The organism is Deltaproteobacteria bacterium (assembly GCA_016208165.1).
In the GTDB taxonomy this organism is placed as follows: domain Bacteria; phylum Desulfobacterota; class Desulfarculia; order JACQYL01; family JACQYL01; genus JACQYL01.
Genome location: JACQYL010000007.1, coordinates 56,373 through 107,870 on the forward strand (window position 1 = coordinate 56,373; position 51,498 = coordinate 107,870).

Sequence of the window (51,498 nt, forward strand, 5' to 3'; positions counted from 1 at the left end):
TATTTCCGGAGAAACGCTGGTTTCCAATCGTAACCCCAATCATGTGATTGTGGTCAGCACATGGAACAACATCGGAAACTGGCTGGATTGGACGGACAATAAGGCTCGAAACGCCTTGGAAGAGGAATTGAACGCTTACTTGTCACGGCCGACTCGGTACGAAGAGTTCTCGGTGGGAGAACTTTAGGCGGCCCGTCCGGCTTTCGGCGGACTCTTTTATAGGATCGATTCCCTCGGCCTTCCGCCCGTAAACCGGCTCATAGGCGCAACAGCGTTTCTCGTGAGCGACGTGGCGGAGGTCGGAGGACCCGAGCTTTTCTGACATCGCCTTCAAACACAAACACGCAATGGGTTGGATGCGGGAACAGCAGCCGTTATCGAATAGCATCGATTTACCCGACAGGCCCAGCCTGAGACTTCGCGCTCATTTCCTTAATATAGAACAATCCTGCATTTCCAACACAACAACCTTGCGTCTCCAACGCATAGGTAGAGCGCTATTCTTTTCAAACTTAAATTCGTAAAGGAGGTTGGTTATGTACAAACTGTTCCTCTTGATTGCGGCAACGGCTTTGCTATTCCCCTACCCGTTATGGGCGCAGCTACCGGATGCCCCGGCAAACGTCACGCCCGTTCGCATCGAACGGTTCGGAGATGTAGCGGATCTGTTCGTGTGGACCCAGGACGGCAAAATGTATGTGCGTTATGAAATCGTCACCGGCGACGATTATTTTGCATGTCCCAGCTCGTTTAATGTGATCCAGAGCGATACGACGGGAGGGTTCGACGGAGGATCAAACCGAATCTACAGAGAGGAAGGCGGGGAAAGCGTATGCGAATCCATCACGGCCGATGAAACGTTCCTGGTTATACCATCCGCCGGAGACGAGGTGGACCTTTCGCAGCCGGTGGAAGTATATTTTAATGCTGAAAAGGTAGTACTCATCCATGTATTTCCCGGGGGAGCGTCCATCATTCCCACGAACGGCATCTGGCAGAGCAGCGATCCCCCGCTCAGCATCTACATTCAGAAATACCAGGCCGCGTCCGCCATTGCAGTCGCCACCCAGGACGGTGTCAACCTGGTGGCCTTTCTGGATTCGAATATTGCCGATGGTTTCAGCCAGGCCAACGACGTGGGAAATCAGGGATTCGGTATAAATATCAATTTTCAGGACAGCACCCACGGCACGGTTACGGTGGATCTGCCTTCAGGCGCCGTGACCGCCGACATCGCGCTGACCTTTCCCGATCTGAGATGACAGAAAACGGTGGGACGTTGCACTCCCACCGTTTCGTTTCTTTTCAGCCCCTGCGAAGAAGGCGCTCACAAGGAAACCACCGGGTTCGGCAGAAAGAAAGCCGCAGACTCAGGCATACAGGTCGAGATCTCCACTTCTCGCTGTTCGATCAGGGGCGGCTCCCTGAGACTGTCGCTCCCCTGCCTGCGTCTCCGAAATCCCTTCGATATCTCCTGGTTCGCGCCCGAGACCGGATTTCCGTTCCTCCAGTTTCAGTACAGCGCCTCCTGTCTGGCCCGGGCTTCGACTTGGCTCGCCTTGGCCGCCACAGCACGGTCCTGCGAGGAAGGGTCAGCAGGCGCCGGAGCCGCCCTTCGATTCGCCGCTTTCTTCCTGGTTTGGCGTCTCCTCGACGGCTGCCAGCCAATCCCTCAGGCATACTCGGAAAATGGCTTCGGCGCGCTTCGCGTCCAGCCGATACTTCTCCGGAATAAACGACAGATCCGCTACATGGATATTGTCCCGCTTGTGCAGAAACGGGCAGTCTTCCAGATATTGTGGGGCGAGCCTCGTGAGGTGGGCGTACGAGCGGTTCAGGACGGGCTTGCATGCCTTGATCTTGAGTCCTCCGTCACTGTAGTTGTTGGCCAGAAGCGTCATTCCGGAAAACCCAGGGCCCGGATGAAATCCTGGTTTGGACACGTCGTCGGAACAGAGAAAAAAATAGGGTGCTTGCAGCACCAGAGAAGCCGGTTCGGAGGCTCGCTGCTTGCAGGCGCCGGCGATACCGGGAAGGATCGAGGACAAATGTTGGCCGGCCGGATCGAAATCCCAGAGTCGGCCCTGTTCCTCGAACTCGGGAAACCGCTTTCGGACGGTCTCTTTGGCGTCCGGTCCTACGAGAAAGACATACCCGCTTTCCTCCCACAGCGAAGTCCCGAATCCTTCCAGATCGAGCTCGCGTATGTCTTTGAGCAAGAGCACTCGAATGCAGCGCTCGGGCCTCATGCGGGCTCTTGCCAATGGCGCGGTCACGGAATCGGCGTAAGGCCTGAAGCACGACTCCAGAGCCGCCAATTCCTCTTCCCGGATGAAAGCCACATCCGCAGCCTGTAGTATATGATCCACAGCTACCACTTGCAGCACGTGCCGTTCGCGGTCGAAGCGTTCGTGGTCTCGTTTCCATTGGTCGTAGGAAAGGACTTGAAGTTCTTCCCTCAGGGCGTCCGACAGTTTTTCGATGCTTCCTTCGCCCACCAGATTCTCTTTGGGAATCAACATGGTCTTGCATCCCGCATCGTAGGCGGTCTCGAGCTTGAGATCCAACCCGCCAACCAGATTCACCCTTCCTTGGATATCGATTTCGCCCGTCATGGCCACGTCCCTGCGAATGCGGCGTCCGGAGAGGACGGAAGCCAGGGCCAGGGCAATGGCAATGCCCGCCGAGGGTCCGTCTTTTGGGGTCGACGCGCCCATGAAGTGGATATGAACGGGAGCTTCGGCCTTCTTCAGATCGATCTCGAGTTCTCGAGCCCAGTGGAGAATGGCCGTGCTCGCCACTTTCCGGCTTTCATCCATGATCTTCTCGATGTTTCCCGTTGCATGGACCATGCTCAGGTATCCGCTGCGTCCCTCTCCTTCCCGGCCCCGGGGAATCACCGTGGTCTGGATGGGGATAAGGGAACCCAGTCCCAACTCGACATTCACCCCGAGGCCCATGGCCTCTCCCACCCGGTCTTCATCGTTGATCACTCTGAACGGTCTGGGCGGTTCGAGGTATTTCTTGATGACCATTCGTGTGATTTTCACCGAAGAGCGCTCATGCGCAAGGATTTCTTTACGTCCGATGCGGAGGAACAGAGTGCGGATAATACGCTCGAGTTCGCGAACGCCCGCTTCATGCGTGTACGTTCGCACCAGATAGCGGAGCAACCCCGGCTCCTTTTCAGGATCGAAAAAGATCTGCTGGCTCGTAAAGCCATACCGCTCCCGGACCCTTCGGGTGAGGTGCTCGCGGGCTATGGCTACTTTTTCCTCTACGCTGTAGCGATCGAGCTGCACAACCTCGCACCGGTTGATTACCGGCGGAGGAACGGTCTCGAGGGTGTTGGCCGTGAGGATAAAGTGGCAGTTGGAAAGGTCGACATCCACGGTGCTCTGCGTAAATTTATCGTGGAACAGGTGGTTCTGTTCAGGGTCCAGAATTTCGAGAAGAGTCGCAATGGCGAATTTCTCAGTTTTGTCCGCCTCGTCCATGATGAATATGCCGTTCATGATGCCCATCTTGATCAAGCCCTGGACAATGGCTCCCGGCTTCGAGCCTTCATACGTAAAGCCGTATCCACGAAGATCCGCCTCGTCCCGCATCCCTCCCAGGGACATCTTGTGATATGGAATACCCAGATTTTTGGCGATTGAAATGGCCAAAGAGGTCTTGCCTACTCCCGGAGGACCAACGAACAAAAAAGCGCTCCCCGTCTTGCCTGCAAGGGCGGAATCTCCGCCATGGTTTTGCTGGTAACGCCAGATCAGGTTTGAAAAGAAGTCGCAGATAATCTCTTTCGGTTTTTGCAGACCGTAGTGCGAACGATCGAGCCCCTTTTCGAAGTCTTCAGCGGAAACTCCGATTTTCTGGATCTTTCCCCACGGGATGGCCAAAAGCGTTTCGATCAATTCGCTGTACTTGGGTCCGCTATGACCTACGGCATGCAATTTGTTCTTCTCCATCAACTCCCTGGCCTGAAGAGGAATGGAAGGATCGTTTCGCGCTTCTTCGATACGTTCTTTCAGCGACTTCTTAGGTGGTGCGGAAGGCGTCAGATCCGCCAGAGGCTGAGCTTCTCTCACGTAAGGAAAATGTGATATTCTTGCTTCGTCTTCCGAGAAATGTTTCAAGCCTTCCTTGAAAATTTCGAGGGCTTCCCGTGGGTCCTTGCCTTCGAGGCTTGTTTCCGGAATTTCGAGTTCACGAAAAAGATAAACCAGTCCCCACCGGTCTTTGAAGATATCGAACACCCCCTTCGCCTCGGTTTCATCGCCGTCGAACAGGCGCACAAAGAGCCAGAGCAGCTTCTCGAGAAAATCCGTACGCCTCCGCAGGGAAAAGCCGGCCTCCCCTCCTTTCTGATAACACACGCTCAGGACCCGTATTTTGAGGTCTGCATCCAGGGAGGGAAAAGCGTTCAGAAGGACCTCTTCCGGCACATCACCCAATGTGTCCGCAAGCCGGGCCAGGATACCGGAAATCGGCTCGTCGTACGGCTGGTCCTTCTCGGCCAGGTCCAGGAGACCGAGGATGGGGCCGCCCAAAATACCGTTCATTTCGTCCGCGAGCGCGTTCCGGAGACTCCGATAGTAAGTCGGATCGTGATCGCGTTGCTCGATGGCGAACTCAACGTCCGACCGGATGACTTCCCGTTCGGATTCCAGCGGATACAACAGGTGTTCGAGCTGGTGCCGCAAGGCGAATTCGGCGAAAGCCAGCATTTTGCGCTCTTCCGCGCCGCCTTCGCCCAGGCTGGTGTCCGGGTCGCTGGGAATCACGAAGGCCAGATAGTCAAAGATCCGTTCGTGAAAGTATATGATGCGTTCTTCTTTCCTCTCAGAAAAAAGGGTCACCGCACGGATTCGACTGTCTTCGTCCTCGAGCCGCTCCACCCGGAGATGTTCGTTCACCCGGGCGATGAGGGTGGCTTCGGTTCCACGGTTCGTTTTAAAGTATGGGATCACCCGGCGCCCGATAATAGCCCGGATGATCTGGAGCACGCGACGCATATCGTCTTTGGTGGGAAGGGGAAGGCTCTCGAGAACTTTGTGATCGAACTCCATGGGAAACATGTGCGTACCTTTTCTGTTCGCATGCTCAATTCTGGTAAGTCGGGATGAAAACAAATTATAAGTCGAAAATGCAATTGCATTCCACCGCTATTTGCCCGAAAGTATACGGTGAGATTACCTGAAAGTGGTCGGCAATACTCGCTATGGAAGTTCCGATCCACCATGCCGCTGGAGTGAAACGTTTTCTTGAGACCCTCGTGCACGGCCTCGATGCCTGGGGACTGCACGCGCCTATGGGTTTTTTGGACCAATGCTTGAAGTACTATGCCTTGATTGAGGAATGGAATCGTGTGTTTCGCCTGGTGGGACACCGGAATCCCGAAGATGTGGCTGTGAACCTGTTCCTGGATTCTCTGGCGCCGGCTCCATACATTCCGGAAGGCGCCCAGCTTCTGGACGTGGGCTCGGGAGCGGGTTTCCCGGGGCTGGTCTTGAGGCTTTTCCGGCCCGATCTACAGGTGACACTGGTGGACGCCACCCGAAAAAAGGTGAATTTTCTCAAACAGGTACGTCTCGAACTCGGCCTTTCCGGCTTACAAGCGCTCCAGTGCCGCCTGGGAAAAGAGGCGTGCGGACAACTCCGGGCCCGGACGTACGATGCCGCTATATCCAAAGCGCTGGGTTCCATGAACCTGCTGGTGAATCTGGCCGGGCCCTACCTTAAGCCCGGAGGGTCTTTCATCGTGATGAAAGGGCCCGGAGGTCTGGACGAGCCGACGGATTCACTACCCGGAGCCGTCATCACCGTGCCCTATGCTTTGCCCGAAGGCGGCGGCAAGAGGACCCTGGCGATGCTCTCCCCCTAGCGGCCGGAGAGCGTGCACGGTTTTTCCCGGGGCTCGCACCGCAAAACACTCAGTCAGACCGGGGGAAATCCTTCGAATACACCTCCTTCCCTCGATACACCGCCTCTCATCCCGCCCATTGATCTCTTCATCCCACGTCCCCAAATTTCTCCGATATCCTGGACTCCAACTAATAAACCACAAAATTAACCCGTATAGCCTAATTATAGAACTGTACTGAGATATGATTCCGAAATATTCATGATTACTAAACGATCCTGGACGCTCCTTAATATTTTATCTTGGTGCAACTTTTTTTATTGACAGGAAAATTTCATTTTGCTATATAGTTTAGCATGCGTCCATACTAAATGCATGTTTAGACAGCCACCCTTCAAACAAGCGTGACTACTGCCGCTGTCCGAAGGCGTAATTCAAGTGGTCAACCTCTTTCGACCTGCTCCATGGGATCTCATGCCGATCCCTATTTATGAAATGAGGCTTTAACATATTTCCTGGTATCCTCTTCCTCATCCTAAATTGGTGGTCTTAAAGCAGACCTGGACAATATAGCGAATTTCTCCGCAATCTTAGCCGATTGGTCGTTTTCGGCCATATTTCATACAACGAACGCAGTTCAAAAAAATCGAATAACCTTATCCTATTGACGCGCGGAACCTTTTGGAGCCTCGGTACTAATGCCCATACCAGGATCTGATGACAAAGGCAACGGCGTATTCATATACAGGCCAAAGAGGTCGCTTGGAATCGCTCGTGGAGCGCCTGCTTTTCCGACCCGGCGCCTCGACGTGGATGCGAAACTGGAGGTGATAGAACACCGCAACCAGATAGATGAAGCAAAACGTTGGTATGTTGGGAACCGGTTCATTCTGCAGGATTAATCCTTCAAGGCTCTAGAGCTAGATCAAGATGGAAGGCGCGCCTTTCGGTGGTCATTGGTGCGGCCTGTCACCGGTGTCGGCTTGGAATGCCGGGCGGACACAGACGCTGGGCGTCGCCTGCTCAGGTCAATAGAATAGCTTTGACTAAACAAGGAGATCTATCGCAATGAACCTGCACAGACCCAATGCGAACGAGGCTTTGCAGACCAAGAATCGTTCACGAGACGTAGCACCCCAGTCCGGCATTTGCAGCCGATGCATCGACGGCTGCAAAGGAAACTGCGACCTTTTTAACGCCACCTTCAGGAGCCGGGAACTGCTCTACCCCGGTCCCTTCGGCGAACTAACGGCCGGCACGGACAAAGACTATCCCGTCGATTACTCGCACTTGAACATCATGGGATATGCCTTCGGCGCGGAAGGCATTCAGGCTGACCCGGACCATGCCACCTTTCCGGCTGTAAGCACCGAAACTTCGTTCGGCCGCTCGGAAAAGGTGAAAATGAAGATACCGATGTTCACCGGAGCGCTGGGCAGCACGGAAATTGCCCGGAAGAACTGGGAACATTTCGCCATTGGCGCCGCCATCACGGGCGTCAGCTTGGTCTGCGGCGAGAACGTGTGCGGAATCGATCCCCAATTGGAGCGCGGGTCCAACGGTAAGGTGGCAAAGTCGCCTGAAATGGACCGGAGATTGGAGCTATACCGCCGCTATCATGAGGGGTATGGCGACATTCTGGTCCAATTGAACGTGGAGGACGCAAGACTCGGCGTGGCGGAATACGTGCTAAGCAAACTCGGCGTCGAGACTATCGAACTCAAGTGGGGACAAGGCGCAAAAAGCATTGGAGGCGAGATCAAGGTCAATTCCCTTGATCGGGCCCTCGAGTTGAAAGGCCGCGGATATATCGTTACGCCCGACCCGGAAGAGAGGGCGGTCCAGGATGGGTTCCGCGACGGCGCCATAAAAGAATTCGAACGCCATTCCCGACTGGGCTTTGCGGATCAGGAAAATTTCATGAAAACGGTTCAGCGCTTTCGGGAACTGGGGGCCAAACGAGTCACGCTCAAGACCGGTGCTTATCCCATGCGCGAGCTGGCCATGGCGATTCGCTGGTCTTCGGACGCGAAAATCGACCTTTTGACCATTGACGGCGCGGCGGGAGGAACAGGTATGAGTCCGTGGCGCATGATGTCCGAGTGGGGAGTGCCTTCCATTTACCTGCATTCCATGGCGTATGAACTCTGCTCTCGTCTGGAGAGAAACGGCGACCGGGCGCCGGATATCGCCTTTGCGGGCGGCTTCTCCTCCGAAGACCACATTTTCAAGGCCATTGCTTTAGGCGCTCCCTACTGCAAGGCGGTGTGCATGGGTAGAGCGCTGATGATCCCGGGCATGGTGGGAAAGAACATTGGAAAATGGCTTTCGGGCGAAGACGGCGGCCTTCCCTCCACGGTGCTCAAATACGGATCCACCAAAGAACAGATTTTTGTTTGCTATGAGGAGCTTAAAGAGAAATACGGAAAGGAATTGGACAACATCCCTCTGGGAGCCATTGGCATTTACAGCGCCGGCGAAAAGCTACGTGTCGGCCTGCAGCAGCTCATGGCGGGGGCTCGGAAATGGCGTGTTGACCTGATTACTCGGAAGGAGCTGTTCAGTCTGACCGAAGAAGCGGCGAAAGTGACCGGGATTCCGTTCGTTATGGATGCTTACAGGCAGGAAGCCCTGGATATCATTGACGGCAAGTAATGCCTCCCGCTGAACGGCCGATGGGCGGCGAGCCTGACGCTAGGTAATCATTCACGTCCCTGATGTGCACCGGGCCGGAAGCAATCGGATTTCCAGGTAAACCCAACGAGGAGACAGGAAATGAGACACTACGCGATACTGAGCAAACTCACCCAAGAAGGAAGGAAAACGGTCAAGGATCTCCCCGAGACCATCGAGCAAATCGACAAAGCACTGGAAGCGTCGGGAGAAGTAAAAATCCTCATGCAATTCGCTCTACTGGGGCCGTACGACTTCCTCACCATCATACAGGCCGAGGATAACAAGGTCATTTTGAGAACCGCCATGGAGATTGAATCCGGAGGGATCATGGACACCATGACGGTGCCGGCCATACCGGTCGAGGACTATGTGGCCGAATTCAAGAAGCAAAGTAAGAACGATTAGCCCAGCGCCGGCGTGTTTCAGCAGATCGGCGCATGCTGGACCGGATCGGGTTACCGGTGGGGCTCCTGCTTTAGAGTCTGGGGGCTCCTCCGGAACCTCCCGCCGTGAACCCGAGGAGGCCCGCGCCATCGTCGCCGGCAGACCTGCGTGACGCCCGCCATAAGAGACTGGGTGCGGGCAGGCCCGATGGGAAAAACAAGCCCTACCCTGTCGTTTCGAAGAAGACCTCACGCCTGATTCGCCATTCTTCCTTTCCCGATACGAACCGGTAAAGCATTCATGCTGCAGAACCCCTTTTAGGCTTTTTTCTCAGCCCGTCGATATGGTATGCAGAACCAACGTGCTCGGCGCTCCGATGTTCTTGGCCGGCATCTCTGCGAAGAAGCCCGGCCGGCGTTGGGGGATAGTTTTTCCAATTTCCAATGCCAAGGCTTCTTGATCCGGCGGATTAGACCTGCACTCCGGCGGCAACGAAGAATCGAGGAAAGCTAAGCGGAAGGGCTTTTAACGTGCATGTCGGTTCAATGAGGGAGAAACCGGTCGGCCCTCAAATTTGTCCATGCCGATCAACGAAGCACGACCCGCACATGCAGAGAACAGTGGGCAGGTTTCTATTATTGCATCCAGGGCTCAAATGACGTTTCGAGTTCGCAGATGGTTTCTAACCAAGCGCAATTGCTTTTGATATAGAGCCCAAGTATAATACAAGAAACGCACAAGCAGTGGTTAGGAGGGACTATGAGAAAGAGGTATGCGCTCCAATGCCCGAAGTGTAAAAAGACCGGTCTTCTGCGTCTGACTTCCTCGACAGGCGGAAGGTTATCCGTAAGATGCTCCAACTGCAGGGCAATTCTCCGGTGTCTGATCGATCGACGTCCTCACCCTCGTAGATCACCCATCCCGGCGATAAGGATCGCTACCACTTCAGCCGAGCCAGTGGAGTTCACGGGCGAACTCACCGATATTTCGGAAACCGGATGTCGGGTAAGGGCGAAAGGCCTACTTCCTCAACAAGGACAGAAACTCAATCTGGAAATCAGGCTCCCCGCGGAATTTACCGAGCTGAACGTCCTTGGAAGCGTTGTATGGATTCGTAAGTCAGCGGATAACGTTTGTGAATTCGGAGTCCATTTTTCCGATTTGGTCGCCGGCATGAGGGAGGCGATTGCAGGTTCGTCCATTTTCGTTTCGGCTCAGGATTCCGCCAGGTCCGAGAGTAATGCTGAACGTTCGTCACCCACCGGCTCCTCCCGACATCCTATATTGCCGGCAGGCGTGGAGCCTTTCCCGGATATCGAGCTGGCAGGAAAGATACTGAACGCTCATAGATACAAGACGGGAACCAGGGCATGGCGCTTTACCCGTTCTCCGCTCGTTCAAAGAGAATCCGCGGGCATTCTGAACGCCAATCGTTATGCTTGGAGATCCTTCAAAAATAACCTGCTCAACGCCGACCGGTATTCATGGCGGAATCCGGGCTCCGGGATCATCAACGGCCGCAAGTACTCCTGGAGAGATACGGATTGACCCGAGGGCGGCTGCCGCGACGGCGGGAAGCCGGTACAATCGTCCTTGATTTCGACCGGGATGAAAGACTTCGCCGACCGCGCGAATGCAACTTTGGAATGCCTGAGTTATTGGACGGCGAGGAAGACCTGAAATCGTGGGGCCCGGGTTAGTAGCTGAAAACGGTTCCGAAACCGGAATACGGAGTTGCGGAACGCTGAAGACCACACCTCGGACCCCACGGAACTCCTACCCCTTGGAGGTCAAGTAGCCTCTTCTGCTGGAAGAATTAACCGTATGACGGCTTCCCACCTTCGGCGTGTGATCGCACGTTCTCTTCATAACAGTTGGCCAATCTTTGTCCTACCACGCCGGCCAGCCGCTTCATGATGCGATATGCCTCCCGGGGATGCTTGTCAAACACGTGCTCCAGACGTGTCGTATCGATTCTGATGGCTTTGGTTTCCTCGTAGCACTCCGCCGTCACCGTATAGCGTTTGGGTTCAACAAGTGATGACCATCCAAACACTCTTCCCGGTTTCTCCAGGGTGAAATTCAGAGAACCGCCATTTCTAATGAAAAGACTGACACACCCCTCAACCAGGATGTACAGATTCTCGGCGATGTCTCCCCGCTTGAAAAGAATTTGATCCTTTCGATAAGATTCTTCCCGGCAAATCGAGGATACCTCGTTCATGAATTCCGGGCTCAGATCTTTGAAAAGCTCTATTTCTTCCATAAGCATTGTTCATCACCTCCTTCTTTTCATGTCTGCGACGAAGCTCTCGACCTCCAGTTCTTATTATACTCCCGATACGCAAGCGAGACCAGACTTTCCGCCGGCGCCGACCCTGGGTTAAGCACGATCCGGCGGACCTTATTCGAGATTCCTCAATTAAGTTGACCCGTTCCTTTTACAGAGATAGATTGGGCATACATAAGTGCACCGATTGCACCCATGGTTGCACGGATTCTTCAAGTGGTTTGCAGTCCCTCGGCATGCTCGGATTGCGGCAGCCTATCGTTACAACCCGATAATGGCGACGTTGTGAGGTATGCGCACCATCGCAATGGGGGCCCTTATTCACTCCGGCCGGTGAGGGAGGTCGCCTTACAGGATTAAAGTGCTTCCAAATTGGTCGTGTTTATGCCACATTAGGAGGCCGGGCTTTTCTGCGCCCCCGACGCATTTTTCTAACGATTGTGAGATATTAAGCTGAATCATGGGTTCCCGGCGTGCTAGCGGAGACCTGATGTAGTTTCATTAATCGGAACGAATCCCAGGACGCGTTTCGACCATATCCGATTGAGGAGTTGGAGCCCGTGAACTTAGAACCCACAATGAAACAAGCCGTAATTCGACGTACGGCCCGGAAATATGCCGAGGAAAGGCTAGCCGGACCGGCGGCGGAAATGGATGTGACCGGAGAATTTCCACAGGATGTGGCCCGAGAGATGGCCGGATTGAGCTACTTCGGCCTCGAGATTCCTTCGGAATACGGCGGCGCGGGTTTGGATCCTGTGAGTTCCGCCATCGTTATTGAAGAGGTCTCGAGGGTTAGCGGTGCAATGGGGCTTTGCCTGGCGGTTCATAACGGTGTTTCGGCCTTCCCTCTCTTTCGGTTCGGAAACGAGGAACAAAAGCGGGAGTTCCTGATACCGATGGCCAAGGGAGAAAAGATCGGAACCTTCTGCCTCACGGAGCCCAACGCCGGTTCCGACGCATCCTCTCTCGAAACGGTAGCCGTCCGTGACGGGAACGACTTCATTTTGAACGGAAACAAAACCTTCGTAACGAACGGAGGCGTTTCGGGCACCAATCTGATATTTTGCGTGGACAATCCTGGTGAAGAAAAGAAACGGTTTTCAGTCTTCATTGTGGAATCGGAACGGGATGGTCTGGAAAAGGGACCATCGGAAGATCTGATGGGCATGCGGGGAAATCCGGTATGTCCCATAGCCTTAAACAATTGCCGTGTTCCGATGGAGCGACGACTCGGAAAAGAAGGTGAAGGCCTGAGAATCGCTTTAATTACACTCTGCGGCGGCAGACTGGGAATCGCCGCCCAGTCTTTGGGTATCGCCCAGGCATGTCTGGACGCATCGCTCAAGTATGCTAAGGAACGCCACCAGTTCGGCCAGGCCATATCCGGCTTCGGCGCCATCCAGGCCTTTTTGGCTGATATGGCGACGCGAATCGAAGCCTCGCGCCTGTTGCTCTATCGCGCAGCGGAATTGAAGGGTCGAGGAGTCGAATATACGAAGGAATCCGCCATGGCGAAATTGTACGCAAGCGAAACGGCCGTCGAGGCGGCCCGACGCGGCGTCCAGATCCACGGCGGATATGGGTTTACTAAAGCGTATCCCATCGAGCGCTATTATCGCGACGCTAAGGTCTGCGAAATCTATGAGGGAACGTCCGAAGTGCAGCGATTGGTTATTGCCCGGAGTGTACTCAAGTAGTCGCGCGAAGGATGTTGAAAACCGAACTTGTCGGCAACATGGACGGAACACAGGCGTATGAACATAGCAGTATGCATCAAACAGGTCCCGGACGTACCGAGCATTCGGATCGATAAACAGCGAATGACCATCATTCGGGAAGGCGTAGAGAGCATCATTAACCCGCTGGATTGTGTAGCTCTGGAAGCGGCGGTGGACCTACGGGACAAGGAAGGTGGCTCTGTAACCGTGTTGAGCATGGGGCCGCCACAAAGTGAAGAAGCTTTACGGGAAGCTTTGGCGGCCGGCGCGGATCGGGCGATTTTGCTCACCGACCCGAATTTTGCCGGGGCGGACACGCTGGCCACGTCTCACGTTCTGGCCCGAGCCATATCCAAGCTGGAGCCGTTTCCGGACCTCGTGCTGTGCGGTTCACAGACCATCGACAGCGACACCGGCCACGTGGCGTCTCAAATAGCGCAGGAACTGGACCTGCCGCAGGTTTGCGGCGTCAACGAGGTCCATGTGGAGAAAGATTTTCTTGTGGTAAAGCGAGTCAGTGACCGATTCCTGGATACCATACGGGTCAGCATGCCCGCGGTGCTTGCCGTCTCCCGTGAACTCTGCGTGCCGAGTCACATCCCTTTTGCACATCTTGAAAGAGCCTTTTCCGAGCGAGATGTCATCCGTTGGGGAATGGACGACCTTGACCTTAAACCGGAAGAAGTGGGCTTTAAAGGATCCGCCACCTGGGTCGCCAGACTTCATACGCCTCCCGCCAAGAGAAAGGGGGAGATCCTAAGCGGCTCACCTCAAATCCTGGCAGGATACTTAGTCAAAAAACTCGAGGCAATGGGCATTATCGATGAAGAAGACAAGAAACCGTAATTCCGCCCGGGGAGTTTGGATTTTCGGCGATTACCGGAACTACTTTCAGGACCGGGTCACCCTTCAACTTATTTCAAAGGGAAAAGAGCTGGCCCAGAAGCTCGAGACCGAGGTTACCGTGATAGTCCTGGGCGATGGTATCCATCAATATGCCATGGAATACGTAGCGCATGGCGCCGATATAATTATCGCGGTGAACGATTCCCGGTTGAAAGAGTACCAGGTCGAGACGTACGCGGCCGTGGTCGCGGAAATCGTGGAAGGCTACAAACCCGAGATTTTGCTTGGAGGCGCCACTTCCTTTGGCAGGGAGCTGTTTCCGAGGTTGGCCAAGAGGCTGAACACGGGACTGAGCGCCGACTGCGTGGCTTTGGAAATCGATCCGGAATCCGGTCTGTTGATTCAAACCACTCCGGCTTTCGGAGGCGAGATGCTGGCCGACGTGGTGACGCCCAACCACCGGCCCCAGATGGCTACGGTGCATCCCGGAATCTTCAAAGAGCGTCCCCACGATTCCGGCATCGTAGGCCGTGTCTTGTATCCTGAAATCGACATCCGCCCTGACGAACGTGTTCAACTGATTCGGAGCCGACCCCATCGAACCGGAAAAACGAATCTGGAAGGCGCGGACATCGTGGTTGCCGGGGGAAGAGGCATGGGCCCAAAGGAAGCATTCGAGATGCTTTATGAACTGGCGGAGCTTCTGGGGGGCGAAGTGGGAGCCACGCGTCCCGCCATCCGAGCCGGCTGGGCGGACGAAGAGCGGCTCCTGGGACAGACGGGAAAAACCGTGAAGCCCAAGCTGCTGATTTCTTTAGGCACTTCCGGAGCATTGCAGTACACAGCCGGAATTCAGGGCGCGGAAACCATCATTGCCGTGAATCGGGATCCCAATGCCCCCATATTCAAAATGGCGGATTTGGCCCTGGAGGGAGATGCACGATCCATCATTGCCGCGCTGCTGGAAGAACTTCGTAAACGAGTTTGAACCTCCGATGGAACGAACACCATGAAAAGCACTGAAAGCTTGATCAGCGCCCACCACAACTACCTTGTGAACAACGTGCTTACGCCCGGCTTCATTCTGGGCAATCCGAGTTCCGGGGATGCGTTCTACCTGTTGGCGGATGTCGTGTTGCCGGGAGAGAGCACGCCTCGTTTTTCCGCCCGTCTCTTCGATGACCAGGGGCGGTTCCTCGTCGAACTCGATTGGAATCGGATTCGCGGAAACTCCGGACGCTGTTCGTACCAATCGCTTCCCGGAGGGTTCCGGATTGTTTGCGATTCGGGAGACCCCTTGCTGTCCGTACGAACCGAGAGTTTTCCGAACGGGTATCTCACCCATATCCAAGGCAAGCTCTTCGACGAGAACGCAAAGATGCGAATGGAGACCTCGTTTGCGGGAGTCAGGGTATATGGAGAAGCGCAGCTAACCATCCAGGCCCCTTATCAGCTCAAATAGCACCTATTGCCGAAACGTACGGCGCCGCATTTGCCTTTGCCCCGGCACCGGCGGGAGAAAATCGGAGGAAAACGAAGGGGCCTCTTCCGAGGACCGATGGAAGCATTCTTAGAAGACATCGCGGATCGATACCATATTCACGCATCCGGGTCGATACACAGGATGGGTTCAGCGTCATGCTCGTGGCGGTTCAGCGATGTTTCGGGAAAACAGTGGGTACTGAAGACCGGGCGCCCGGACGCTCGCACCTTCACGATCCTGCAGGGTTTCGCGCTGTTGTTCCCTCCGTTTCGCCATCCGGAGCCCACTTCTCGCGTAGACGATCCTTATCTCCTATACCCGTTTATGGACGGCGTTCCGCTCGATCAAGGCCTTTTCGAAACCCCCGAAGTCGTGGCTCAGGTGCTGGAGGTCATTGACAGGCTGCCCGTGTTGATGCGTTCGCTCGCTTTGATTCCCCAATTTGAACGGGCTCTGCGTTTGAGAAACGAGGGCTTTTCCCCTTCGAGAAGCCGCGAAGCCTCTCGGCCGAAGGCCCTCGCTGATCCGGGCGAAACCGTTTCCAACCACCACCAGCGCCAGGATATCGACTGTTCGTTTCAGTGGACGAAGGACAGAGCCAACGCCTGCTGCGACTTCATGAGAACGTCATGCATTTGGCCTGAGACCCTCCTGGATGCCTTCAAAGCGTATGCGCACAGCATGCAATCCATTCATTTTGCCATCGCCGGAAACAACTTGTCGCACACGGCCCTCGTGCCGGAACACCTCGTTTTGGATGACCATAAAACCCTCTGCATTCTCGGATGGCGCATCGAGCCCCGCCCCAGATTCTTCATGATGTACTCGTATCTGGCATGGGAAGCGCTCTACTCGGGGAAACCGGATCCGTTCGATGATTATCGGGCGCGACTATTGGGAAACCGTTCGAGACCGTTTTACGACCAGCATCTGCTCGTAGCGGCCTTCTGCCTGCTCGACCAGGTCGAACGCTGCTTATCTTCGCACGCGTTCTCGCAGGCATGGGTTGAAAAGGCCCGACCGGCCGAAGATCTGTTCAGGGATTGCGTTGAAAGGCTGGATACACTGAAAACGGGGCGGCCCGCACTTTCGAATGCGGATCTCTGACGTCGACTGGAAAATCTGCAGTGAGTGAGGAAGAAAGCCATTCCGAAGAACAAGGAGCTATCCACTTTGGCGAAAGATCTTACCTTTCGGGAATCCCCCGGTTTGAAGGCGACCCAGGGGACCTCATCGGGCTTCCCGAGCGGATAAATCGGTAGATCCAAACACGAGTCCGCGGATATCTGCACGAAGAAGCCTTGCCATCTAACTTGACAGTTGACAAGACAGATCTACTTCATTACACTGCGCCAACTTTATGGTTCCGGGAGGAGCGTTTTGGAAGTAATCCGTGTGGACTGTCTGATTATCGGGGCCGGCATTGGCGGGCTTTTCTGCGCGCTGAAATTGGAATCCACCGGAAGCGTGGCCGTGTTGAGCAAAGGAACGGTTCTGCAAAGCGCCACCGCCCTGGCGCAGGGTGGTATCGCGGCCGCGGTGGCCCCCGGCGATTCTCCCGCCCTGCACGCCCAGGACACTCTTTACGCCGGCGACGGCGCCTGCTTGCCGTCCGCCGTAGAGATTCTCGTAAGCGAGGGTCCTCTGAGGGTTCGCGAACTCGCCGACCTCGGGGTGCCTTTCGACACGCATCCCGACGGGACGTTCCGTCTCGCCATGGAAGGGGCGCACGGTCGGGCAAGGGTCATTCCGGCCGGAGGGGACGGCACGGGCAGGGCCGTGGCCGAGGTGCTCATTGACGCCGTCCGGAAACTCCCACAGATTGAAATCATCGAAGAAACCGAGGCCCTGGACCTCTTGCTCCATCGAGGCCGATGCGTCGGCGCTCTGACCGTGACAGGCGTCGGAGAATTTCGCTTGTTTGTCGCAAAACGGGCGGTTGTGCTTGCAACGGGGGGGTATGCACGTATCTTTCAGGCAACCACCAGCGGCGAATTCGGCGCCGGAGACGGGTTGGCTATGGCCTATCGAGCCGGGGCTCGCCTGGCGGACATGGAATTCGTTCAGTTCCACCCCACGGCCTTGGACTCCGGAGAAGACCCCCTCTGTCTGATCTCGGAGGCGGTGCGAGGCCACGGAGCCGCTTTGCTCACCGGGGACGGGGACCGATTTATGGCCCGCCGGCATACTCTGGCCGATCTGGCCCCAAGAGATGTGGTGGCGCGAGCGATATTCGAGCAGCAACTCCAAGGCCGCCGCGTGTTTCTGGACACTACCTCCGTGGGGGACAGTTTCCGGGAGCGCTTTCCTTCCGTCTATCGCACGTGCTTGCAACGGTCCATTGATCCGGTTCACGAATTGCCGCCCGTCACCCCGGCAGCTCACTTCACAATGGGAGGAGTACTGACGGACCTGGACGGAGCGACCAATGTTCCGGGCCTGTTTGCATGCGGAGAAGTCGCATGCACCGGCGTCCACGGGGCCAATCGTCTGGCCAGCAACTCTCTACTGGAGGGCTTGGTATTTGCTCGTCGGGTCGCCCAAAGTGTTTCCGGCCGCCGGTCCCGACTGGCGGATTCGGCGGATCCGGATCCTCGCGCGTTGGAGACGATCTCCGACCGGTTTCACATGCGACCTCCGAGAGCCGCCCCTGATTCTCCGAACCGGAGCCGGTTTCTCGAAGCAGCCGATCGTCTCCGGCAGTGCATGTGGCGCAACGTTGGATTGATCCGAAACAAGGACGGGCTTCTGAAGGCGAAGGATATCCTGAATGAAATAAGCACAACGATTCCGGACGGGCCGACGAGTTTGAGAAATATGGTCCTGGTGGCGCGACTCGTGACGGAGGCGTCCTTGTTACGAGAGGAAAGCAGAGGCAGCCATTATCGGAGCGATTTCCAGCACGCCGCTCCATTCTGGAAACACCGGCGCATCATTTTCGAGAAGGGAAGCGTTTTCCATGAATCCTTTACAGGTGGAGAACATTGTACGGAAAGCATTGGAGGAGGACCTGGGGCGGGGAGACGTGACTACTGCGGCCCTCATACCGGAACACAAGATCGGGGAAGGCGTCCTGACGAGCCGCTCCGAAGGGGTTTTGGCCGGCATTGAAGTCGCGGACATCGCCTTCCGCCTGTTGGACCCGGATGCGCGAATGGAGCGGCTGGTCAAAGACGGGGACCGTCTGGCTCCCAATCGAGTCATTGCGCGCGTCCGGTGCAAACTTCGCGCTTTGCTTTCGGCCGAACGGGTCGCTTTGAATTTCCTTCAACGTCTGTCCGGAATCGCAACGGCCACGGCTGAGGTGGTCGAAATCGTGAAACCTTATGGCGTCCGTGTTCTGGATACCCGTAAGACCACACCCGGCCTGCGAGTAATGGAAAAGTATGCAATTCGCATGGGAGGAGGATGGAATCACCGCCTCGGCCTGGACGACGCGGTTCTGATCAAGGACAATCACCTGCGGATTGTGGGAAGCATAAGAAGGGCCGTGGCGTCGGCTCGCGCCTGCGTGGGCCCTTTGGTCAAGGTGGAAGTGGAAGTGGAAACCTTGGATCAGGTTCAAGAGGCTGTGGACGCCGGAGCCGATATGATTCTCCTGGATAATATGCCCCTCGAAACCATGCGTCGCGCCGTGAACCTGGTGGGCGGAGGAATGCTCATCGAAGCTTCGGGAAACATTCATCCGGACAATGCTGCGGTCGTGGCGGCCACGGGAGTGGATTTCATCTCCCTGGGTTGGCTGACCCACTCCGCGAAATCGGTGGACATCGGCTTGGATATGGCGGACTGACCTCCCGTACGAGCATTGCCTTCTCTGAGTAAACTCCCTGACCGGAGGGATATGCATGGCTACAGATAGACGAGAAGCACCCGATCCGCCGCTGTTCGAGAGCAACGAGCCGTCCCCTCCGTTGGCCGAAATCCGGGAAGGCATAGCGCGGGCTAAAGCCCGGCTTGGAGACCGTGTCGTCATTTTGGCGCACCACTATCAGGGGGACGATGTTATTGAGTCGGCCGATTTTGTGGGAGATTCGCTTAAACTTTCACATCAGGCCGCGCACCGGAGCGCAGCCGGATACATCGTTTTCTGCGGCGTGCGCTTCATGGCGGAAACCGCCGAGGTTCTGTCGTCTCCGGATCAGACGGTGTTTTTGCCAAACCCTGCTGCCGGTTGTCCCTTGGCGGACATGGCGGGTCTCCAACAGGTGCGTCTGTGCTGGGAGGCCCTTCGGTCACTCTGGGACGACGGAATCGCACCCGTCACGTATATTAATTCCAGCGCAGAACTTAAAGCGTTCTGCGGACGCAACGGCGGCACGGTCTGCACCTCGTCGAACGCAGGAACCGTCATGCGATGGGCCTTCGAGGCCGGCAGACGCGTCCTTTTTTTCCCGGACGAACATTTGGGGAGAAACACCGGCGTGTCTTTGGGCCTGCCGACGAAGGCGATCTGCGTCTGGGACCCCGAGAAGGAAGCCCTTCTTGGAGATTATGATCAAGCGAGACTGATCTTATGGAACGGTTTCTGTCCTGTCCACGGGAACTTCTCGCCGAGGCACGTGGAAATGGCGAGGAAGCGTTATCCCGGCGTTCGAGTGATAGTGCATCCGGAATGTCCGCACGAAGTAGTGCGATCCGCCGACGATGCCGGGTCTACGGAGCACATTATTGAATGCATCCACTCTTCCGAACCAGGGTCTCGCTGGGCTGTAGGAACCGACATTCGCCTTGTACGCCGTCTTGCCCGGCAACAACCGGAAAAAGAGGTCTTTTCACTTGCGGAATCCGTGCCTCCGTGTTTGAATATGGGCAAGATCAAGCCGCTGAGTCTGCTCCGTACCCTGGAGGGATTGTTGGAGGGCGAGGCTGTAGCACGGGTGCGCGTAAGACCGGAAACAGCAAAGTGGGCGAGGGTTGCGTTGGAGCGCATGCTGGCCATCACCCGGACACGGAGGTGAAATGGGCCGAAAAGAGCAGCTGATGGACATTCTGGCCAACAGTCAGGAACCGGTGGCAGGACGGGAATTGGCCGACCGGCTGGGAGTGAGTCGCCAGGTTGTGGTTCAGCATGTGGCCATACTTAGAGCGCGTGGCGTGGAAGTGCTCGCCACGTCCCGCGGTTACATGCTTCCCCGAGAACCGGCGCCATACACGCGTCGAGCCGTTCTGGCAACGAAACACTCTCCCGAGGAAACGGAGGAGGAACTGTTTATCCTCGTGGACCACGGAGTCAAAGTGCTAAATGTCCTCGTCGAGCACCCATTGTATGGTGAACTGTGCGGTAATCTCATGCTTCAATCCAGGATGGACGTCCAGCGCTTTTTGGAGCGCGTAAAAGCCGAACAGGCCGCATTGCTTTCAGTACTCACGGACGGAGTTCACCTCCACACCGTGGAATATCAGGACTCTCAGAGCTTCGAGGCGGCGCTGGCCCGCTTATCCGAAAAGGGATACCTGATAACGGATTGACGGTCGTTTCAGAATCCTTTTGTCCGCGTAAGGGAAGACTATCCCCACCTTGGTGTCGCACTGTAAGAAAACGATATCTTATGTCCTTCAAACAATTATGAAACAGCCCCAATCCGGGAAAATCTCATTGACCGCGATCACGTCTACTGTCCGCCCAACGCCACTATAGGCTTTCCTCCTGGTATCGATTGAGGTCGTAATAAAGTCCTTTCAGAGCCATCAGCTCCTCATGGGCGCCTGATTCAAGAATGCGGCCGCGCTTTATCACAAAAATCTTGTCTGCGTTACGGATAGTCGAGAGACGGTGGGCCACAATCAGAGTGGTGCGCCGGCGCATGATCTGCTGCAGCGCCTGCTGGATCAATTGTTCCGTTTCCGGATCCAGATTGGCGGTGGCTTCATCCAGAATCAATATCTTGGGGTCATGGACCAGGACGCGGGCGAAAGCCAGCAGTTGTCGCTCGCCGGACGACAATATCACTCCCCCCTCCCCTATTTCGTGCCCGTAAGCGCCGGGCAGCTTTTCGATATAGGAATGGGCCCGAATCTTCCGCATTAGTGTCCGGACTTCATCGAGGCTCCATTCTTCCCGATTCATCCGGATGTTTTCCAGGACGCTGCCGGAAAAGAGCGTGACGTCCTGCGTCACCAGTCCAACACTCGAGCGGAGCGCATCCAGGTCCCAGCGCTCGATGTCCACGCCGTCGATAAGGATGCTTCCCCGATCCGGCCGATAAAAGCGTTCCAACAGGTGGATTACGGAGGTCTTTCCGGCCCCGGTGGCTCCCACCAAGGCAACGGTCTGGCCGGGTTTCACCTCGAAGGAAATACCGTTCAATACCGGTTCCCCCTTCTGGTAAGAAAAGCAAACGTCCCGGAATTCGACTCTGCCGTCGACGGATGCGGGGGAGGAGGGTTCCACGGGCCGAGGTATTTCCTCATTATGATCAAGCAGTTGAAATATCCGTTCCGTGCTGGCCAGAGCGGACTGCATGATATTGAATTTCTCCGAAATTTCTCGTATCGGACGAAACAGCAGCTGAATGTACCCGATAAACGCCACGAGGATTCCCAACGTTATCTCTTCGCGCAGTACCTCGCCGCCCCCGTGCCAGATCATAAGGGCTAGGGCGAATGAAGCAAGCAGTTCGATGGCGGGCATGAATATCGCAAAGACCACGATCTGCTTCATGCCCGCCCGGTAGTTGTTCGTATTGATCTTTTCGAATTGGGATAGCCTGAACGTCTCCCGCACAAACTGCTGGATGATGGGCATATTTTTAAAGCTTTCCTGAAGAAAACCGTTCAGACGAGCGATATGGATTCGGATCTCCCGAAATGCCTCCCGCGCCAGGCGGGCAAAAACGAACGTCAACGCCAAGACGAATGGGAGCAAAACAAAACAGATCAGCGCCAAAGGACGGTTCAGGCGAAGCATGACGATCATAACGCCGGAGACAACAAAAATATCCTTGAATACAGCCAGAATCACCGATTTGAACAGTTCGTTCAGGTTCTGAACATCGTTGGTCACTCGAGTCACGAGCTTTCCCGTCAGATTACGATCAAAGAAGCTGACGGACTGCCGTATAAGGTGGCTGAACAGATCCACCCGGATGTCCTGCATGATGTGCTGTGAAATCCACTCGAGCAGATAGATGGAACCGAAGAACAGGAAGAACGAAAAAACGATAGCTCCGACAAAAACCAGAGCCACTTGGACTACGCCCATCAAATCCGCGCTTCGCAGCAAGCGGATATCTTGTTCCGGAAGCTTGTCCAGGTCCTCGTAATCCACATAAAGGCGATTCCCTGCGCGCTCGAATTGCCGAGGGTATTGTCGCACCACGGGCTCGAAGGAAGGATCCCAGTCGCACCCGTAAAACCTGCGCTCTCCGATCAACTTTGCCTTTTTGAATACATGGAAATGCTGTGGATCGATGCTCGACAGCTCGGCTTTGGATAGAAAACGTCTGTTCTGAAGAAGGCTCCGGTAGTTCTTCCAAGATTCTTCGGCTTCGGTTCCCGCCTCGGGAGCCGGAGCCACGCGATAGTAGGACGGCAAGATGTACTGATCTATCGCCACCTTGGTGATGTAAGGAACGACAAGGTCCAGACCCGTGCTGGCGAGAGTAAGAAGGAGCACCACCCATACGGTCCTCTTGTACGAGGCGATATAGGGAAACAGGCGCTTGACGAGCTTGAGATTTCGGATCTTCCCCTGGTCTTCGCCTTCCATGTAACCGTAAGATTCATGCATGCGGTCAACCCTCGAGCCGTTCGCTCAGCAGCGCGCGCTGGTAGATACTCGGGTATACGTTGCCCGCCCGGATAAGCTCCTCGTGGGTCCCCTGCTCGACCACGCGACCTTCATCCAGAACCAATATGCGTTCCGCCTTTCGGATGGTCGAAACCCGGTGCGAGATCCAGATATTGGTTTTTCCCCGACGAAGGGGCGCCATCTGATCCAGTATTCGACGCTCGGTGGCCGTATCCACCATGGAGAGGGCGTTATCGAGAATCAGTATTGGCGGATTGTCTATAAGAGCCCTGGCCAGAGCCAATCTCTGGCGTTGTCGTCCGGACAGGGTTAGGCCCTTCTCGCCAGTCATGGTCTCCAAGCCGCGTTGGAATTGTTTGACGTCATTCGATAGGTCGGCGGTGTTCAAACACGTTTGAATCCATTCGTCGTCATATCCCGTTCTGCCGAACAGCAGGTTGGCGGAAACCGTGTCCGAAAAAAGAAAGGGATCCTGGGGTGCTACGGCCACTGAAGATCTCAAAGCTGAAAGAGGCCATTCGTGGATCGGGATGTTTTCCAGGAAGATCGAATTCCGGGACGGCTCCAAGAGCCGGGTCAGGAGGTGAACCAGGGTTGTTTTTCCCGATCCGGTGCGCCCTACGAGCACCACCGTGCTACCGGCTTCGATCTTGAACGAAAGATCCCTCAGTATGTACCGATCCTCGTCCGGATATCGAAAACTCAATCCCCGCACTTCTACTTCACCCGCAATGGGGGTTGGCGGCGCGCCGGGTCCCTTATCCTCGATCTCCGGGCGCTCTTCCAGAAGCCGGTTGATGCGGCCCATGGATACGGAACCTCGCTGAATCAGGTTCGTGACCCACCCCAGGGCCATCATGGGCCAGGTTAACAGGTTCAGATAGCTGATGAATGCAACGAAATCCCCGATGCTGATCCCTTTCAGAATGGTCATCCGACCCCCAAGCCATAAAACCACGGTGAGGCTCAGATTGGTAAACAGCATCATCATGGGAAAAAACATGGCCATGGTTCGCCCAAGCTGGATATTTTCGGAAATGTACCTGTCGCCCATGTCTCTCAAGCGCTGCTCTTCCCATTCTTCCAGCCGGTAGGCCTGGACGACCCGTATGCCCGTGATGGACTCGCGGCTTCTCTCTGTCAGGTCGGCGAAGGTCTCCTGCACTTTCTGAAATAGGGCGTGCATGCGCATCGTGAGAAAGCGGCTTGCAAAGATGATGGCGGGCATGGGAATCAGGGCGATCAGCGTGAGTTTCACGTTGATGTAGAGCATGAACGCTATGGCTGACAGGCCCATTATGATCCCGTCGTTGACCGCCACCAATCCCATTCCAACGGCGAACCGGACGGCCTCCATGTCATTGGTCGACCGGGCCATAAGATCGCCGGTTCGTGTCCGTGAGAAAAAATTCAAGGACAGTTTTTGAAGATGCTCGAACAGCCGATACCGGAGATCTCGTTCCACCACCCGCGAATGACCGAAAATCAGGTGTCTCCAGATATACCGCAAAACGCCCACCACCAGGGCTATGGCCACGATTGCCAGTCCATATTCCAGCAGGCTCTTTGTGGAAGCGGTTTGCAGCGTCAGTTCATCGATCGCTGTTTTGATAATACGGGGAATAAAGAGCTGCAAAAGATCCACCGTCAGAAGGCATGTGAGACCGACGGCTATCTTTGCTTTGTGGCGGACGAAGTAAGGCTTGAGTGAATACAGGTTTCGTATCGTTGAATGCGCAAACCTGATTGGCTTCTTGCTATTCATGAAAAGGCGCTTGGCGTCGGTTTCTTTTTTGGAATCGCGGCCAGTGGAAATGGTTGACCGGTGGATCGTCAGGATCGGGTCGCTTGAAACGTACTCGGTTAATATAGTACCGCGTTAAAGGGTGTCAACCGAACGTCGCGGAATATCGCCGGGTTCATATCGTTACTTTTTTCACTTGACAACGCAAACAGCCTTCCGATATATTCGTCCAAATTTGAAAAAGCAATGGTGTTTCTCGTGAAACGCCCCGATTTTTCTATAAAAATACCCCCAGAATCCAGTTCGGAAGGCCACCCGGTCCAATGTGATCAGCGATGTAAACGAGTGACCTTTTTGGGCAACCGGCCGACCTGAAACCACCATTAGCATAATCGAAACGTAAGGAGGAGTACCTATGGCGTTGGATCCAACCAAACACGCGGACTGGGAGATCGCTGAAGAAGCAGAATCACGAATGAAGACCGTCTATCAGCTGGCCGAAGAACTCGGACTGGACAAGGAAGAGTTGCTTCCCCACGGTCACTACGTGGCCAAAGTGGATTTCAGGAAAGTCCTGGAACGTTTTAAGGATCGACCGGACGGCAAATACATCGACGTAACGGCCATCACCCCTACACCCCTCGGAGAAGGCAAATCTACATCGAGTATGGGGTTGGTCGAGGGTCTCGGCAAGCGAGGCGTAAGCGTCACCGCAGCCATCCGGCAGCCGTCGGGCGGCCCCACCATGAACATTAAGGGAAGCGCCGCGGGCGGCGGTCTGGCCCAATGCATTCCGTTGACCCCGTTTTCCCTGGGTCTCACCGGCGACATCAACGCCATCATGAACGCGCACAACCTGGCCATGGTCGCCCTCACCTCCCGAATTCAGCACGAGTTCAATTACAATGACGAGCAGTGGGCCAAGAGAAATCAACCGCGCCTCAACATAGACCCGAACAACGTGGAAATGGGCTGGATTATCGACTTCTGCGCCCAAGCCCTTCGAAACATCATTATCGGCATCGGCGGCAAGATGGACGGGTTCATGATGAACTCGAAATTCGGTATCGCCGTCTCTTCCGAAGTCATGGCGATCCTGGCCGTGGCAAAGGACCTCAAAGACATGCGCGAGCGCATGGGCAAGATCGTGGTGGCTTACAGCAGGGACGGCAAGCCCGTCACCACCAAAGACCTCGAGGTGGACGGCGCCATGACGGCCTGGATGCTGGAAGCGCTGAACCCGAACCTGCTGCAGAGCATCGAAGGTCAGCCCGTATTCGTGCATGCCGGTCCCTTCGCCAACATCGCCATCGGCCAGAGTTCCATCATCGCGGACCGCGTGGCTCTCAAGCTCGCCGACTATCATGTAACCGAATCCGGATTTGGCGCTGACATCGGATTCGAGAAATTCTGGAACCTCAAATGCCGTTTCAGCGGCCTCACTCCCCACTGCGCGGTGGTCGTGGCCACCATCCGGGCCCTCAAGTGCCACGGCGGCGCTCCCATCCCGGTACCCGGACGTCCCATGCCGGAAGAATACAAGAAGGAAAACGTGGGATGGGTGGAAAAGGGATGCGAGAACCTGGTCCATCATATCCGCAACGTTAAGCTGGCCGGCATCAATCCCGTGGTGTGCATCAATGCGTTCTTCACGGACACGGACGCTGAAATCAAGGCGGTCCGGCGCATCGCCGAAGCCGCGGGCGCCCGTGTCGCACTCAGCCGACACTGGGAAAAAGGCGGCGACGGTGCGCTCGAGTTCGCCGACGCGGTTCTGGATGCCTGCAAGGAAAAGAACGACTTCAAGTTGCTCTATGAATTGGATGTGCCGTTGCGCAAGCGCATTGAACTGATCGCCACCAAGGTGTACGGAGCGGACGGTGTCGATTATTCCGCCCCGGCTTTGGCCACGGCGCAACGAATAGAGAAGGATCCTGCATTGTCCAAATTGGGTACCTGCATGGTGAAGACACACCTCTCCCTGACGGACAATCCCACCATGAAGGGCGTGCCCAAAGGCTGGAGACTGTTCGTTCGAGACATCCTTACCTACGGCGGCGCGGGTTTTGTGGTGCCTGTGGCGGGAACCATCAGCCTGATGCCCGGAACGAGCTCGGATCCTGCCTACCGACGAGTCGACGTGGATGTCGAGGCCGGCAAGGTGAAGGGCCTCTTCTAACCCGATAAAGGGCTCTAAGCGCCCTTTTATCGGCGATATTGAATTCGCGGACGATGAAAGCAGGGGAATCTGTATGGTTTCCCCTGCTTTTTTTCCTTCGTGTCGATCTTTTTCAGCGGCGCCATTTGGAGACCACCGGGGTTTTCCGGAGCGGCATATACGTTTTTTCCTAAGCACGGCGGTTCGATACGGATCTTGTCGATTATCGCCGACAAATAAGGCCCTGTATCCAGGATCTCCGTCATTTCACTCCATTTATCGAGGTAACCCTCTTTTTCCCTCTTTTCTTTGGTACAAGCGGTAGACATGGTTTCGTAATATTGCTATGATATTTTTGCGTTTGTGATGTTTCGGAGCGTTTGACAACAGACCTACGGCTCTGTAGGTCCTGAACGAGAGGATCGGGGTTCTTCAAGAGAGCTTCGGTTCCTTTTAGAAGCGGGGAGGATACTGTCAGTGGACGTCAGCAAGATTCCTGGGATGTTCAATCCAATTGGAAATGTTCAAGTGGCGGTCTCTAGCCCGGAACAGACCAAGTCTTCCATTTTCGACGTTACGGACGTTGTATCTCTTTCCGGCAATAACAAGGGAAAGCCGCGGCAGGAACTCATAGAAGAGACTCTGCTCGTCTCTCTCATGGACCGGATGCAAAAATTGGAGGGGGTAGTCGAGCGTCTGGAAAAGATGGAAGTGACGCCTCATACCGTGGCGCCCTCCCCCATGTCGCAGATTAGTGTGGACGACACGGCCAGAAGTTCAGATGGCCCGGCTGCTTCCAGCCGTTTTACTCCCGTTACTATGATCGAAACCCCCGAAAGTTCGCCCGCCAAGTCGCCACAAGCGCAAGCGGATATCATCCCCTCCAAGTACTTCGGCGCAGCCTCTTTTATAGATCCGGGTATAGGCAGGAACCTGGATGTGGTTGTCGGGGAAGCGCCTTTAGGGGGCCCTGGGGCTGCAGCGAGCGCTGCCGGAGTGGGCGCGGTGGCGGGAATCGCTTCGGGACCGGGGCTCGGCGCCATCAAGGCATGATGTTCTCCGCTCACTTCGATGGATCGCCGCTCTCCCCTGTTAGCTCTTCATGAACTCCCCTGTATCTTCTCATGACAGGTAACCGTTCCGGCGCCAACTTCACCAAAATCGGACCGAATGCCTCCGAGCGCGTTTTTTTGCTCATGTTTTCGCGAATTGATCCGATATAACATGTCGATGGCGAATTCAACGAGAACGATCGGGCGTGCCTCCTATCGCTGGAGGCATGATCCGACTCCACTTCGAGGAAAGGCATGAATCCGGTTGATCTGCTTCAAATTCCGTCTCTGCTGACGCAAACCCCTCAAACACAATCCAAACAGCAGGTTCCGGAAGGGCCTCTGCCGGGTGTCGAGTATACGGAGGCGCAGAAGAAAAAGCTGCGGGAGGCGGAAGACATTGTGAGCATTTCCAATGTGGCCTTGGACATCAGCCGAGGGCTGAACTACGCGGCGAGGGATGAAGGCAACAAAACGTTCGGCTTCTCGGTGGATCCGGAAAAGCAGGCGGCGTTCATGTCGGTGGAGAACGGCGGACTCTGGACGGCTTTCAATTCTCTCTCCCTACTGAACACGCAGATGGAGGAGACGATGGATCCTGGGTTCGTATCCACTTCCTATTTCGTGTCGGACGCCGGATCGGACGATCCCAACTTCGAGGCCCACCGCGGCCCTTTTCCTGTCAAGAACGGCCCTTTGTCGCGCTTGCACGCCGGTTACCAGCTCAATACCAAAGGACTCGGGAAAACCTACCTTTAAGAACTTCAATCGCGATCCCGATCCTCGGACTTTCGTTATCCGAAAGCCTCCCGGCCCTGTTCCGCCTCTGCGAAGAGGAGGAAAGTCCGCCTGAGACATCCTTGCGGAGCCGGTCGATAACCCCTTTTACCTCCACCTCTTCTTGATTCCTGAACTTGAATGGTTAATGATCCTTCAGTAAACACCCATCTCTAGGAAGGAAGAGGCCTTTTGGATGAATGAGAACCGTATAGGCAATGGTAAGTGGGTCCGTCTCCGATATGCACAAAAACTTATACTTCGAGATGGCCATGAAGTATGCGGGCAATCCCGGACTGTTTCGTTTGTATTCGGTATCGAAAGGCAGATGGCGTCCATCGAGAAAGCGCTTGACGGTCGAAGGGCCGGCGATCGACTGACGGTGGACATTCCGGCGGAGGAACTGTTTGGAGCGCACGACCCCGATCTCGAACGCGTAATCCCCAGAGGAGGATTGAAAAAAGCGCGATTGAAAGAAGGCTCGGTCTATCGTGAAATCAAACAAGGCGCCGTGGTGAGCTTTGTCGTGAAAAATCTGTATGAAAACAGTGTCTTGGCTGATTTCAACCATCCCTATGCCGGCGCCGGGGCACGGGGTGAGATCGATATCCTGGAGGTCCGCGATGCGGACAAAAATGACATCCGCGAGGCTCATGATCGAATGGGCTGCGGATGACGGTTCAAAAGGGAGACTCGGATTGGTTCGAAGTCGGACCGAATCTTCGACAGTCGTTTCAGGGTCCCCCGTTGTGACGAGCGAATGTGAGCGAGGAATCAACGTGTGGCGCAGGGGTTCGGGATTATGAGTTTTTCAGACGCGGCGTCGGTGGCCGTTGTGGTCGACGGTCACGCACATCTGGACGCCGTATCCGACGTCGAGAATTCCTTGAAGGAAGCTTACGAAAAGGGTGTTGTCGCCGTTGTGGGAGTGGGCATGGACCTATCCAGCAACAGGACCATCCTGGAGCTGGCGAACCGTTTTCCACGTCGGGTGTATCCGGCTGTGGGCCTGCATCCCTGGAAAGTGAATGCGCGGGGCCTGGATGAAGAGCTGGAATTCGTGTGTCAACATTTGCCGGAGGCCATAGCCTTGGGCGAAGTCGGGCTCGACTACAAAATGAAGGACACCAAGGCTCTCCAGATAGAGGCATTCCAAATACTCTTAAGAGAAGCGGCCCGATTGGATAAACCGGCTATCACTCACTCACGTTTTTCCCACGCCAGGACACTTCAATTACTCTCGGAATCAAATGTCCGCAGGGCCGTGTTCCATTGGTATTCAGGTCCCGACGACGTATTGGACATACGCTGAATCTTGTTGCAGACTTGAAGGATAAAGACCCGATTACCGTTGCGCGTGCGACTACGCGAAATGCCGCCTATTTTTTTGGGGTGGATTTCATCGCGGAATCGGCTGACGGCTCCATGGGCTGAAGAGGCCTGTGGACAGGCGCGATGCTTCGAAACAAAAGGTAGGGATCTCATCCGGCCTTGGCCGCTCAGTACCTATGACATTGATATTACTTATTATTGTTAGTAAGATGGCCATCTCCTTTTCCCGCGATCCGAACCTCCGATCATGCTCCTATTCCTTGAATACAGACTTCCTCATCAAATAGTAAGGTGTCCACCCGATATACGGGGGAAGACAAAAAAGCAATATTACGGGCCGGCATCTATTCAGAGATTTGTGTGAGCAAAGAGGAGCAGGCGTGTCTTTTTGTCTGTCCGGCGTACTTGAGATGGAAAAGGTTTGACGACCATTTCATTGTATGAGAATATACTCTGGGGTGGTTTCCCCATGATAAAACCAGGGAGGAGAGGGGGGTGACGCGTATCCGAGCAACGGCCAGAAGCATCAAAAGAAATCCCTGCCCCGTCGCAAGACGTGGGAGGCGAAATCTGTATTGCATCGCCTACGATAACTGTCTCGATCGCGCCATACGGAACAAGTGGCTGACGTTTTCTTGCGATCGAAGATGTCCTTTCATTGCCACGTATGATGCACCGGACATCGTCACCAACGGAGAAGATCACTGGGAACTCTACGATTTCTATCTATGGTAGAGAATTAGGGGACTCTAGTGAGGGGAGGCGCAAGGGACGGTGATCCTCGACGGGGCAAAACATGCGATGGATCGAACCCTTCGCTAGTTCCCATGTACCTTCATAACGATTTCTATGTTCGTTGCATAAGTCCCTTGACGGGGGTCCGGCGCCCTCCCACCCTTCCCGCCCGGCACAACCGTCTCAATTCCCGTATTTTTCCCTCTGAAAACCCCACTGAAGCACAAGGCATCAGCGAGTTGTTATGATACAAAGGTTCGCTCTCGATGTCGTAACGGGCCGATCGCTTTGCCTCCTCCCACATCTTGGTCCCGGGAATGGGTGAATACTCGGCCAGACAAGGCGTTCCCGCCGCGTTTCCGACCTCCCGGATTCCTGCTTCCACCTCACTAGGCGTCTGACCTGGAAGACCCATCATCAAGTACACGCCCAGTTCTTGAGCCGTAAACCCTGCCGATGTCAGGTTATCGAGCGCGTTAAAGAGATGTCGGCGGGCCGCTTTCCCCCCTGTTCGAGTCTGCCATTCCGGATCCGGTGACTCGTACCCCAGCCGGACGGTCACAAATCCGGCTTGTTTCATCATCCGGGCCAGCTCCGAACTGATGTACTTCAGGTGCAGTCCGTTGGGGGTATGCAGCCGCAGTTTCAGGTTAGCATCGAGTATCCTCCGCAGAAGTGGAACAATGCAATCCCGGGCGTTCAATAACAACGCGTCATCGTAAAAAGCCACATCGCGCACTCCGAATCGTTTCACTCCATGAAGGATCTCCCGAAAAACGGTTTCGGGATTTCGCTGTCTGAAATGGGGATACAGCTGATTGGATGCGCAATAATGACAGCCTAAGGGGCATCCTCGTGAGGTCAGAACGCACAAGTAGTTCAGGCTTGCCAACAGATCGAAGGCCGGATAGTGCTCCTCTTCGGCATTATTTCCTTCGGATACGGAAGGCTCACCGGGTCCCGGGATCACCTCATCGGCCTCCGAATATTTCCTCGCATGTTCCGTGCATAAGGTGGCATATATGCCCCCCAATAGGATCGGGGTTTTGGGGAATACATTCCTTATGGTACGGATAGCCTCAAACACGCCGGGATACCAGTAGGTCATAAGCGATGTCACTATAACGACATCCGGCGATTTCGATCGCAAACCCAGAAGATCCTGACGTAGAATTTCAGCGGACAAGCCATACCTGAAGTACGGCCTCGGCGTATGCTTCAGAGGCTCCGGCTTGGAGACAGCCTGCCGATAGTACTTGCCTGTGCCGAATTGACGGCGAACAGGAGTTCGAGCCCTCAGAGCGGGGTGAAAGCTCGCCATTCCGTCCCAGACGTCAACCCGGAATCCCCATTTTCGCGCCCGCCCTGCAAGATGCAGCAGGCCCAAAGGCTTGGCCCACAGGTCATATGCGGCAAAATCGTATATCCATGGATTGACAAAAAGGAGAAAGGGTTTCGACATAAACTGCAATCTAAAGCCAAATCGGTCCGGACTCAACTATTTTTGACGAAGCAACGGCGTTCCCATGGATGCGGAGAATCAGGGACCAAGGGCCGATGGGAGAAAAAGGACTTGTGCGGCGATCCGTGAATCCGGTATGACTGGCGTAACTGTTAAAAGGTCTTTTCTGAGGATGTCCGGTTCTCGCAAGACCTGGGAATGAACATAATTGATTCGGTAATGCAGCTTCAAGCCTTCGACAATCAGGACCCATGGACACGATCACAGTGATTTTCAAAACATTCCACTGAATCGTAGCGGTCTGAAGGCTGCAACACTATGAGGAAACCACGTGCGAGCCGTTGTACAGCGAGTTAAACGAGCCAGAGTCGAAGTAGATCATGCTATTGTCGGTAACATCGACGCCGGTGTTCTGGTATTTCTGGGCGTAGGTCGCGAGGACACCGAAAAGGACGCCGATTATCTGGCGGAAAAGATCGCAAACCTGCGGATCTTCGGGGATGAAGAAGGCAAGATGAGCAAATCGATTCTTGACCTCGGACTCGGCGCTCTCGTGGTGCCCCAATTCACGATATGGGGAGATTGCCGCAAGGGACGTCGTCCGTCATTCTCGCACGCTGCGCCGCCGGAGCAGGCCGAGCAGATGTACGAGTATTTCGTCCGAAGGATGAACGACACGAAGGTTCACACCGAAAAGGGTCGATTCCAGGCCATGATGGATGTCCACCTGATCAACGACGGTCCTGTAACCCTCTTACTGGACAGCAGCAAACTGTTCTGAGCCTTTTGCGCCGGCCGCGCTTATGACGAGGTTACCTATGCAGAACGTCGAACCGATTCCTAAGTGTTTAATATTTATAGATAAGGAAGGAAACTGGTACCATAAGGGCGCCCCGATGGTCCACAAGCCGTTCATCTTGGACTTTTATAGAAACCTGTTCATGGACGAGCACGGCCGTTGTGTGATTCAGTGGGACGGAAAGCTTTGCGAAGTAGACGTAGAGGATACACCGATCGTGGTGCGCAGTGTTGAACGGCCGTCCGAAGGTGAACGCCGGAAGGTCATTCTCGTTCTCAGTGACGAGACCCGGGAAGAATTGGATCTGGATTCCCTTTGGATCGGCTCCGAGAACGTGCTGTACGCCAAAGTTCGTCAGGGAGCCATGCCCGCTCGATTTCTCCGTCCCGCCTACTACCAGCTGATGAAGCTACTGCAGTATGACGAGACCTCGGGGACCTATTTCATCGATGTGGACGGTCGAAGAAAAACGCTTCTGCCCGCATCCTGACGCTCTCGTACGCCAAATCTTCCATTTGGGGTCCGTCGCGCAGTATGCTTACGTGTTCTCCTATTGGACCCCAGACATGGGGATCCGTGGGACCGAACAGCGCCAAGGTGGGCGTTCCCGTAGCCGCCGCCAGATGCGTCACGCCTGAATCGTTCCCGATGTAACCTCGGGAGATCTTCAGCACGGCCGCAAGTGTGTCCAAAGGCAAACCGGTGAGGCAAGGCAGGCCCGCCGTTTCAGGGACCAGATCTTCATCCGCGGGACCCAACAGAAGGACGACGGGAACGGTTAGATTGCTTGATACATACCGAATCAGCTTCTTGAAACATTGTATGGACCAATTCTTGATCTTGCTGCCGCTACCCGGATGCACCGCGATGGGGGATTCACCAACTCCGAGCCGGCGGAGCGCGCTCCTTGCCTCCCGTAACGCCTCTTCCGGGGGATGCAGACGGGACATCGGGCCGGCCGCACGGAGATTCAGTGTCTGCAACACCCTTCCTTGGAACTCCACAACGTGAACGGACGTGTGCGGTTGGGGAAACGTGGGCAGAAACTTCGGTTCCTCTCCGCAAATCCGGCCGAGGTTTTTGAAAAGAACCGGATCCCGTTTCCTTCCAAAAACATACGCCGCACCGAGTGTACCGATTCGGCCCGGCGGGCGCTCGTTCTCCCGCCACAGGTCCAGGATGCGGCCGTCATCGTTCGATATCCCCTCGTAGGATCGATCGGAGCATTTAAGCAGAGGAATCAAGAATGAATGTATCGCCATCCTGGCGATTTGGTTCGGATGATGTTGTCGGATGGATCGAAACGCGGGTATGGAAAGGATCCAGTCCCCCAAAGCTCCCTGATGGAGGACGAGGATGCCGCCAGGCTTCATAGCTGCTGCGTCCAGGCCGTCAGTTCCTGCAATGCCCGGTCGACGTAAGCGTCACGTCGATGTTTCTTGGGAATTCGTTTGGCTGGGGGAGGGAACAAGCCGAAATTCACGTTCATGGGCTGAAAGTTTTTCGAGACCGAGGCGCTGATATGACATACCAAAGCCCCCAGCGCCGATTCGGGAGGCGGAACAACGAGGGGGAGGCCTTGAAGAAGACGCGCTCCGTTGATACCGGCGAGCAAACCCATGGCCGTGGATTCAACGTACCCTTCCACTCCTGTAATCTGCCCGGCCAGTAGTATGTTGGGGTGGTTCTTGAGCTGCAAGGTCGGCTTCAGCCATTTGGGACCGTTAACGAACGTGTTACGGTGCACGCTTCCGAACCGGGCAAATCGCGCATCCGCCAGAGCCGGTATCATTCTGAACACGCGCTCCTGTGCCGGACGTCTGAGTCTGGTCTGAAAGCCGACCATATTGTACAAGGTTCCCTCGAGATTTTCCTTACGAAGCTGCACCACCGCGAAGGGTCGTTTGCCTGTTGCCGGATCTTTCAGGCCCACCGGCTTCATCGGACCGAAAAGCAAGGTCTTATCGCCGCGGGAAGCCAGCACCTCGATGGGCAGACAACCTTCGAAAAACTGCGGTTCCTCGAAAGCGCGAAGCGGGGTCTGTTCCGCCTTCATCAGAGCCTCGTAAAAGACCTGATACTGCTCCTCATCAAACGGGCAGTTCAGATAGTCGCCCTCCCCGTCCTGATACCGAGAGGCCATGAACGCGATTCTTTTGTCGATGGATTCCGCATACACGATCGGCGCAATTGCGTCATAGAAATAAAGATCGCCGGAGTCGGTCAGTCTGCCTAGAAGTTGAGTCATGGCCGCCGAAGACAGGGGGCCGGTGGCAATGATGGAAGGTGCCTCCACATCCAGGTCGCCGACTTCTTCTCGAATCAGGGTCACATTGGGATGCGACTGAATGGATTTCGTCACTTCCGAACTGAACCGGTGACGATCTACCGCCAGAGATTTCCCGGCAGGAACTTGGGTCTGCTCGGCAACGGCCATGATCAAAGACCCCAAACGCCGCATTTCTTCCTTTAACAGTCCCACGGCAGAGGTGAGTTCATTGGAGCGTAGCGAGTTCGAACAAACCAGTTCGGCAAGATCGGGGGATTCGTGAGCAGGGGAAAACCGGCAGGGTTTCATTTCGAACAAGCGAACCGGCACACCCCGGTTCGCCGCCTGCCAGGCAGCTTCAGATCCGGCCAGCCCCCCGCCCACGATGGTCAGCGATTTTTCAGGAACCATCACGATCCCGAAGAGGAGCGGCTTTCCCGCATCGACTCTGTCCCAGACAGGTGATACACATCGAGTAGAATATCGAATTCCAAGCCGGACGAATTGCGACTCACGCCCATCATTCGCTTGCGATCTCTCGGGTGAAACCGCACTCTTTTTTGGGACAAGCCAGATAGGCCCCCTTCTTTTTCGAGAACTTCTCGATCAAAAAGGGAGCGCCGCATTGCGGACACTGCTCTGCGATCGGCTTATTCCAGGTGGCGAACTTGCATGTGGGATAGTTTGTACATCCGTAGAAGACGCCCCTTTTGGATTTTCGTTCGGTCAGCTCTCCGTTGCACCCGTCTTGCGGACATGAAATGCCCAATCCGATCGGTTTGGCATTCTTGCAGGCCGGATAATTGGAACACGCAAGAAATTTTCCACCGAACCGGCTGGTCTTGATCAGCATTTTCGAGCCGCACTTCTCGCACACTTCGTCTGTTTCTTCCGGAGGTTGAGCTTGTGGCGCGCCCTGGTTCCCATAAGGCATGGTCGATTTGCAGTCCGGGTAGCTGGTGCAAGCGATGAAGGCCCCATAGCGGCCTCTTTTCAGCGTCATTTCGCTCCCGCATTTGGGGCATCTCTCCGCTATTTCGACCTTTTCTTCGTCGAGAACGACCACCTCTCCCCTTTCGTTCCGTTGAAAGTTCTTGGTGTTCTTACAGTCGGGGAATCCCGGACAAGCGAGAAAAGGTCCCGCTTTTCCGATCCTGATTTCCATCTCATTCCCGCATTTCTCGCACTTGATGCCGGTAGGAACTCCTTTTCTCATTTCCTTTTGAGCGATCTCGAGTTCCTTGGAAAAAGGACTGTAAAACGACTCGAGGATTTGCACCCATTCCACTTTGCCTTCTTCCACATCATCCAGTTGTTCCTCCATCTGAGCAGTGAATCGAACGTCCATAATGTCCGGAAAACTGGATACCAGCAGGTCATTGACGACATATCCCAACTCCGTGGGATGGAATTTGCCTTTTTCCCTTAAAGCGTACGATCGATCCTGGATGTTGGACAGAATGGCGGCATAGGTGCTTGGTCGCCCTATTCCTTTTTCTTCCAGTTCCTTCACCAATGAAGCCTCGCTGAAGCGTGACGGCGGTTTGGTGAAATGCTGGGAGGGAACGAAGGCTTTAAATTTGAGTTTCTCCCCTGCTTCCACGCCGGGCAACAGATGGTCAGCGGCATTTTCGGGCTTGTCTTCGGTACTTTCGGTGTAAACCGCCATAAAACCCGGAAATCGAACGACCGATCCAGTGGCGCGGAAGATGTAGTCGCCTGCCGAAATGTCGATAGCCGTCAAGTCGATCTCGGCCGGTTGCATCTGGCTTGCCACAAACCGCTTCCAGATCAGCTCGTATAACTTAAACAAATCCGGCTCCAGAAAGGGCTGGACGTCATCAGGCGTTCTCCAAGGATCGGTGGGTCGGACGGCTTCGTGCGCATCCTGCGAGTGTTTGCGATTCTTGTAAACAGGGGGCTTGGCAGGGGCATAGTCGTTGCCGTATCGTTCCCTGATGAGTCGATTTGCTTCCTTTTGAGCCTCCGGGGCCAGCCGGGTCGAATCCGTTCTGATGTAAGTTACCAGCCCGACTTGTCCCTCATTCCCCAACTCGACTCCCTCGTAAAGGCGTTGAGCCAACATGTTCGTCCTTTTTGTGGTGAAGCGAAGCTTTCGCACGCCCTCCTGCTGAAGCGTACTTGTCGTGAATGGAGGAACGGGTTTGCGGCTTTGTGCTTTCTTGGAAATGTCCTTAACATGAAACTCCACACCTTTGAGCGAGGCGAGGATCTCGTCTGCTTCTTCCTTATTGGGTATCTTGATGGCTTTATTCTTGAATTTGAGCAGACGGGCTTCGATTTCAGGAGGAACCTTGGCATCCAGCCGGGCCAGAATGGTCCAATATTCCTCCGGAACGAACGCCTGAATCTCTCTCTCACGCTCCACAATGAGCCTCAAGGCTACGGATTGGACACGACCGGCGCTTAATCCGCTCCGAACCTTCTTCCAGAGAATGGGACTGATCTGATAGCCCACCAGGCGATCCAAAACGCGACGCGCTACCTGGGACTCGTATTTCTTACGGTCCAACGTTCCTGGACTTTCCATGGCCTGGCTGATCCCATGACGGGTGAGTTCGTGGAAGAGCACTCGGTAGACTCGATCCTTCTTTCCCAGACTCTCGGCTATGTGCCACGCGATGGCCTCACCCTCGCGATCCGGGTCCGCTGCAAGATAGACGGCGTCCGCCTTTTGAGCGGCCTTCTTGAGTTCCTTGATCACTTTCTCTTTTCCGGAGATTACCTTGTAGCTGGGAGTGAATCCTTTTTCGACATCGACGCCCAGTTCGTTGTGCGGCAGATCCAGAATGTGGCCTACCGTGGCTTGAACGTCGAATTCGGGCCCCAATATTTTCTTGATGGTGGCTGCTTTTGTTGGTGATTCCACGACCAAGAGAGATTTCGCCATGCTATTTTTTCCTCGAATAGAGATTTCCCGGAACTTCCTCGATGAGGCCCTTGAGTTCCAGCGAGAGCAACCCGGCCGCCATGTCTCCCGGAGCGAGCCCGGTTGCTCGGAGGATTTCGTCTACATGAACCGGATCGAAGTCGATCATCTTCAGAATGAGCCGTTCTTGTTCGGACATCTCGACAGGGACCCCGGTCGATCGGGAGGTGTCCCACGTGAATTCCATCTGGCGTGGGTTGACAATCCGCCTGTTGTTCAGGTCCTCGAGGATGTCTTCCGCGGACTCAACCAGTTTGGCGCCGGACTTGATCAGACGGTTGGTTCCCCGGCTCCGCGCCGACCGGGTGGAACCGGGAACGGCGAACACTTCGCGATTCTGATCGAGAGCCATCTGCGCCGTAATTAAAGAGCCGCTTCTTTCAGCGGCCTCTACCACAACCGTTCCTAATGTCAAACCGCTGATGATTCTATTTCGTTTGGGAAAATTCATTCCCATGGGCTCGGTGTCGAAGGGGAATTCACTGATTACCGCCCCGCATCCGGCAATGTCCGCAAAGAGAGCGCTGTGCTCGGGCGGATATATCACGTTGCAGCCACATCCAAGTACGGCAACGGTTCGTCCCCCGTGGTCGAGAGCGGAACGATGAGCCATTCCGTCTATCCCGCGAGCCAATCCGCTGACTACCGTTACGCCTCGTTCCGCCAAACCCGAACAAATGCTTCGTGTGATATCCAGTCCATACGAGCTTGGAGTTCTGGTGCCTACAACGGCAACCGCGCACTCGTCGTCCGGAACCAGGCTCCCTTTGACATAGAGGACCTGAGGAGGATCATAAATCTCTTTCAGAAGCGATGGGTAGCGTTCATCATGATAACCGATGATCTCGATACCCAGGGAAGACGCTAGCTTCACTTCGCGCGCAATCCGCCCGCTTTTCAGGGATTGCCTCATTCCCTGTATGATTTCGGGGCGCATCCCTTTAACCGCGCGCAGCTCCGAATCCGAAGCCTGGAAAACGATCGAGGGTGCGCCAAACCGATTCATTAACCGTTTGTACGTAACGTCTCCCAGTCTGGGAGTAAAGAACAGCGCCAAACAGCAGATCAGGTCTTCCGTAGATGAAGGGGACGGGACCATGAAAGTTATTGTTCGGGCTCGAATGCTCCGTTCGTGAAAGATGGCCTCTCAAGTTATCTTTTGCGCTTCGACACCATGCCGCCCTTTTCATCAGCCGCAGGCAGCGCCAGCAAGATCGGACTGGCCACATATATCGATGAATACGTACCCACCACGATTCCAACCAGCAAAGCGAATGCGAAGTCATGTATGACGCCGCCGCCCAATATGAAAAGCGACACTACGACAACCAACGTGGTGCCCGAAGTCAGTATCGTCCTTGAAAGGGTTTCGTTAATACTGGAATTGATGGTTTTCGAGAAATCGGTCCGACGACCTTTTCTAAGGTTTTCCCGAATTCTGTCGAACACGATGATGGTATCGTTGAGCGAGTAGCCGATGATCGTAAGAAGGGCGGCTACAATGGGCAAGGTAATTTCCTTATTGAAAAAGGAAAACGCTCCGACCGTTATGATTACGTCGTGAATCAGAGCCACTACGGCCCCGAGGGCATATCGCAGCCTGAGAACCCAACAGAGGCCCAACGTGACGATCAGCGCGATTACGATGAGCCAAACGACGCTGATGTTTATCAGGGAAGCCAGATACACCGCAACAAGCAGCGCTCCGGCCATTATGATACTCATCAGCCATTTCAATTCAAAGCGTCCGGAAATGTAGATTGCAATGAAAAGTATGGCGTAAAACACGGCGAAAAGTGCTTTTTGCCTTAAGTCCTTGCCGACTTTCGGCCCGACCATCTCGACGCGTCTGACTTCGAAGGCGCCCTCGCCAAAAGTCTTCTTGAAGGCAGTCTGAATCCGATCTTTGAATTCGGTAACATCGACCCCTTCCTGCTCGATGCGAACAAGATATTCGGACCCTTCCTCCGTACTAAAATCCTGAACCGTAGTGTTTTCGATGCTCGCCGATTCGAGCGCGTTCCTCACTTGACCGGTGGAGGTTTCCTTATTGAATTTGACCTGAACGAGAATGCCGCCGGCGAAATCGATGCCGAAGTTGGGACCACCCCGCACGATCAGAAAAACAATGGTCAACAGAATCAACGACCCGGACAGAATGTAGGCGTATTTACGATTTCCGACGAAATCCAAGTTAATGTTCGGTTTGATCAATTCCATGAGCGCTCCTTGTCACACAGGGATCCGTTTCACACGAACTCTCAGCAACAGATAGTCGAAGACCAAACGGGATACGAAAACGGCCGTGAACACACTTGCGACGATGCCGATACTCAGGGTCACCGCAAATCCTTTTACAGGACCGGTACCGAATTGAAACAGCACCAGCGCGGCTATAAGAGTGGTCACGTTTGAGTCTATAATGGTGACCAATGCTCTGCCGAATCCCGCCTCTACGGCAGCGCGCGGCGTTTTGCCGAGTCGCGTTTCCTCCCGGATCCGCTCGAAAATCAGCACATTGGCGTCTACCGCCATACCAATGGTCAAGATGATGCCGGCCATTCCCGGAAGCGTCAAAGTAGCCCCGAACGCCGCCAGCGCCGCCATGATAAGCACGATGTTCAACAGAAGCGCAGCGTCCGCGATGAGGCCTCCGATTTGATAGTACACAGCCATCACCAGGATCACGACGAGACCTCCCACGATCATGGAAATGAACCCTTTACGGATCGAATCCTTGCCAAGCGAAGGACCCACCGTCCGCTCTTCCAGGACCTTTACGGGAGCCGGCAAAGCGCCCGCCCTTAGCACAATGGCCAAGTCGCGAGCTTCTTCCATAGTGAAATTCCCTGTAATGCGAGCGGTTCCGCCGGGTATTTTCTCTTGTATCACGGGCGCCGAGTTGACTACTCCATCGAGGATGATCGCCAGGCGCCGTTTAACATTTTCTCCGGTAACCCGTTCAAAAAGACGCGCTCCCTTGGCATTGAATTTGAGTGTGACATAAGGCTCGTTAAACTGGTTGTCGATTTGAACACGGGCGTCGCTCACGTACTGTCCCGTGAGAAGCGACCTTCGTTCCACGAGAACCGGCGTTTTGGTGACTCTTCCCGTTTCACGGTTCTCCCGAACCTCATAAAGCAACTCATCGCCCGGAGGCACGTCTCCTTTTTCCGCGGCCGGCAAGTCCCCCATATCGTCCACCAACTTAAATTCCAGGAGTGCGGTTTTGCCGATAAGTTTCAGGGCGCGGTCCGTATCACTGATTCCGGGCAATTGGATCAGGAGACGGTCTTCCCCTTGCGGCCGTATATCCGGTTCGCTCACGCCGAACTGATCTACTCTGTTCCGAATGGTCTCCAATGCCTGTGACGTGGCGAACTGCCTGATCCTCTTTTGTTCGTCCGCACTCATGGCCAGGGTCACCACGACGCCGGAATCGTCCTTCCGTGTCTCTTCGATGGAGAATTCAGGATAATTCTTTTCTAAGAATTCCTTCAACTTTTCTATGTCTTCTTCGTTCTTCAGCACCAGTTCCATCGCTCCGGCCGAAGTCTGAACCTTGTCTCCCGCTATCCATACGCGCTCCTCTCTGAGCGCCCGCTTTATATCATCGGCGAAGATCCCCAACTGGGTTTCCACCGCCTTCTCGGATTCGACCTCCAGGATCAGGTGCATGCCTCCCTGGAGATCCAATCCCAACTGGACCTTGTCTTTGGGAAGCACATTGCTCCACCACAGCGGAAGGTTCCCCGATATCGAGGGCACAAGATAGACCACAGACGCGACCAGCACGGCCAGAACCAGAATTGCTCTCCAACCCAGCTTACCTTTCACTCAAAGCTCCTTTCTGCCGCTGCAAACCGATGAACTCAGCCTCGCGATGCAACCACACTCCTGGGTCGAGGGAATGCGCCATAAGAACACCTGAATACGAAAACACCGTCAGAGTCGTAATGGACGATTTCAACGATGCGCTTCCGTCACCCGCGCACACCGAACTCACCCATAGAATGGATTCGGAACGTTCCGATGAGCGCCCGAAGGCCGACACCACTCGAAAGGCCTCGGGCATCAAGCCGGCCTCCGCCGGGAGCAACACCGCAACGGGGCTTCCGCCATGCCGCTCGGTTCCCTACTTCTCTTCCTTGCCTTTTTCTTTTGGAGCGGGAGCCGGTTGTTGAGGCGTATTGATAGTGGAGATAGCTCCGCGGCCGACGCGAACACGAACCCCCGGGGCGATCTCAACGGTAGCAATCGTATCCGTGAGCCCGGTTACCTTCCCGTGAATCCCCCCCTGCGTAACAACATTATCCCCTCGTCTGAGGTTTGAAAGCATCGAACGATGTTGCTTTTGTTTCTTCTGTTGAGGGCGAATCAGGAGAAAATAGAAAATGGCAAACATTAAGATCAAGGGTATAAACGCCGTAAATCCAGACCCCGTCCCTGTACCTTCTGCAGCCCATGCCAATGTAAGCAAATCAGTCACCTCCGTTCCGGTTTATCTTTTCCAGGAACTCCATCTTGAATTGGACGAACGAATTGTTATGGATGGAGTCACGTATTCTTCGCATCAGTTGAATGTAAAAATAGATATTATGTATGGTGTTTAACCGGTAAACCAGTATTTCCTTTGCCATGAACAAGTGACGAAGATAGGCCCTGCTGAAATTCCGGCATGTATAACATCCACACTCAGGGTCCAAGGGCCGATCATCTTCGGCGTAACGTGCATTCTTTATAACGACTTTGCCTTCCGATGTAGTTAGAGTGCCGTTTCTTGCATTGCGTGTGGGCAGTACACAATCGAACATGTCCACACCCATCTCGACGCAAGAAAGAATGTCCTCCGGAGTCCCCACACCCATGACGTATCTGGGTCGATCTTCCGGTAGAACGACCAGGGCCGCATGGGCCATCTCCAGCAACATTTCCTTACTTTCGCCGACGCTGAGTCCGCCGATGGCATAACCGTCGAAATCGATCTCTGAAATCTCCAGCGCGCTTTCTCTCCTCAAATCCTCGTACATGCCGCCCTGGACGATCCCGAAAAGCGCCTGATCCTCGTTACGGCGGCTGATCTTGCACGCCTTGGCCCACTCTCTGGTCAGAATCGCCGATTGCCTGGTGTAGGAGCGATCCGAAGGGAACGGAATGCACTCGTCCAGGCACATGATGATATCCACTCCCAGCGCTTCCTGGACTTCCATCGCGAGTGCAGGGGTCAAGTAGTGAAGAGAACCATCGAGATGCGAGCGGAACGTCACCCCCTGCGTATCAATTTTCCGAAGCGGACTGAGGCTGTAAATCTGAAACCCTCCGCTATCCGTTAGGATGCTCCCCTTCCACGACATGAACTTGTGGAGCCCGCCGAGTTTACCAATCAATTTGTGCCCGGGACGAAGATACAGGTGATAGGCGTTCGCCAGAATCACTTCCGCGCCCGACGATTCCAGATCTTCGGGCGAAAGAGCCTTCACGGTCGCGCGCGTTCCCACCGGCATAAATACCGGCGTGTCGATCACTCCATGTCCGGTGGTCATCCGGCCGACTCTGGCCCGGCTGTTCGTGTCCCTTGCTCTAATTTCGAATGAATACATTAAACAATGAACATCGCGTCGCCGTATGAGTAGAACCGGTACTTCTGTCTCACAGCTTCATTGTACGCGTCCAGCAAAAACGGAATCCCCGCGAAAGCGGCACACAAAAAAAGCAACGACGACTTCGGTAGATGAAAATTTGTAAGCATCGCATCCACAACGCGAAAAACGAAGCCCGGATATATATACAAGTCACACTCAAAAAGGCCGGTCTTCAAACTGCCGTCTTTTTCGGCGGCGGACTCCAACGCTCGAACGGTCGTCGTGCCCACGGCCACAACACGCCCCCCGCACTTCCGGGTCCGGTGGATCAAATCGGCCGTCTTTTCAGGTATGAACACGCTCTCGGAGTGAATCCTATGATCACGGATGTCGTTCGCTTCTACCGGTAGGAAGGTGCCCAGTCCTACGTGCAGCGTAAGCGATGCCAGCTCAATCCCATTTTCACGGATCCTGTCGATGATGCTGTCCGTAAAGTGAAGGCCGGCCGTAGGAGCGGCCACCGAGCCGTCATGTTTGGCGTAGACGGTCTGATATCGATCCCTGTCCGACTCGTTAGCCCGTCTGCGGATGTAAGGAGGCAGAGGAATATGCCCGGCATCCTCCAGCCAATCCTCGAACATGCGACGGCATTCGAAATCGATGATAAAGCGACCCCGCTCCAACTTCTCCCGAACCACACCCGAACACTCTTCACCGATCTGGATGCGGTGTCCCGAACGAATGCTCCTGGCAGGTCTTAAAATACATTCCCAACAACGGGCTCTTTCGGAAATGCGCTCGAGTTCCCGCACAAGAAGCATCTCAACGTGTCCGGACGTCTCCTTGATTCCAAAGAGCCTGGCCGGTATGACTCTGCTGTCATTGACCACCAGTAGATCCCCGGGTTTCAAAAAATCCGTCAAGTCTGAGAAACCCGTATGAAGCCACGTCTTCGTGACCCGTTCCAGGACCATCAGACGCGACAGGTCTCGCTCGGGCGCCGGTTCTTGGGCGATCTGCTCGGGCGGCAAGCAGTAGTCGTAAAGGTCGAGTTGATGAAGAACGGTCATTTCAAAATTTCGGCAACTTAATCAGAAAGGCGGCCAATAGTCAATTCATTATTTCAACAAGTGGAAGGAAATGCTCAGGAGGGTCGATTGACATATACGAGGAGAGCGCCCAACGCGATGGACAACAAACCGAGTAGACGCAGGATGCCGGGTTCCATTTCGGAGACTTTCCGGAGCCACGTCTTGAGTCTTTCCGGAAAGGCAAAATAAGGCAGTCCTTCGAATATCAGCATCAGTCCTAGTGCACAGAGAAAGAAGCGGTTCATTCCTGGGTCCTTTCCGTTCATCCGATCGAATCGACCGGTTTTAATAACCGGTGCGCGTCGGACCATCGGCCCATCCTCGGAACGGATGAAGGGATGACGTATGGAAAGTCCTAAAGCATTGCCATGAGCCGGGTCCCACGCCAGAGCCCTAAATAGGGGAAAGATCGTCGAAAGCCGCCACGGCTCCGCCTCGTCCCTCTACTCCATTTTCCTCAGTTCACCAAAAGCGACCTGCGCTTGACCGCTCTCCGAATGATCCTTAATCAGTTTCTGAAGCAGGATCTTTGCACTGGTCTTGTCGCCAAGCTGTTTGAATGAGAGAGCCTGCTTAAGAAGTGCGTCCGGCACCTTGTTTCCAGTGCCGTAACGCTGAATGACTTTCTGATATTCAAGGATGGCGTCCTCGAATTTACCCTCCTTATAATAGGTTTCTCCCACCCAGAATTGGGCGTTGTCCGCAATGGGATGATTGGGATATTTTCCAGTGAACTCGGCAAACAAGGTTCGTGATTTTGAGTACTGCCCCTTCTTGTACGCGGCCGTCGCGGCCTTGTACAGTTGATCCGGATCCGTGGCAACCGCTTCTTCCGAGGCCTGAGGAGCGGGGGGCTCAGGCGCGGAAGCTTGCGGTTTGGGCGGTTCCGTCTCCACAGGCGGCGCTTTTGGGGCCACGGGCGGCTGCGGCTGCTGTTTTTCTTTCCCAGTCGCGCCGAGAGTAGCCTCAATCGTTTCGATCCGTCTTCTAATCCCGTCGGCTTCCGATTCGAGCCGATCGATTCGGGAAGGATCTATAATGCGATCCTTCTCCGTGAGTTCGCGCTCAAGAAGCAGCACTTTCTTCTCCATATCCCCCGAATCAAGCCGACCTTGCGATCGGATACCTTCCAGTTCCGCGCCGAGGTCGGCTTGACGGCCACGAACCTCATTCAAGTCCGATTTCAATTGCTCCATACTAGTGGTGAGGTCGGCGAGCATGGTACGCAAAACGTCAACCTCGACTCGCATCGCTTTGGCTTTCTCCACTTCGGTTGACTGTTTTTGCGTCTCCCCGTTCCGGATTTGGTCCAGGTCCGTCTCTATAGAACTGATCTGTGTCTGAAGAGAATCGCGGACACCATACAGATCCTGGAACGTGACCATGCAGCCGCTCAACATGCCCAGGCTCACCACCAACAGCCCTATTTTTAGTCGCGGTTTCAACATAATAACGATCGCCGTCGCTCCTATTGCACGGAGGCCGACATATAGCCCGTCGACTGCCGATCAGTTGATCTATTCCAGTATAAACTCATCCCGTCTGTTTTTTGCCCAGGCCTCTTCGCTATGACGCGAGTCCGCCGGCCGTTCCTTCCCGTAACTGATGGTTCGAATCCGGTTCGCGTTTACACCGAGAAGCACCAAATAACGCTGAGCACTCTCAGCTCTCCTTTGACCGAGGGCCAAGTTATACTCCACGCTTCCCCGTTCATCACAATGCCCTTCGATAAGGACATTCTTATTGCTGTTCTCCATTAGAAACGCGGATTTCGCCTGGAGTGTCTCCTTCCCCTTTTCAGTCAGAACCGCTGAATCGAAATCAAAGTAGATGGATTGAGCCTCGAACTTCTGACGCGTTTCGGCCGTAGTCTCCGCCCCTTTGGCCTGTCGCTGCCGCTCCATGCGCTCCTTTTCCATCTGCTCCCGTTGTTCGCGCTCCATGCGCTCGCGTTCCTGTTGCTCTCGCAGAGCTTGTTCACGCATGGCCGCTTCACGTTCGGCTTCCGTCATCTCCGCCTGTTCCTTCACCTCACCTTCGGCTGCTCCCATAGCAGAAGGCGATGCAGCTTCTCCTTCCTTCTCCATTTCCGAATAGGGCTTCTCTTTCATTTGGGGCGCGCCCGGCGTCTCCTTGAAAGCCTCTTTGGCGCACGATCCAAGCAACGTCAAACTCATGGCGAACACAAAAATGGATACCCATACACACAAACCTTTACGTCCCATCGGCTCCTCCTTTCAGACTTACTGAACAATCGATCTCCACAAGAAATTAACGCTAACACGCATTCCAATAAAACTGGTCTATCTTAATCATGAACGGGCGACCATGACGGACTCTCCTGCGTACCTTTCATGAAGGTGAGCCGTCTTTGATTCGATCCGTTCGCGTTCATCACATGAATGGCAAGATCCCCCGCCCTGTCGGATGAGAACGCAATCATGGTCCCATCCGGAGACCAGGTAGGCGACATGTTCAATCCCCCGGCATAGGTTAAGCGTTGGACATCTCCACCGTTGCAGTCCATGCTGAATACGTGAAAATCCCCGTTTAGGGACCGCGTAAAGGCGATACGATCCCCTCTGGGAGACCAAGACGGATCCAGATTGCGCTTGCCTTCCACGGTCATGAGTCTCGTGTCGCCGTTGCCAAGGTCTTTCATGTAAATCTGAGGAGAACCGGCACGATTGGACACGAAAGCCACTTTCTTCCCGTCCGGGCACCAGGTGGTAGACACATTGATTCCCCAACGATCCGTTATGGTTGAAACCACTCTTCCGTTCAGATCCATCAGGAAAATATTCTCCCGCCCCTTCTTGCTTAAAGTAACGGCCAACGTTCTACCGTCCGGGGACCAAGCGGGGGCTATGTTCAATCCAGCGCCACTGGAAATCAACTTCAACGTATTGGTGTCCATCCGTTTTACGAAAACCTCAGGGTTTCCATTCTTATAGGAAGTGAACGCCAGTTGGTCTCCCTTCGGAGACCAACGAGGGGTGAGCGTCAGTGAATTGTAGGAAGTGACCCGCTCGATGTTGCGTCCGTCGAAATCCACCGCGAAGATGTCTTTGACTTTTCCCTCCCCCTGCACAAAAGCGATTCTTGTCCCCAAAGCCCCCTCGAAGCCCGTAAGCGCTTTGATGATCTCGTTCCCGAAACGGCGGATCATGCGCTCTCGGGTGGCTGAGGGCCCGGAATACTTCTTTCCTAAAAGACGCTCCCCTCGAAGGACGTCGAAAAGCCTCAACTGCAAGGATATTTCATCGCCGGACACCGATATGCCGCCCGTGACCAATACTTCCGCGCCGATGATCGACCATGCCCGGAATTGGATGTCTTTCTCGGTAACACCCGTCAGTGAAAGATCCTGCAGGGTGGAATCAGTTCCCAGTATTTGAAAATATCCGGTGTACGCAAGGTCGTCCGACAGGAGTTGAGACAGTTCTTTAGAGAATTTCAGCTCTTCCTTCGATTCACCGAGAGCCTTGAACGGGGGAATCGCTATCGGATACTTTGTGAGTCCCGGAGAGTTGATATCAATACGGATCAATGCGTATGCCGGGGCTGCGCTCAACGCGGAGCAGACAAAAAGCAACACTAGCCAAGCAGGGCATGAAATTAACACTTTCAGTTTTCTCATCAAAATTCTTTTCCTTCTATACACCGGCATCCACTAACCTCTTCTCAAGTCGGCCAGACTGAACCGCAGTTCGATTTCCTCGTACGATTTCACGTACCCATCAGGGAAAGGGGGGAAAGGGTTCGAGTGTTGTACCGCGCGAAGCACAGACTGGTCAAATAATTGATCGCCGGACGGCTTGACAAGCCGAAAACCAACGATGCTTCCGTCCCTCTGAACTTTCACCATGACCAAGGCCTCCGGTCCAAATCCACCGGACATGATGTCCGGGTAGGACCAGTTACTGCGCACCTTGTTCCATATATTCGTTTTGTATATTTGCAGCCGCAGACCTACGTCGGCCGTTCCCAAGCCTCCATTCCCCTCTTCCCCCTGTTCAGCCCCCTGTTCAGCCCCCTCATCAACGACGGCTTCCGTACGCGACTGCACCTTGGCGGAAATATCTTGTAATGCCTTCTGGAGTTCCTTTTCTCGGGAAACCGTCTGTTTCTCAGCCTTCTGTTTCTCAACCGTCTGTTTCTCAACCTTGGCGCGAGCCTCTTTCTCCTTCTGGAGCTTCTCAACAGCATCGTCCACATTATCGATGGCGGGCGCAGGTTTAACTTTGGCTTTGCTGACATCCTTTGGCTTCAGAATCGGAATAGCCTCCGGCTTATCGACGACGGCGGGTTCCGGAGCGGACGCTACCGCTATCTTGCGAGCCTTGGTCAACGGAACAATTGTCTTTATGGGCTTTTCGGCTGAAGCCTTTGGGCCCGGCAGTTCGCCTTTGAAACCGGCCATGCTCACCAGATCCACAGTATAAGCGGGAGTAAAGGGTTCCCGGCTCGGCTGCAAACCCGGTAGAAACAATATCGAGGCAAACAGAACCACGTGCAGACCGAACGAGAGGGCGATCATCCATTTAAGGATTCGCTCCTTCTCCAGTTCCGGATAGAGTTGAGCAGATAACTTCATTTTTTCTTCGTCGTATACGGCTCAGTTATCATTCCAACTTTGGTGACACCCGCCTCTCTTATCTGCGCCAACACCTGTGCAACAAAACCGTATTGTATCGTCTCGTCGGCCCTCAGGAATGCCTCTTTGTTGGGGCGTGTCTGAAAAATATGCTCCAATTTGTTTCTGAAAGAGGCCATATCAGTTTCGAAGTCATCAATATATACTTTGTTGTCGGTGGTAACAGTAATGATCAGGCGCTCGTCTTCGCCAGGTATCACTTTTGCCTCAGTCTTGGGAAGATTCACATCCATCCCATGTTTCATCATAGGAGCGGTCACCATAAAGATGATCAAAAGAACCAACATCACGTCCACAAGGGGAGTGACGTTGATGTCGCTCATAAATTTCTTGTTGCTGCTTGCGATCACGGCTTCTCTACTATAACTCCTGAGATTTTCTTGCTGCTTCACGATCGAGAATATTGAGGAAATCAAGTGTGAAGTTATCCATTTCAGCTTCGCGTAATCCGACTTTACTATTGAAATAATTAAAGAAAATGACAGCGGGAATCGCCGCGGCTAAGCCGGCGGCCGTCGCCACGAGAGCTTCTGATATGCCGGGAGCCACCACGGCCAGACTCGCCGAACCCCGAAGCCCGATGCTCCTGAAAGAGGCCATAATCCCCCATACCGTACCGAATAGACCTATGAAAGGAGTGGCGTTGCCCGTTGTCGCCAGAAAGCTCAGGGACCGCGTGAGGATGGTCATCTGTGAAAGCTTGGCCCGGTACAAGGCTCTTCGCGTGTTTTCAATCCCCACTGAATCTATGTTCCTCGGAGAATCTCCCGCCCCTTCAACAGAGACGGGCGCCCTGCTCTGATCCTTTCTTACCTTGCTCAGTTCCGTAAAGCCGGTTCTGTAAAGCCCCGCGAGAGGACTCTTTTCCAGGTGGCGGCTTTCTTTGTATATGTGTCCGAGGCTTCCCCCTGCCCAGAAAAGCTCCAGGAAGATCTGGTCCTCGATCAATGCGCGCCTTAACGTCTTCGCTTTGAACAGTATAATGCCCCAGCTGATCACCGAAAACAACAGCAACAAGAACAGCACTAATTTGACCATCGGTCCGGCGTGGACTACCATCTGGAAGACATCTATATCCATCCCCCCATCAATCCCAGCCGAAGTTTGCAACACTGGATGAAATCCCATCATAGTACTCAGAACCCGGTTTGTGTGCGATCAGGGGCCTTCCGGTTTTCAGTATATCGATCGCACTAGTTAGAGATTCGTTTAGAAAAGAATTTAACGTCGCCAAACATACTCGCGCGCAGCAGCAAAGTCAACGTCAAGACAAACGCCTACATTCCACTTCGAATGCTCTCGACCAGAGCCGGAAGCGCCTTGCCTGCCGACTCGTGTATAGAAAGATCCGAAACACTTCGGGTCAAAACGGTCTCCTCCAGATTAATCTCCGCCACCAAGGCTCCACCTCTTTTTGCCTCCAAGGGAATCTCACTGGCAGGAGACACCACTGCCGAAGTCCCGATCACCAAGATCAAGTCACAATATCTGGCCTCACGTTGAGCCTTCTCGTAAGCCTCCGCAGGTATCGCTTCCCCAAAAAACACAACGTCCGGCTTGAGGAGCCCCCCACAGGCGCACCGGGGCGGCATAATCGAGAAGTCGACCTGCGACTTGCCCACCGTGCTTCCGCAGGACAGACATCTGAGGCGCTTCCCATTACCATGAAACTCGATGACAATGCTACTGCCTGCTTCCTGATGAAGATTATCCACATTCTGAGTGATCACGGAGCTGAAATGACTGATTTGTTCGAGCTCAGCCAGTGCATAGTGTGCAGCGTTCGGCTTGGCGTTAAAGACGAGGGTTTCCATCTCAGTCAACATGTTCCAAACCTTGAGCGGGTTTTCCAGAAAGGCGCTGATGTGAGCGTA

General features: G+C 54.6%; 45 protein-coding genes (1 of these 45 cut by a window edge). 22 read left to right on the forward strand and 23 right to left on the reverse strand.

The annotated features are described in order from the left end of the window. Both HY788_01610 and HY788_01615 read left to right on the forward strand, forming a co-directional pair. Positions 1 to 187, forward strand: the 3' portion of a protein-coding gene (locus tag HY788_01610) for an antibiotic biosynthesis monooxygenase (GenBank protein MBI4772872.1). The gene continues 107 nt to the left of window position 1, outside the view; 187 of the gene's 294 nt are visible here — the last part of the coding sequence; its start codon lies beyond the left edge, outside the window; its stop codon occupies positions 185 to 187. Positions 188 to 536: 349 nt separating this feature from the next. Beyond that, a complete protein-coding gene (locus HY788_01615; GenBank protein ID MBI4772873.1) occupies positions 537 to 1,262 on the forward strand; it encodes a hypothetical protein in 726 nt (241 codons plus the stop codon). Positions 1,263 to 1,592: 330 nt separating this feature from the next. Here the strand turns inward: HY788_01615 and HY788_01620 are convergent, their stop codons facing one another. Further along, positions 1,593 to 5,078 (reverse strand): AAA family ATPase, encoded by a 3,486-nt coding sequence (locus tag HY788_01620; GenBank protein MBI4772874.1) that lies wholly within the window; start codon positions 5,076 to 5,078, stop codon positions 1,593 to 1,595. A gap of 143 nt (positions 5,079 to 5,221) precedes the next feature. Here HY788_01620 and rsmG point away from each other — a divergent pair, with 143 nt between their 5' ends. From rsmG to HY788_01640, 4 genes are all read left to right on the forward strand, one after another. Then, on the forward strand, positions 5,222 to 5,884 hold the full coding sequence (gene rsmG / locus HY788_01625) for a 16S rRNA (guanine(527)-N(7))-methyltransferase RsmG (GenBank protein ID MBI4772875.1): 663 nt from the start codon (positions 5,222 to 5,224) through the stop codon (positions 5,882 to 5,884). 1,047 nt (positions 5,885 to 6,931) lie between these two features. Then, the gene (locus tag HY788_01630; protein MBI4772876.1) at positions 6,932 to 8,518 is read left to right on the forward strand and encodes an FMN-binding glutamate synthase family protein; all 1,587 of its coding nucleotides are present in this window, start codon (positions 6,932 to 6,934) and stop codon (positions 8,516 to 8,518) included. 120 nt (positions 8,519 to 8,638) lie between these two features. After that, the gene (locus HY788_01635) at positions 8,639 to 8,944 is read left to right on the forward strand and encodes a GYD domain-containing protein (protein ID MBI4772877.1); all 306 of its coding nucleotides are present in this window, start codon (positions 8,639 to 8,641) and stop codon (positions 8,942 to 8,944) included. Positions 8,945 to 9,682: 738 nt separating this feature from the next. Continuing rightward, positions 9,683 to 10,471 carry a PilZ domain-containing protein gene (locus HY788_01640; GenBank protein ID MBI4772878.1) on the forward strand — a complete coding sequence of 263 codons (789 nt, stop codon included), beginning with the start codon at positions 9,683 to 9,685 and terminating at the stop codon, positions 10,469 to 10,471. A 268-nt stretch (positions 10,472 to 10,739) separates the two neighbouring features. Here the strand turns inward: HY788_01640 and HY788_01645 are convergent, their stop codons facing one another. Next, the gene (locus tag HY788_01645; protein ID MBI4772879.1) at positions 10,740 to 11,195 is read right to left on the reverse strand and encodes a cyclic nucleotide-binding domain-containing protein; all 456 of its coding nucleotides are present in this window, start codon (positions 11,193 to 11,195) and stop codon (positions 10,740 to 10,742) included. A gap of 596 nt (positions 11,196 to 11,791) precedes the next feature. On the opposite strand from HY788_01645, the gene HY788_01650 reads away from it, so the two are divergent. The 8 genes from HY788_01650 (at position 11,792) to HY788_01685 (ending at position 20,735) form a co-directional block, all read left to right on the forward strand. Further along, complete coding sequence (locus HY788_01650; protein ID MBI4772880.1) at positions 11,792 to 12,913, forward strand: acyl-CoA dehydrogenase family protein; 1,122 nt, start codon at positions 11,792 to 11,794, stop codon at positions 12,911 to 12,913. 57 nt (positions 12,914 to 12,970) lie between these two features. Next, on the forward strand, positions 12,971 to 13,780 hold the full coding sequence (locus HY788_01655; GenBank protein MBI4772881.1) for an electron transfer flavoprotein subunit beta/FixA family protein: 810 nt from the start codon (positions 12,971 to 12,973) through the stop codon (positions 13,778 to 13,780). Continuing rightward, positions 13,758 to 14,768, forward strand: coding sequence for an electron transfer flavoprotein subunit alpha/FixB family protein (locus HY788_01660; GenBank protein ID MBI4772882.1), 1,011 nt, complete (start codon positions 13,758 to 13,760; stop codon positions 14,766 to 14,768). Before HY788_01655 ends, HY788_01660 begins: the two co-directional genes overlap by 23 nt. A 21-nt stretch (positions 14,769 to 14,789) precedes the next feature. Next, positions 14,790 to 15,242, forward strand: coding sequence for a hypothetical protein (locus HY788_01665; protein ID MBI4772883.1), 453 nt, complete (start codon positions 14,790 to 14,792; stop codon positions 15,240 to 15,242). Between the two features lie 96 nt (positions 15,243 to 15,338). Continuing rightward, complete coding sequence (locus HY788_01670) at positions 15,339 to 16,370, forward strand: hypothetical protein (GenBank protein MBI4772884.1); 1,032 nt, start codon at positions 15,339 to 15,341, stop codon at positions 16,368 to 16,370. 1,852 nt (positions 16,371 to 18,222) lie between these two features. Continuing rightward, the gene (nadC, locus tag HY788_01675) at positions 18,223 to 19,056 is read left to right on the forward strand and encodes a carboxylating nicotinate-nucleotide diphosphorylase (protein ID MBI4772885.1); all 834 of its coding nucleotides are present in this window, start codon (positions 18,223 to 18,225) and stop codon (positions 19,054 to 19,056) included. Between the two features lie 55 nt (positions 19,057 to 19,111). Further along, positions 19,112 to 20,224, forward strand: coding sequence for a quinolinate synthase NadA (nadA, locus tag HY788_01680; GenBank protein MBI4772886.1), 1,113 nt, complete (start codon positions 19,112 to 19,114; stop codon positions 20,222 to 20,224). 1 nt (position 20,225) lies between these two features. Next, positions 20,226 to 20,735 (forward strand): transcription repressor NadR, encoded by a 510-nt coding sequence (locus HY788_01685; protein MBI4772887.1) that lies wholly within the window; start codon positions 20,226 to 20,228, stop codon positions 20,733 to 20,735. 163 nt (positions 20,736 to 20,898) lie between these two features. On the opposite strand, the gene HY788_01690 is transcribed toward HY788_01685, so the two are convergent. After that, a complete protein-coding gene (locus HY788_01690) occupies positions 20,899 to 22,995 on the reverse strand; it encodes an ABC transporter ATP-binding protein (protein ID MBI4772888.1) in 2,097 nt (698 codons plus the stop codon). Positions 22,996 to 22,999: 4 nt separating this feature from the next. Beyond that, entirely contained in the window at positions 23,000 to 24,781 is a 1,782-nt protein-coding gene (locus HY788_01695) for an ABC transporter ATP-binding protein (protein MBI4772889.1), read from the reverse strand. A 394-nt stretch (positions 24,782 to 25,175) separates the two neighbouring features. Here HY788_01695 and HY788_01700 point away from each other — a divergent pair, with 394 nt between their 5' ends. The 6 genes from HY788_01700 (at position 25,176) to HY788_01725 (ending at position 30,814) form a co-directional block, all read left to right on the forward strand. After that, positions 25,176 to 26,939 (forward strand): formate--tetrahydrofolate ligase, encoded by a 1,764-nt coding sequence (locus tag HY788_01700; protein ID MBI4772890.1) that lies wholly within the window; start codon positions 25,176 to 25,178, stop codon positions 26,937 to 26,939. Positions 26,940 to 27,446: 507 nt separating this feature from the next. Then, positions 27,447 to 27,971, forward strand: a complete 525-nt coding sequence (locus tag HY788_01705; protein MBI4772891.1) for a hypothetical protein — start codon at positions 27,447 to 27,449, stop codon at positions 27,969 to 27,971. Positions 27,972 to 28,225: 254 nt separating this feature from the next. After that, entirely contained in the window at positions 28,226 to 28,729 is a 504-nt protein-coding gene (locus tag HY788_01710; protein ID MBI4772892.1) for a hypothetical protein, read from the forward strand. A 214-nt stretch (positions 28,730 to 28,943) separates the two neighbouring features. Then, entirely contained in the window at positions 28,944 to 29,423 is a 480-nt protein-coding gene (locus tag HY788_01715; protein ID MBI4772893.1) for an FKBP-type peptidyl-prolyl cis-trans isomerase, read from the forward strand. A 126-nt stretch (positions 29,424 to 29,549) separates the two neighbouring features. Continuing rightward, positions 29,550 to 30,059, forward strand: coding sequence for a TatD family hydrolase (locus HY788_01720; protein MBI4772894.1), 510 nt, complete (start codon positions 29,550 to 29,552; stop codon positions 30,057 to 30,059). 515 nt (positions 30,060 to 30,574) lie between these two features. Continuing rightward, a complete protein-coding gene (locus HY788_01725) occupies positions 30,575 to 30,814 on the forward strand; it encodes a hypothetical protein (protein ID MBI4772895.1) in 240 nt (79 codons plus the stop codon). 112 nt (positions 30,815 to 30,926) lie between these two features. Here the strand turns inward: HY788_01725 and HY788_01730 are convergent, their stop codons facing one another. Continuing rightward, entirely contained in the window at positions 30,927 to 32,276 is a 1,350-nt protein-coding gene (locus tag HY788_01730; protein ID MBI4772896.1) for a B12-binding domain-containing radical SAM protein, read from the reverse strand. A gap of 331 nt (positions 32,277 to 32,607) precedes the next feature. Here HY788_01730 and HY788_01735 point away from each other — a divergent pair, with 331 nt between their 5' ends. Both HY788_01735 and HY788_01740 read left to right on the forward strand, forming a co-directional pair. Further along, the gene (locus HY788_01735; GenBank protein ID MBI4772897.1) at positions 32,608 to 33,057 is read left to right on the forward strand and encodes a D-tyrosyl-tRNA(Tyr) deacylase; all 450 of its coding nucleotides are present in this window, start codon (positions 32,608 to 32,610) and stop codon (positions 33,055 to 33,057) included. Between the two features lie 37 nt (positions 33,058 to 33,094). Next, the gene (locus HY788_01740) at positions 33,095 to 33,565 is read left to right on the forward strand and encodes a DUF1285 domain-containing protein (GenBank protein MBI4772898.1); all 471 of its coding nucleotides are present in this window, start codon (positions 33,095 to 33,097) and stop codon (positions 33,563 to 33,565) included. Here the strand turns inward: HY788_01740 and HY788_01745 are convergent. From HY788_01745 to HY788_01830, 18 genes are all read right to left on the reverse strand, one after another. Next, positions 33,519 to 34,448, reverse strand: coding sequence for a glycosyltransferase family 9 protein (locus HY788_01745; protein ID MBI4772899.1), 930 nt, complete (start codon positions 34,446 to 34,448; stop codon positions 33,519 to 33,521). The genes HY788_01740 and HY788_01745 overlap by 47 nt on opposite strands. Next, positions 34,445 to 35,755, reverse strand: a complete 1,311-nt coding sequence (gene trmFO / locus HY788_01750; GenBank protein MBI4772900.1) for a methylenetetrahydrofolate--tRNA-(uracil(54)-C(5))-methyltransferase (FADH(2)-oxidizing) TrmFO — start codon at positions 35,753 to 35,755, stop codon at positions 34,445 to 34,447. The genes HY788_01745 and trmFO overlap by 4 nt, the downstream gene beginning before the upstream one ends. 109 nt (positions 35,756 to 35,864) lie before the next feature. Then, a complete protein-coding gene (gene topA, locus HY788_01755) occupies positions 35,865 to 38,255 on the reverse strand; it encodes a type I DNA topoisomerase (GenBank protein ID MBI4772901.1) in 2,391 nt (796 codons plus the stop codon). A 1-nt stretch (position 38,256) separates the two neighbouring features. Continuing rightward, complete coding sequence (gene dprA, locus HY788_01760; protein MBI4772902.1) at positions 38,257 to 39,393, reverse strand: DNA-protecting protein DprA; 1,137 nt, start codon at positions 39,391 to 39,393, stop codon at positions 38,257 to 38,259. A 53-nt stretch (positions 39,394 to 39,446) separates the two neighbouring features. Then, positions 39,447 to 40,514: a protein translocase subunit SecF gene (secF, locus tag HY788_01765; GenBank protein ID MBI4772903.1), complete on the reverse strand. Its 1,068-nt coding sequence runs from the start codon at positions 40,512 to 40,514 to the stop codon at positions 39,447 to 39,449. A gap of 12 nt (positions 40,515 to 40,526) precedes the next feature. Then, a complete protein-coding gene (secD, locus tag HY788_01770; GenBank protein ID MBI4772904.1) occupies positions 40,527 to 42,131 on the reverse strand; it encodes a protein translocase subunit SecD in 1,605 nt (534 codons plus the stop codon). Then, positions 42,121 to 42,369: a hypothetical protein gene (locus tag HY788_01775; protein ID MBI4772905.1), complete on the reverse strand. Its 249-nt coding sequence runs from the start codon at positions 42,367 to 42,369 to the stop codon at positions 42,121 to 42,123. The genes secD and HY788_01775 overlap by 11 nt, the downstream gene beginning before the upstream one ends. A 60-nt stretch (positions 42,370 to 42,429) precedes the next feature. Beyond that, positions 42,430 to 42,699 carry a preprotein translocase subunit YajC gene (gene yajC, locus HY788_01780; protein ID MBI4772906.1) on the reverse strand — a complete coding sequence of 90 codons (270 nt, stop codon included), beginning with the start codon at positions 42,697 to 42,699 and terminating at the stop codon, positions 42,430 to 42,432. A gap of 76 nt (positions 42,700 to 42,775) precedes the next feature. After that, complete coding sequence (gene tgt, locus HY788_01785) at positions 42,776 to 43,894, reverse strand: tRNA guanosine(34) transglycosylase Tgt (GenBank protein ID MBI4772907.1); 1,119 nt, start codon at positions 43,892 to 43,894, stop codon at positions 42,776 to 42,778. Next, positions 43,894 to 44,946, reverse strand: a complete 1,053-nt coding sequence (gene queA / locus HY788_01790) for a tRNA preQ1(34) S-adenosylmethionine ribosyltransferase-isomerase QueA (GenBank protein ID MBI4772908.1) — start codon at positions 44,944 to 44,946, stop codon at positions 43,894 to 43,896. Before queA ends, tgt begins: the two co-directional genes overlap by 1 nt. 74 nt (positions 44,947 to 45,020) lie before the next feature. Beyond that, positions 45,021 to 45,212 (reverse strand): DUF2065 domain-containing protein, encoded by a 192-nt coding sequence (locus tag HY788_01795; GenBank protein ID MBI4772909.1) that lies wholly within the window; start codon positions 45,210 to 45,212, stop codon positions 45,021 to 45,023. Between the two features lie 198 nt (positions 45,213 to 45,410). Further along, a complete protein-coding gene (ybgF, locus tag HY788_01800; GenBank protein MBI4772910.1) occupies positions 45,411 to 46,415 on the reverse strand; it encodes a tol-pal system protein YbgF in 1,005 nt (334 codons plus the stop codon). A 69-nt stretch (positions 46,416 to 46,484) separates the two neighbouring features. Next, entirely contained in the window at positions 46,485 to 47,192 is a 708-nt protein-coding gene (gene pal / locus HY788_01805; protein MBI4772911.1) for a peptidoglycan-associated lipoprotein Pal, read from the reverse strand. A gap of 83 nt (positions 47,193 to 47,275) precedes the next feature. Then, on the reverse strand, positions 47,276 to 48,607 hold the full coding sequence (tolB, locus tag HY788_01810) for a Tol-Pal system beta propeller repeat protein TolB (GenBank protein MBI4772912.1): 1,332 nt from the start codon (positions 48,605 to 48,607) through the stop codon (positions 47,276 to 47,278). A gap of 33 nt (positions 48,608 to 48,640) precedes the next feature. Next, positions 48,641 to 49,564 carry a cell envelope integrity protein TolA gene (gene tolA / locus HY788_01815; protein ID MBI4772913.1) on the reverse strand — a complete coding sequence of 308 codons (924 nt, stop codon included), beginning with the start codon at positions 49,562 to 49,564 and terminating at the stop codon, positions 48,641 to 48,643. Further along, positions 49,561 to 49,947: a protein TolR gene (tolR, locus tag HY788_01820; GenBank protein MBI4772914.1), complete on the reverse strand. Its 387-nt coding sequence runs from the start codon at positions 49,945 to 49,947 to the stop codon at positions 49,561 to 49,563. The genes tolA and tolR overlap by 4 nt, the downstream gene beginning before the upstream one ends. A gap of 37 nt (positions 49,948 to 49,984) precedes the next feature. Then, positions 49,985 to 50,704 (reverse strand): MotA/TolQ/ExbB proton channel family protein, encoded by a 720-nt coding sequence (locus tag HY788_01825; protein MBI4772915.1) that lies wholly within the window; start codon positions 50,702 to 50,704, stop codon positions 49,985 to 49,987. A 197-nt stretch (positions 50,705 to 50,901) separates the two neighbouring features. Then, positions 50,902 to 51,450, reverse strand: a complete 549-nt coding sequence (locus HY788_01830; GenBank protein ID MBI4772916.1) for an RNA polymerase subunit sigma — start codon at positions 51,448 to 51,450, stop codon at positions 50,902 to 50,904. Positions 51,451 to 51,498: the final 48 nt, after the last annotated feature.

What these genes read in the sequence shown, in the direction of transcription:
- HY788_01615 (MBI4772873.1), top strand. Translation starts at nt 537, where the DNA reads ATGTACAAACTGTTCCTCTTGATTGCGGCAACGGCTTTGCTATTCCCC.
- HY788_01620 (MBI4772874.1), bottom strand. Translation starts at nt 5,078, where the DNA reads ATGTTTCCCATGGAGTTCGATCACAAAGTTCTCGAGAGCCTTCCCCTT.
- rsmG (MBI4772875.1), top strand. Translation starts at nt 5,222, where the DNA reads ATGGAAGTTCCGATCCACCATGCCGCTGGAGTGAAACGTTTTCTTGAG.
- HY788_01630 (MBI4772876.1), top strand. Translation starts at nt 6,932, where the DNA reads ATGAACCTGCACAGACCCAATGCGAACGAGGCTTTGCAGACCAAGAAT.
- HY788_01635 (MBI4772877.1), top strand. Translation starts at nt 8,639, where the DNA reads ATGAGACACTACGCGATACTGAGCAAACTCACCCAAGAAGGAAGGAAA.
- HY788_01640 (MBI4772878.1), top strand. Translation starts at nt 9,683, where the DNA reads ATGAGAAAGAGGTATGCGCTCCAATGCCCGAAGTGTAAAAAGACCGGT.
- HY788_01645 (MBI4772879.1), bottom strand. Translation starts at nt 11,195, where the DNA reads ATGCTTATGGAAGAAATAGAGCTTTTCAAAGATCTGAGCCCGGAATTC.
- HY788_01650 (MBI4772880.1), top strand. Translation starts at nt 11,792, where the DNA reads ATGAAACAAGCCGTAATTCGACGTACGGCCCGGAAATATGCCGAGGAA.
- HY788_01655 (MBI4772881.1), top strand. Translation starts at nt 12,971, where the DNA reads ATGAACATAGCAGTATGCATCAAACAGGTCCCGGACGTACCGAGCATT.
- HY788_01660 (MBI4772882.1), top strand. Translation starts at nt 13,758, where the DNA reads ATGAAGAAGACAAGAAACCGTAATTCCGCCCGGGGAGTTTGGATTTTC.
- HY788_01665 (MBI4772883.1), top strand. Translation starts at nt 14,790, where the DNA reads ATGAAAAGCACTGAAAGCTTGATCAGCGCCCACCACAACTACCTTGTG.
- HY788_01670 (MBI4772884.1), top strand. Translation starts at nt 15,339, where the DNA reads ATGGAAGCATTCTTAGAAGACATCGCGGATCGATACCATATTCACGCA.
- nadC (MBI4772885.1), top strand. Translation starts at nt 18,223, where the DNA reads ATGAATCCTTTACAGGTGGAGAACATTGTACGGAAAGCATTGGAGGAG.
- nadA (MBI4772886.1), top strand. Translation starts at nt 19,112, where the DNA reads ATGGCTACAGATAGACGAGAAGCACCCGATCCGCCGCTGTTCGAGAGC.
- HY788_01685 (MBI4772887.1), top strand. Translation starts at nt 20,226, where the DNA reads ATGGGCCGAAAAGAGCAGCTGATGGACATTCTGGCCAACAGTCAGGAA.
- HY788_01690 (MBI4772888.1), bottom strand. Translation starts at nt 22,995, where the DNA reads ATGCATGAATCTTACGGTTACATGGAAGGCGAAGACCAGGGGAAGATC.
- HY788_01695 (MBI4772889.1), bottom strand. Translation starts at nt 24,781, where the DNA reads ATGAATAGCAAGAAGCCAATCAGGTTTGCGCATTCAACGATACGAAAC.
- HY788_01700 (MBI4772890.1), top strand. Translation starts at nt 25,176, where the DNA reads ATGGCGTTGGATCCAACCAAACACGCGGACTGGGAGATCGCTGAAGAA.
- HY788_01710 (MBI4772892.1), top strand. Translation starts at nt 28,226, where the DNA reads ATGAATCCGGTTGATCTGCTTCAAATTCCGTCTCTGCTGACGCAAACC.
- HY788_01715 (MBI4772893.1), top strand. Translation starts at nt 28,944, where the DNA reads ATGAATGAGAACCGTATAGGCAATGGTAAGTGGGTCCGTCTCCGATAT.
- HY788_01720 (MBI4772894.1), top strand. Translation starts at nt 29,550, where the DNA reads ATGAGTTTTTCAGACGCGGCGTCGGTGGCCGTTGTGGTCGACGGTCAC.
- HY788_01730 (MBI4772896.1), bottom strand. Translation starts at nt 32,276, where the DNA reads ATGTCGAAACCCTTTCTCCTTTTTGTCAATCCATGGATATACGATTTT.
- HY788_01740 (MBI4772898.1), top strand. Translation starts at nt 33,095, where the DNA reads ATGCAGAACGTCGAACCGATTCCTAAGTGTTTAATATTTATAGATAAG.
- HY788_01745 (MBI4772899.1), bottom strand. Translation starts at nt 34,448, where the DNA reads ATGAAGCCTGGCGGCATCCTCGTCCTCCATCAGGGAGCTTTGGGGGAC.
- trmFO (MBI4772900.1), bottom strand. Translation starts at nt 35,755, where the DNA reads ATGGTTCCTGAAAAATCGCTGACCATCGTGGGCGGGGGGCTGGCCGGA.
- topA (MBI4772901.1), bottom strand. Translation starts at nt 38,255, where the DNA reads ATGGCGAAATCTCTCTTGGTCGTGGAATCACCAACAAAAGCAGCCACC.
- dprA (MBI4772902.1), bottom strand. Translation starts at nt 39,393, where the DNA reads ATGGTCCCGTCCCCTTCATCTACGGAAGACCTGATCTGCTGTTTGGCG.
- secF (MBI4772903.1), bottom strand. Translation starts at nt 40,514, where the DNA reads ATGGAATTGATCAAACCGAACATTAACTTGGATTTCGTCGGAAATCGT.
- HY788_01775 (MBI4772905.1), bottom strand. Translation starts at nt 42,369, where the DNA reads ATGCCCGAGGCCTTTCGAGTGGTGTCGGCCTTCGGGCGCTCATCGGAA.
- yajC (MBI4772906.1), bottom strand. Translation starts at nt 42,699, where the DNA reads ATGTTTGCCATTTTCTATTTTCTCCTGATTCGCCCTCAACAGAAGAAA.
- tgt (MBI4772907.1), bottom strand. Translation starts at nt 43,894, where the DNA reads ATGTATTCATTCGAAATTAGAGCAAGGGACACGAACAGCCGGGCCAGA.
- queA (MBI4772908.1), bottom strand. Translation starts at nt 44,946, where the DNA reads ATGACCGTTCTTCATCAACTCGACCTTTACGACTACTGCTTGCCGCCC.
- HY788_01795 (MBI4772909.1), bottom strand. Translation starts at nt 45,212, where the DNA reads ATGAACCGCTTCTTTCTCTGTGCACTAGGACTGATGCTGATATTCGAA.
- ybgF (MBI4772910.1), bottom strand. Translation starts at nt 46,415, where the DNA reads ATGTTGAAACCGCGACTAAAAATAGGGCTGTTGGTGGTGAGCCTGGGC.
- pal (MBI4772911.1), bottom strand. Translation starts at nt 47,192, where the DNA reads ATGGGACGTAAAGGTTTGTGTGTATGGGTATCCATTTTTGTGTTCGCC.
- tolB (MBI4772912.1), bottom strand. Translation starts at nt 48,607, where the DNA reads ATGAGAAAACTGAAAGTGTTAATTTCATGCCCTGCTTGGCTAGTGTTG.
- tolA (MBI4772913.1), bottom strand. Translation starts at nt 49,564, where the DNA reads ATGAAGTTATCTGCTCAACTCTATCCGGAACTGGAGAAGGAGCGAATC.
- tolR (MBI4772914.1), bottom strand. Translation starts at nt 49,947, where the DNA reads ATGAGCGACATCAACGTCACTCCCCTTGTGGACGTGATGTTGGTTCTT.
- HY788_01825 (MBI4772915.1), bottom strand. Translation starts at nt 50,704, where the DNA reads ATGGATATAGATGTCTTCCAGATGGTAGTCCACGCCGGACCGATGGTC.
- HY788_01830 (MBI4772916.1), bottom strand. Translation starts at nt 51,450, where the DNA reads ATGTTGACTGAGATGGAAACCCTCGTCTTTAACGCCAAGCCGAACGCT.